The organism is Pelatocladus sp. (genome assembly GCF_059505505.1).
Map to the genome: position 1 here is coordinate 1 of NZ_JCACKS010000221.1, position 44,659 is coordinate 44,659.

A 44,659-nucleotide genomic window follows, 5' to 3' on the forward strand; every position below is an offset into this window, starting at 1 on the left:
AGATGCACAGCTTTATCTTAATAAATGTACTTCATTAGACCGGTAAACGCTATAGCCAACAGCAACAGCAAACCCTGCAACGCTATTACGATGCTAATCAGTTACTGCTCGATTGCTTGAATAGCAATTGTGAGGTGACAACTGCTATCAGGCAGGAAATTGAAGCAACCTTATTATTGCCGACTAAGGAACTTGAGGACAGGGAATGGCAATAGAACTGAGGTTATTTACCTACTGCTGTTTTTTAGAGTAGAGTACACAGATGAATAAGTATTTTGAAATTGTGAAATCGAGCGATCGCTTGATTATGCCTAAAATGTAGCAAAATCATCTAAGTGAGTTCTCCAAAATTTGACAAAATTCACCATTTGTGGGGATGTCAGTATTTAGTGAATCAGTAAAATTTATGCCAACAGGTTGAGTTACAAAACTTTTTATTTGGCTTAATATTTGAGATACTGCAAAAAGCTAGGCGTGTTGTGCTGGGCAAGAATTTGGAATGCGCGCTCTTCTCAACTGTCCTGCTTGATAAATCTGCAACAGGAGTTTGACTGTATGTACTTCTCACTCTGGCCTGGTAGACCATATCCTCTGGGAGCAAACTGGGATGGCAAGGGTACTAATTTTGCTATATTCTCAGAACATGCGACTTTAGTTGAATTGTGTCTATTCGATCAAAAAGGTCGAGAAACCCGGTTAGAAATTAAAGAAGTGACTAACTTCACTTGGCATGGTTATGTGCCTGGAATTGGCCCTGGTCAAAGGTATGGTTTTAGAGTTCATGGCCCTTTTGCGCCGGAAGAAGGACATCGCTTTAACCCCAACAAACTATTAATTGATCCCTACGCTAAGGCAATTGATGGCGATGTCCGCTTTGGTGAAGAAATATTTGGTTATCGTTGGGATGATCCAAATGAAGATTTAGGTTTTTCTGAACTTGACGATGCTCATCTAGTTCCTAAATCAGTTGTTGTTGATCAGTCTTTTGATTGGGAAGGAGACGAATTGCTACGAACTCCCTGGCATGAGACTGTGATTTATGAAACTCATGTCAAGGGCTTTACTAAACTACACTCAGAAATTCCCCCAAAGCTACGTGGAACCTATGCTGGACTGGCTCATCCCGCCGCGATTTCTCACTTGCTATCCTTGGGTGTAACGGCAGTAGAATTAATGCCAATCCATCATTTTTTGGCCTATCCCGGACATTTAGTAGATAAGAACTTAAAAAATTACTGGGGCTACGATTCTATTTGCTACTTGGCTCCCTACTCTGGTTATAGTGCCAGTGGTTCTCTAGGACAACAGATGCGGGAGTTTAAGCAGATGGTGAAGGCATTACACAATGCTGGCATTGAGGTGATCTTAGATGTAGTTTACAATCACACAGGTGAAGGCAACCACATGGGGCCAACTTTATCCCTACGTGGTATCGATAATGCTTCTTACTACCGTCTGGTTGATGGCAATTACCGTTACTACATGGACTTTACAGGTTGTGGTAATTCTCTTAACGTCCGCCATCCCCAAGTGCTAAAACTGATTATGGATAGTCTACGCTACTGGGTATTGGAATGCCATATTGATGGTTTCCGTTTTGACTTGGCATCGGCGTTAGCTAGAGAATTATACGCGGTTGACCGTCTGGCAGCTTTCTTTGATATTATCCACCAAGATCCAGTAATCGCAGATGTGAAATTAATTGCTGAACCTTGGGATGTGGGTGAAGGAGGCTACCAAGTAGGCGAATTTCCTCTGTTATGGTCGGAGTGGAATGGTAGGTATCGCGATACTGTACGGGACTTTTGGCGTGGAGAAGACAGCCGCATGGCAGAATTTGCTTATCGGTTTACAGGCAGTTCTGACTTATATGAGTTTAATGGCCGCAGTCCCAGCGCTAGTGTTAATTTTATTACTGCCCACGATGGCTTTACTCTCCATGACTTAGTTAGCTACAACGAAAAGCATAACGAAGCCAACGGCGAAGATAACCGAGACGGGGAAAGCCATAATCGTTCGTGGAATTGCGGTATTGAAGGTGACACTAATGACCGGGAAGTAACACAACTGCGGCGAAAGCAACTGCGGAACTTCTTGACTACGCTGTTTCTTTCCCAAGGTGTACCCATGCTAGTAATGGGTGACGAAATGGGGCGATCGCAACGAGGAAACAACAATCCGTACTGTCAAGATAACGAAATTTCCTGGCTGGATTGGGATTTACAAGAAGAAAACGAAGCGCTGTTAGACTTTACTCGTCAATTAATTGATTTACGTCGCAGACATCCAGTCCTGCGAAGACGCAAATGGTTCCAAGGTCGAGCCATTCACGGCTCTGGTGTCCATGATATTTTGTGGTTTAACCCCGATGGTGGTGAAATGACAGAGGAACAATGGAACGATGGTTTTACAAAAGCGATCGGCATTTTCCTCAATGGCGAAGAAATCGCCACACCAGGGCCAAGGGGTGAGCGGATTATCGATGAAAACTTTTTATTATTCTTCAACGCCCACTACGAAATGGTGGAATTCACAATTCCTAAAGGACTACAGGATTGGGAATGGCTCACCATTATTGATACTACTAAACCCCGCTTTGTGCAACGCGGTAAACGTTACATCGAAGATAAACCTGTACAAGTAGAAGCGCGATCACTTGTGATGTTGCAACGTATGGGCAGAGTTTCTCACGATGATGAAGATTAGGAATAGGGGATAGGGTATGAATCAGTTAACAGTGACCAGTTTAATTTGATAACTGATAACTGATAACTGATTAGTTATCTTCCCACACTCCCCACATTCCCCTATCCCCCATTCCTCATAACTAAACACTAACTATCAACAATCAATATGTATATCGGTTCTCAATATTTAGGCGATCGCACTTGCAAGTTTACTCTCTGGGCGCCCTTAGAGGGTAATGTTGCTGTTCATCTTGTTTCCCCAGAAGAAAAAATTATTCCCCTGCAAAAGGATGAAAGGGGGTATTGGCAGGGAACTGTCAATAACGTTGAGCCTGGATGTCTTTATTTTTACCAATTGGATGGTCAAGTTGACCGAGCTGATTCCGCTTCCCATTTTCAACCCCAAGGAGTTCATGGCCCTTCGCAAGTTGTTGACCACAGCAGCTTTAGCTGGACTGATGCCGAGTGGCAGGGAATTCCACTTGAGCAAATGGTCATTTATGAATTACATGTCTCTACTTTTACTGAAGAAGGTACATTTGAGTCCATAATTCCTCGGATTGCCGAATTGCTGGAATTAGGTATCAATGCGATTGAAATTATGCCCGTTGCTCAATTTCCAGGCGATCGCAACTGGGGCTATGATGGTACTTTTCCCTATGCGGTACAAAATTCCTATGGTGGCGTTGATGGCTTGAAAAAATTAGTAGACGCCTGTCATCAGCAAGGAATGGCTGTAATTTTAGATGTTGTCTATAACCATCTTGGCCCAGAAGGCAATTATCTTTGGGGATTCGGTACTTATTTTACTGACCATTACAAAACACCTTGGGGTAGTGCAGTTAATTTTGACGGGTCTTACAGTGATGGGGTGCGGAATTACTTTGTGCAGAATGCGCTGTACTGGCTAGAAACTTTCCATATTGACTGTTTGCGTTTGGATGCAGTCCACGCTATCTATGATTTTGGCGCTAAACATATTTTGGCAGAGATTGCCGAAGCAGTTGCTGAACTTTCGCAACGAGGATATAAACGCTACCTGATTGCCGAAAGTGATTTAAACGATCCCCGCATTATCCGTTCTCCCGAAGTTGGTGGTTACGGGATTGACGCACAATGGAGTGATGATTTTCACCATGCTTTACATACTGTACTTACAGGAGAAAATCAAGGATACTATAAAGATTTTGGTCAATTAGAACAACTGGCCAAAGCATATCGCGAAGGTTTTGTTTACACTTGGGACTACTCTCCCCATCGTCATCGCTATCACGGGAATGAAGCAAGCGGTTGTTTTTCGCAGCAATTTGTAGTGTGTTCTCAAAACCATGATCAGGTAGGTAATCGGATGATGGGCGATCGCCTTACCTCCTTAATCTCCTTTGAAGGGTTAAAATTAACTGCGGCAGCTGTTTTGCTGTCTCCTTATGTTCCTTTGTTGTTTATGGGTGAAGAATATGGTGAAACTGCACCTTTTCTCTACTTTGTCAGTCACAGTGACCCTGACCTAATTAAAGGGGTGAGGGAAGGTAGAAAGGCAGAATTTGCTGCATTTTTTGAAATTTATGGTCAAGAAGCACCAGATCCGCAAGCAGTAGAGACGATGAAGCGATCGCGCTTAAATTGGGAAAAGCGTCATGAGGGCAAAAACCGGATGTTATGGTTGTTTTACCAAAAATTACTCAAACTGCGGAGAGAAATTCCTGCACTTGCTAATTTGGATCGCCATAACTTAGAAGCATCGGTAATCGAACCAAACAAGGTTTTACAGCTGCGGCGGTGGTGTGAAAATAATCAAGTATTATGCTGGCTGAATTTTAGCCAAGAAGTTGGTAAGATAAAAGCAAATATACCTAGTGGTCCCTGGAAAAAACAACTGGACTCGGCTGATTCTGCTTGGGGTGGTGACAACTCCCAGTTACCCGAAATACTAGACACTGAATCCCAGTCAACTTTTGCACTTAATCCTGAAAGTGTAGTTGTTTATTGTCAGTAGTCTTTTGTCATTAGTCATTTGTCCTTTGTCATTTGTAATTCTAATGAGCAATAGCTAATGACTAATGACCAATGACCAATAACCATTGACTAATAACTAATCATGGAAATACCAGTAGCAACATACCGGATACAGTTTACCCCTAGCTTTGGTTTTGATCAAGCCAAGGCGATCGCTTCTTACTTAGCAGAACTAGGAATATCTAATTTATACGCATCCCCAATTTTAACTGCCAGAAAAGGTAGTACTCACGGTTACGATACTGTTAACCCCAACGAAATTAATCCCGAATTAGGCGGAAAAGAGAAGTTTTTTGAATTAGTTGAAGAACTCAAGCATTTTAATCTCGGTTGGGTGCAAGATATAGTACCCAACCATATGGCATTTGATAGTCAAAATCACATGCTTGTAGATGTTCTGGAAAATGGTTTTGACTCTCAATATCGAGAGTTTTTTGATATTGATTGGCATCATCATTATCCAGAAAATCAAGGCAAAGTTTTAGCACCTTTTTTAGGTAAATTTTGTGGTGATTGTTTAGAAAGTGGTGAACTCAAGCTCCAATATGATCACAGTGGTCTAACTATCAACTATTACTCACTAAAATTTCCCATTCGGATTGAATCTTACTCTCAAGTTTTTACCTACGATGTAGGACGTATACGAGATAAATTAGGTAGAGATCATCCTCATTTTATGAAATTTCTGAGTATTCTCTACATGTTGAAATACATTCCATCAGGGGAGGAAGGAAGAGAACGCTACGACCAGATTATTATTACCAAACGCATGTTATGGGAACTGTGGAATGATAGTCCCGAAATTAAAGAATTTATCGAAGATAATATTCGTAAATTTAATGGTGAATCGGGAAACCCTGAAAGTTTTAATCATTTAGAAAACCTCCTCAATGAACAATTTTTCCGTCTTGCTTATTGGAAAGTTGGAAATGAAGAACTCAATTACAGACGTTTTTTTACTGTTAATGATCTCATTTCACTCAAAATAGAAGACGAACAAGTTTTTCATGCTACTCATACCTGTATCTTAAAACTAGTTGAAGAGGGAATAATTAGCGGTTTAAGAATTGACCATATTGATGGTCTTTATGATCCGGCACAATATCTCAATCGACTACGAGAACATGCTCCTGATGTTTATTTAGTTGTAGAAAAAATCCTTGAACCCCATGAAGAATTGCCAATAAATTGGCCAATTCAAGGTACAACTGGTTATGATTTTCTCAATCAAGTAAATGGCATTTTCTGCCAACAATCAACAGAATCCGAGTTCAATTCTATTTATCAGCGCTTTTTAGGGAGAAAAGTTGATTGTGAGGAATTAATTGACCAAAACAAAAGATTAATTATTAGTAGACACCTAGCAGGAGATATTGATAATTTAGCTCACTTACTGAAGCAAATTTCTGGTCGCTATCGCTATGCTAGTGACTTTACAATGTACGGCTTAAAAGCTGCTTTAGTAGAAATTTTGGCATTGTTTCCTATTTATCGCACCTATATTAATGGCGCAGGAGCTAGCAAAGCAGATCGGGAATATATTCAGCAGGTAATGACACAAGCTAAAAAGAATATTCCCAACTTCCTCAACGAATTAAGCTTTATTGAAAAGTTTCTCATCCTTGACATTGATGAAGACCTCTCCCCAGAAGATCAGGAACAATGGTTGCATTTCTTGATGCGTTTACAACAATTTACTGGGCCATTGATGGCGAAAGGCGTAGAAGATACAGTTTTATATGTCTATAATCGCCTAGTCTCGCTCAATGAAGTCGGTTCTCATCCCACAGATTTTGGTATTTCTCTAGAAGATTTCCATACTTTCAATCAACAGCGTGCTTCTCAATGGCCCCACGCCATGAATGCTAGTTCTACCCACGATACCAAACGTGGTGAAGACATGCGCGCTCGAATTAATGTACTCTCGGAAATTCCCGAAGAGTGGGAAATTCATCTCAAAGAGTGGCGTGAGATTAATGCTCCCTACAAAGAAACTGTAAATAAACAGGATGTACCAACTCCCAACGATGAATACTTTTTCTATCAATCATTGATAGGGGCGTTTCCCTATAAAGACGAAGAGTATCCAGGCTTTGTTGAGCGGATACAACAATATATTATTAAAGCTATCCGTGAAGCCAAAGTCCATACAGCTTGGCTTAAACCAGATACAGCCTATGAAAATGCTTTCACTAATTTTGCCGATCGCGTCTTGAAAGATCCTCAGAATAATCCATTTCTGGAAGCTTTCCGTCCGTTCCAACGCAAAATCCAACACTACGGCATTTTAAATTCTCTCTCCCAGACGTTAGTGAAGGCAACTGCTCCAGGTTTACCAGATTTTTATCAAGGATCGGAACTTTGGGATTTAAGTATGGTAGATCCGGATAACCGTCGTCCGGTAGACTTTGAAATCCGACAAGAATATCTGCAAGACATCAAAACCAAAGCAGCACAAGACATGTCAAGCTTAATTGCAGAGTTGCTGCAAACCCCAGAAGATGGACGAGTGAAGCTATTCTTGACTTATCAACTTTTACAAGCACGGCGAAAATACTTAGATGTATTCCAATGGGGAACCTATGTCAAATTGTCGGTAGCAGGTAGCTTGAAAAGCCATGTTGTAAGTTTTGCTAGAGAATTACCAGACACGAAAATAATTGCGATCGCTCCTCGTTTCCTCACCTCCTTAGTTAAAGAAGGCGAGTATCCTTTGGGTGAACAAGTATGGCACGAAACCCGCATTGTTCCCCCTGCTGGTTCCTCTGATATTTGGTATGACGCCATCACTGGACAGAAAGTACAAGGCGAAGATACCCTGTGGTTGCGGGAGATATTACAACAGTTCCCTGTAGCGTTGTTGGTTAATCAAGTAGAAACATCAACAGTAGAAGGTAAAAATCAGGAAGCAGAATAGCATAAATTATCTCGTCCCACAATTTATTGCAAGGCGCTAATGGGGAGCATCCCTCATGTTCAAAAAACCCGCCTGCGATTGAAATCGCAGTCTCATGGCGAAAGTCTGCTTTAAGCAGACTACTACTCGTCAAGTTTAAATTGATGGATAAGAAAGTTCGTAGTAAGGACTTAAGTCCTTATTTTTTAAGCACGCGCATTGCTTACTACAAACCCTTAATTCAAACTTGATGACCTACTACTACTTGATTTATTTGAGTCGTCTTCAGACGACTTGTGCTATGAGCAAAGGGTTTAAACCCTTTGCTTTGCTCTGAACAACCCCACCCCATAGCGTAAATTAAGCTAAAATTCAAGCAGTGCAAGGACTTTCCATTTATCTAGCCCATGCTTGAAAATCTGCAAACCCAATTTTACGAACTAGAACAATTCGCCAACTCCCTTGTCTCTAATCAGTTGACGCATCTAAGTTTATTAAGCGTTGGTATAATTTTTTTTGCCGGACTAATTACCAGTCTGACGCCGTGTATGCTGTCTATGCTGCCGATTACTATTGGCTACATTGGCGGTTATGAAACAAAAAGTCGTCTACAATCAGCCGCCCAATCTACTTGGTTTGCTTTAGGATTAGCAACCACTCTTGCAAGTTTGGGAATAATAGCAGCTTTAGTTGGAAAAGTCTACGGACAAATCGGTATCGGTTTGCCAATTATTGTAAGTGTGATAGCTATCCTAATGGGGCTAAATTTACTAGAAGCTTTGCCCTTGCAAATGCCCTCTTTTAGTGGTACTGATTGGATTTCTCAAGAATTACCTCAAGGTGTACGAGCCTATGCGCTCGGTCTGAGTTTTGGTTTAGTCGCCTCTCCTTGCAGTACTCCTGTTTTAGCAAGTTTACTAGGTTGGGTTGCTAATACACAAGACCTAATTTTAGGTGCGGTTTTGCTCATTTCTTACACCGCAGGACATGTAGCACCATTAATTTTAGCAGGTACGTTTACTGCTTCTATAAAAAAAATACTAGAATTACGCCGTTGGTCTAGTTGGATTAATCCAATTAGCGGAGCTTTGTTAGTAGGATTTGGTGTTTTTTCCCTCGTTTCTCGTATTCCTTTTAGTTAAAGTCTGCTTAAGCAGACTACTTGATTTATTTGAGTCTACGCTCCTACTAACAACCAATTACCAACCAAAAACTGACTACTAACAATTTACAAATGACTTTAGACAATACAAATAATTCAGTTTCTGAAAGTTCACCTGAAAAATCTACAGAAAAATCCAATTTTTGGTCGATTATCGTGCAATCCTTACGGCAGGATTTTTTACCTGTACTGACAGATTTACGTTTAGCGATCGCACTCTTACTAATTATTGCCCTATTGAGTGTTACTGGTACTGTCATTGAACAAGGTCAATCACTGGATTTTTACAAAGCTAATTATCCAGAACACCCAGCTTTATTTGGTTTCCTATCTTGGAAATTTCTTCTCACTGTGGGATTAGATCATGTTTATCGTACCTGGTGGTTTTTTGCTTTACTCATCTTTTTTGGTACTAGCTTAACTGCTTGTAGTTTTACTCGACAGTTACCAGCTTTAAAAGCTGCGCGTCGTTGGAAGTTTTATGACCAACCACGACAATTTACTAAACTAGCATTGAGCGCAGAATTAGATCATGGTTCTGTTGATTCTTTGATCCAAATATTACATAAGCGCAGCTACAAAGTTTTTCAAAAAGAAGATCAAGATCATATTCTTTATGCTCGTAAAGGAATTATCGGACGCATCGGCCCCATCATTGTACATATTGGTATTGTCACGATTCTTTTAGGGTCAATGTGGGGAGCAATGACTGGGTTTATGGCCCAAGAAATAATTGCTAGTGGTGATACATTCCAGGTTAAAAATATTATTGATGCAGGACCTTGGGCTGCAATACACAAAGCTAAAGATTGGTCTGTGCATGTGAATCGTTTTTGGATTGATTATACTCCTAGTGGCAGTATTGACCAATTTTATTCAGATTTATCTGTTTTGAATAACCAAAACCAAGAGGTTGATCACAAGATAATTTATGTTAATCAACCTCTGCGTTATCAGGGTGTGACTTTTTACCAAACAGATTGGGGAATTTCTGCTGTGCGGGTGCGGGTAAACAAAAGTCCAGTTTTTCAAATTCCCATGGCGCCACTTAACACTAATGGTGGGCGCATCTGGGGAACCTGGATTCCGACAAAACCAGATTTAAGTGAAGGTGTCTCTTTGCTAGCCAAAGATTTACAAGGAACAGTACTAATTTATGACGCCGCAGGTCAACTTTTTAACACTTTGCGGACTGGTATGGCTACGGAAATCAATGGTGTGAAACTAACAGTTTTGGATGTCGTTGGTAGCACGGGTTTACAAATCAAAGCCGATCCAGGAATTCCAATGGTTTATTCTGGGTTTGCTTTGTTAATGTTGGGTGTGGTGATGAGTTATTTTTCTCACTCACAAATTTGGGCGTTGCAAACAGATGGACACCTGTATGTAGGTGGTAAAACGAATCGCGCCAAGGTAGCATTTGAACAGGAAATTTTAGGAATTTTGGATCGTCTGAGTCAAGAACCAAAAGATCAAAACAAAGCGATCGCATCTTAGAAAGGTTAGGGGATCGGGGATTGGGGAACAGGGGACAAGGAAGAATAACTATTGATCTTTAGATTTCACGTGACGAACTTCAATTACTGTATGCACGTTACCACGTGGTGCAAAATCTGCTTTGAGAGTGATTTCTAAAGGATCGCAAGCAGCGACAAAATCATCCAAGATTTGATTGGCTGATTCTTCGTGAGAAATGTAGCGATCGCGGTAACTGTTAATGTAAAGCTTGATAGCTTTTAATTCTACCACCAGTTGATCAGGTATGTAGTTAATATGAATGGTGGCAAAGTCTGGATAGCCGGAAAATGGGCATTTACAAGTAAATTCCGGCAATGTGATATCAATGTTATAACGTCGTCCTATGCGCGGATTAGGAAATGTAATTAGTTGTCCTTCCGCGATTTCGCGTTCGCCATACTTTATTTCTTGACTTGGCTGTGACACACTTTCAGATAAAGAATTACTCATAATAGAAATTAAAAAATAGCAATGGTCAATGGTCAATGGTCAATAGAATATCCTCTGGACAATCGACACTTGAGTTTTAACTTAGAATTCTTCTGATTGCCAGTCTGGGCAATTATCACCATCCCAACCATAAGGATGCATGCCACAGACTAATAAATTACCACCATACGCTTGACCGTGGTAGTGGCAGCAACCAATGCAAGCAGGATTTTTTTCGGCTGAGGGTTCAACTGGATAGGGAAAACCGGGATCTAAATCATCACCGATAACATCTTCCAATTCCCAGTACATGTCCAAAAATGGTTCAGTCAATTCCTGGAAATACTGATCTATTTCGATAGCGATCGTATTTTGCAGTTCTTCGGTAACTTCTTCTGTAACTTCAACAAAAGCGTCTACCATTTCACCTATTCCCAGGAAAAAGCCTTCGACTTCATCGCTTAGTGTTTGTACCATTTCCCAAAAATCCTTTTGCCAATTTTCCATATAATTAACGCCTTAGTTGGTAGGGGAGCATCTCAATTTTGCAAAAAGACGTGAACAAGGGGAGCATCCCAATTTCTCAATATATCGCAAAGGGTTTAAACCCTTTGCTTCAGACGACTCAAATAAATTAAACAGTCTGCTTTAGCTATTTCAATCGCAGACGGGTTTGAACTTGCAAGGTGTAAATCTGGAAAATGAAATTTATTCATGTCTTAATGTCTTAGTGTTTCAAAAATTATTTTTTCACCAAAGGCACTAAAGACACAAAGCGTTTTCTCAAGTATGGGTTCTTAAGCTTAAACTAGACATCTTGAAGCAGTTTCCTAAAGAGTAATATCTTGCAAAAATTAAATATTCATCTAACGTTAAAATGCTACCTAACTGACAGCAACGAACAACACCTAGATAAACTAGGTTTTAACTAAATTCTACGCTATATAGTAATGGGTTGATCTCAGCAAAACAAAGCTAATATCAACCCAGCATAAATTTATAATTAATTATCACGTTGCAAACGCTTTAACTCGTTTTCTAAATCCAGAACTTGCTGGCGTAGTTGCTCGACATTCTCGTTATCGCCTTGGACATCTTTCGCCGTTGGCTGCTCGTCTTCTTCTATAATTTCAATGCGGCGCGGTTCAGATGGAGTCGTTGTTGGTGCTGCTGTGCCATCAGCTGCTTGCTGCTGGGCTTGCTTCATCATCTCCTCAACGAAACGGCGAGCTTCTTCTGTGGTCATTTCGCCCCGTGCTACCATTTCGTCTGCTAGCTTTTGGATTTGCGATCGCACCTCAGATAACGTTCCGCCTGCTCTCTCACCTGCGTAAGAAGCTAACCCAACACCAAGGTAAAAAGCTTTTTTAACAATATCTCCAAAACCAGCCATTACAGCCTTTACGCTCCTAGAAATAGGGCGACCCGGAGATTACGCCTACTGTAAGCATCCCGTGTTGCTGCTACCTTCCGGTCCTGACAAGATTTGGGCGTTACAGTCGCATAAGTCCAGGTCTAAAAATAAGCATAGCATGAAATATTCTATATGTGTGTTATTCGACTATAATTTTCCATTCATATAGTTTGTAGCTAACACAATCGTTTATGATCAACGGGTCATTGGCTACAATTGCCTGCGCTTCTGCCATAGATGCAGCTTCAAACACCATCATCCCGCCTCCCATCTTTGCCCAGTAGCCAGTTTTAGCATTGTGTCCTTTAGCAATCAAATCTTTTACGTAAGCTTTGTGAGCAGGTATATATTGGTCAAAAATAGATTTATCAACTTTGCCCTCTTCAATCTTGACAAAAATCGGCATGTACTTGTCACTTCCCATTACAAAACATTTCCTACTCAAGTTATGATAGTTTTTGAGTAGCATTTGAGTAGCGATTCAATCAAAATTTTGGGCATAACGATTAAACTCCCTTGCAAAAATCACAAACTCTTTTTTTCATAGCCCTGCTACCACCACAGGAAATTCAGGATTATGCTAACCAAATCAAGCAGTGCTTTGCTCTTAACTACGCCAGTCGTCACGCCCAAAAATCTCCGCCTCACATTACCCTACAACCACCTTTTAAATGGTCTGATCAAAACCTACTAGTATTAGAGGCGTGTTTGCAGGAATTTGCCAGCACTCAAAACCCAATACCAATTACGCTAAGTGGTTATGGTGCGTTTATTCCTCGCGTCATCTATATCAATGTGATCAGAAGTCCAGAACTATTGGCTATGCAAGCGAATTTAATGACACACTTAGCCAACCAATTGGGAATAGTTGATCAAGTATCTCAAACTCGACCTTTCGCACCTCACATGACAGTGGCGTTTAGAGATTTAACACGTCAGAACTTTAAAGCTGCTTGGCCAGAGTTTGAAAAGCGTGAGTTGTATTTTGAATTTACAGCAAATAATTTAATGCTACTGCGACACGATGGTAAGCGGTGGAATCTGAAAGCAGAGTTTTCGTTTGTAATTGGCGATCGCTAACTGTTAATTGTTGTGAAATGCTTAAAATTACAGCCAACTACTTTTCAAACAATCTCTGAGAGTAACGATACACTTGTAAAACATTGTCTAATTTTTACATGCTTCCTCAACATGCCTCATCTGACATCGACTAGTGCGATTCGTTCTCAGATTGCTGAATTTGCTCAAAGCTCTACTTTGTGGATAGATACAGAAGTCGCGGATTATAGAAGTAATCATCCCAGATTGTCACTTATTCAAGTACTAGACGAGGTAACAGATATGAGTGGCGATCGCATTTATCTTTTAGATGTATTAGACTCTCCAGAGATTGTCGCTGATTTCATTAGTCAAATCATGACGAATTCGGCAATTGAAAAAGTCTTTCACAATGCCAGTTATGATTTAAAGTTCTTGGGTAATAAAAAAGCCAAAAATGTCACTTGTACTCTAGAAATGGCAAAAAAGATTCCTTATTATATCTTGCCATTACCTAACTACCAACTTAAAACTCTTGCTGCCAAATTATGCAAATTCTTATATATTAACAAACAAGAACAAACCAGCGACTGGGGACAGCGACCTTTGAGTGAAGGACAGATAGAATATGCTTATTTAGACTGTATTTATCTGGCTCAAGTGCATTTACGCTTAATAGAATTAACTCAAAAAAGTAATCCTGAGCCAAAAACAGAAGACTTAACTGAACTCGCAAAAAAATATCAAGAGGTTGAACAAAATTGGAAAATAGTTAAATCAGAATATGAGCATTTACAAGAGCGAATCAAAAAAACTATGCAAGCTCAAAATTTGTCTGAAACTTCTGATTTAAAGTTAAATACTTCTGAACGTACAACAATAAAAGTTGCATTAACAGAATTAGTCAAATTAATACAAAGCAAAGGTATTGAACTAGATTTACCCATTACATTGACGCAGAAAATGCAAAAAGATTTGGGCGATAATCTTGAACAATTGTTGGTAAATATAGAAAAAACACAAACTTGGCGCTTAAGTATTAAAACTGAAGAAGGTATAGCTCAGGATGAGTAAATTCTGTAATATGATAATTTCGTTAAGAATGTTATAGCAATTCTCCTTAAACCACAAGCACATAAAGTCCAAAAATAAAAGAGAATAGGAGATGTTTTTACACATAATTTAGCATTGCTTTATTAATTAGATGTTTGTGAGCTTTTATTGTTAAATATAGAAAATACTGGAACATTAATAAAACTGATTAGCACAATTTTTAGGAACATCTACTTATTTAGAATGACTTATGAAATTGTGGTTAGAGGAGCAAAAATTGATAAGAATAACAGTTAGCATCGCTACACTTATGACATTTATAGCCTTTGCAACTGTTTCTTGTGCAAGGAGTAATGAGGTATTAGTAACAGAAATTGGTGTTAGTCCTCCCAAGACTCCAACATCAAAACCATCAAAAGCAGGAGACTTCTACACTCAGGGTCAATATAGACATATCAAAGGCGATGCTCAAGGTGCGATCGCAGCTTATACCGAAGCCATCAAACTTAATCCTAAGTATGCCGAAGCTTACAATGGGCGGGGACTTGTTCACTTTGATCTCGATGAGAAGCAAAAGGCGATCGCAGATTACAGCGAAGCAATTCGTCTATTTCTCAACTATGCCGAAGCCTACAATAACCGAGGTAATGCCCGTGCTGCAACAGGAGATATCAATGCAGCAATTTTAGATTATAACGAAGCCATTCGTATTGCTCCCAATTATGCCGAAGCCTACAATAACAGAGGTAACGCCTACGCCGCCTTGGGCAAAAGAAACGAAGCGATCGCAGATTACGATCAAGCTATTCGCCTCAATCCTAAATATGCTGTGGCCTATAATAACCGAGGTAACGCCCGTTCCGCCCAAGGTGATAAACAAGGCGCGATTAATGATTTCGACCAAGCTATTCGCTTAAATCCCAATTTTGCCGCCGCTTATAATAATCGTGGTAATACTCGCGCTGCAATTGGAGACAAACAAGGAGCAAGTTCTGATCTCAAACAAGCAGCAAGTATTTTTCAAAAACAAAAGAATACGGATTTATATCAACAAGTGATGCAAAATATCAACAATCTTCAGCGTTAGTCCACTTCTGTAGAATAATTATTTCCTAAGCGTTTAACAAATCATTATTATTATGAACCAAAATAAGCGTCAGGCTTACTGGCGTGCCAACACAGCTTTGATTAGAAATCTTCTGCTTATTTGGGCATTTGTATCAATTGGTTGCAGTATTCTGCTTGTGCAGCCATTGAACAATTTACGTATAGGTGGTTTACCTGTAGGCTTTTGGATGGCACAGCAAGGTTCAATTTATATCTTTGTAGTGTTAATTTTTGTCTACGCCGTGCAGATGGATAGACTTGATCGCCAATACGGTATCAAAAGGAGAGGCAAATAATGTCAGTTGAAGCTTGGACTACTTTATTTGTTATCCTTTCTTTTATTCTATATCTCTACATCGGTTGGCGAACCCGCGTTCAAGATAGCAAAGGCTTTTTTGTCGCCGATCACGGTGTTCCCGCTCTTGCTAATGGTGCAGCAACGGCGGCTGATTGGATGTCAGCCGCTTCGTTTATTTCTATGGCGGGGTTAATCTCTTTTTTGGGTTACGATGGTTCAATTTACTTGATGGGTTGGACTGGTGGTTATGTCTTATTGGCTTTGCTATTAGCCCCATATCTGCGGAAGTTTGGTAAATACACAGTTCCTGATTTTGTTGGCGATCGCTATTACTCTAACGTCGCCCGTGTAGTTGCAGTTATCGCGGCGATCTTTGTCTCAATGACTTACGTCGCTGGACAAATGCGCGGTGTCGGAATTGTATTTAGCCGCTTTTTGCAAGTAGACATCAGTACTGGTGTTGTGATTGGGATGGTAATCGTTGGCTTTTTCTCAGTGTTGGGAGGAATGAAAGGTATCACCTGGACTCAGGTAGCTCAATATTCTGTATTAATCATTGCTTACTTAATCCCTGCTATTGCGATTTCTTTACTACTGACTAAAAACCCCATCCCACAATTAGCCTTTGTCTTCAGTGATATTGTCCCAAAACTGAACCAAATCCAAGTTGACCTTGGTTTCCAAGAATATACGAAACCATTCGTAAATAAGTCAATGTTGGATGTTTTATTTACTACTGTTGCTTTAATGGTGGGAACTGCGGGACTGCCTCATGTAATTGTCAGATTTTATACTGTACCTGATGTAAGATCAGCCCGTTATTCTGCGGGTTGGGCGTTGTTAATGATTGCTTTGTTGTATACAACAGCACCAGCTTTGTCAACTTTTGCCCGCTATAACCTCATTGATAGCCTACACAACAAAACAATTGAGCAAATCCATCAGTTTGATTGGGCGAAAAAGTGGGAGAATACAAAGTTACTCACCTTTAAAGACAACAATAATAATGGGCGAATTGAGTTAACACCAGATAAAAAAACCAGTGAGATTAGCATTGATCCTGATATTATCGTGCTTTCCACGCCAGAAGTCGCAAAATTAGCACCTTGGGTAATTGCTTTGGTTGCAGTCGGTGGTTTGGCGGCGGCTTTATCTACAGCATCAGGACTATTGTTGGTAATATCTAGTGCAGTCGCTCATGATATTTATTACCGGATGATTAATCCTGGGGCCTCTGAATCCCGGCGAGTCATGGTTGGTAGAGTCATGGTTGGTTTTGCGATCGCGATCGCTGGTTATTTTGGCGTCAATCCACCTGGTTTTGTGGCTCAAGTTGTGGCGTTTGCTTTCGGTTTAGCGGCGGCTAGTTTTTTCCCAATCATTATTTTAGGAGTATTTGACAAGCGGACAAACAGGGAAGGAGCGATCGCTGGTATGGTGGTTGGCTTGTGCTTCACTATCTTTTATATAGTCGGGGTGAAATTCTACGGAATGCAACCTTGGTTTTTCGGAGTCTCTGCTGAAGGAATTGGGACTCTTGGTATGTTAATCAACTTTGTCGTCACTTGGAGCGTTTCTCGACTCACACCACCTCCACCACTAGAAGTCCAAGAAATGGTTGAGGTGTTAAGAACCCCTGGTGATGAACCACCAGCAATTGCAGAACTGGATGAAGATCATCTTGATTGAGATTTAGGGAACGGGGAACGGGGAATCCCCAATCCCCTTAAGCGATCGCAACTCTCAAAACAATATAAATTTTTTGAGAAGTTAGTAGGCTGAGTCGAACTAAAAAGATAAGTATTTGTTAAGCTGAAGTCACTCGTTCCAGGAGTAGTTTCAGCACGATGCATTGGTTATTGTCTGGCCCTTTAAGTGTAGAAAAATTAGCAGTTAACATAACAGATTTACCAGCATCATTACAAGGTACAAAGCTGGTGCAGATGTCAGACTTACATTATGATGGTCTGCGACTGTCGGAAAAAATGTTAGAACAAGCGATCGCCACGAGTAATGAAGCGGAACCGGATTTAGTTGTACTAACTGGTGATTATGTTACAGATGATCCAACTCCTATTCACCAACTAGTATTGCGACTCAAAAACTTACAAAGTCGCCTTGGAATCTATGCTGTACTCGGCAATCATGATATACGCTATTATCGTTCTCGCGATGCAAAAGCAGAAATCATAAATGCATTCACAAATATCGGAGTCAAAGTCCTTTGGAACGAAATTGCTTATCCTTTGGGAGAAGAACTACCTATAGTTGGACTGGCTGACTTTTGGTCACGAGAATTTAATCCTGCATCTGTGATGAATCAATTAGATTCCACAAAACCTTGTATTGTTTTATCACATAATCCCGATACTGCTGAATTTCTACAAAAATGGCGAGTAGATTTACAACTATCTGGTCATACTCATGGTGGTCAAATTATACTGCCAGGTGTTGGACCAATAGTAATTTACTATAAAAAACTTGTTTACAGAACCCACCCCAAAGTAAAGCGATGGATACCATTTTTGCGAGGTAATTATGTGAAAGTGATGCGACATTGGGAATGGGCAAAAGGATTTCACAAAGTGGGAAAAAATCAGTTATATGTCAACCGTGGTTTAGGAACTTATCCACCAGGACGCTTATTTTGTCCACCAGAAGTGACTGTTATTACTTTACAAAACTTAGTTTAAACATTTGGAATGCTCCCGCTAAAACTAAACTACCGCCAGTTATGACCGAACAACGTCACTAACTGGCGGTAGTTTATAAATATCCTTAATAAATTTATACGAGTCGAGATTCAGATCAAAATTACTCAAATAAAGTGGACAAACCTCGCAACTACATATCCTTCCGTCTAGAGCATCCTTCATCAATTCCAGCTAGGCAGGCATTCTTGGCTGTGCGTTCAAAAACCTCCAAAACAACTAAATGAACTCAAGGCGAAAACACATTTAAAGGATGCAATGACTCAGAATTTGTTGCGATGAGACTAGAGCCGGAGGCACAAACCCTAATCTAAGAAGCTGTGGTTGAAGTTTTTAACTGCTCTGTGCCTACTTTTTAAATTAGCATCACTTTTCTCAGCAAAAACTTTTATTTTACCAAATGTGATTCGTAGTAATTTTTCGCAATAATTGACTACAGATTTTGATATTATCAATAGTCTTTACATACATATAGCGCAATACGGTTGGTGTTATACCAATTCTTCGTGAAGCTGCTCCCGAATTTTACCCCTCCCCAACCCTCCCCTTGCGAAGGGGAGGGTGCGCGTGAGCGCGGGTGGGGTCTTTGTATGCGTCTTCATATTAAATTGACAATCGTTTGTACCAGACGCGAAATTTCGCGTCTGGTACAGACCAAATTTTTATACCAAAAATCCTTAACACCAAGCGTATTGACATATAGCATTCAGATCCCCGACAACTCATGCGAAGTCCAGGATCTTGGAGTGAAACTTATGGAGAGGCAAGATTCAAGAACATGATCACCTTAAGCGTACGACGGCTAATTTTCCAGCGCCCGTTTTGATCGAAATGTCCGCTAACAAGTCATTACTGATAATAAATAGCTAAAGTTAAAAAAGACAGTTGTTTATAAAATTCTTTGTGTTCTCTGTGTCCTCTGTGGTTCGTTAATCAAACATGACTTCAATATTGCCCTTACCAGATCCTCATCAAAGTAATGTATCTAATTGGGAAAAAGAATTAGATAATGCTATTTTTAGCTTTGAAGATATTCAGGCAGAACTGAACTACAAACAAGCACAAACAGCGCTGCGGAATTTAGTAGCGAATCTAGACCTTTCTCCTGAAGAACAAGCAGGACTGGAAACAGAAATTAATGATCTTGAAACCATGCTAGGCAAATTAGACAGCATGGTAGTACATATAGCTGCTTTTGGGATGGTTGGGCGGGGTAAGTCTTCTTTACTGAATGCTTTGGTAGGTCAAACTGTATTTGAAACCGGGCCTTTGCACGGTGTGACTCGTAACGCCCAACGAGTAAATTGGACTATCACCACTGAAGCAATTGGGGAGACAGAACACGCTTTGCGAGTTACCCTCTCTGGAAGTGGCCAATCGCGAGTAGAATTGATTGACACACCAGGATTAGACGAAGTTGATGGTGATACCCGCGCTATTTTGGCGGAACAGATCGCAAAACAAGCAGATTTGATTTTGTTTGTGATTTCTGGTGATATGACCAAAGTTGAACACGAAGCCCTTTCACAGTTGCGGGAAGCGGGTAAACCGATGTTGCTGGTATTTAACAAAGTCGATCAGTATCCAGAAGCAGACCGGATGGCAATTTACCATAAAATTCGTGATGAACGAGTACGGGAATTACTTTCGCCAGATGAAATTGTCATGTCAGCAGCATCACCACTAGTACGGACGGTAGTTCGCCGCCCTGACGGTAGCAGGGGTATGCAAATGCGTCAAGGTAATGCTCAAGTAGAAGAGTTGAAGCTGAAAATTTTGGAAATTTTGCAGCGCGAAGGTAAAGCTTTGGTTGCTCTTAATTCGATGCTGTATGCTGACAATGTGAATGAACAATTGGTGCAGCGTAAATTGATGATTCGGGAAAATGCTGCGAATCAATTGATTTGGAAAGCAGTGATGACAAAAGCAGCTGCGATCGCCCTTAATCCTTTAACAGTAGTTGATATTCTCAGTGGTGCAGCGATTGATGTTGCTTTGATTTTAGGTTTATCTAAACTCTACAGTATTCCGATGAACGAATCAGGAGCTGTAAAGTTACTCAAAACAATAGCTTTAAGTATGGGTGGTATTGCTGCAAGTGAATTATTGGCAAATCTCGGTTTAAGTTCACTCAAAACCTTACTGGGTATCTCTGCACCCGCCACAGGTGGCGCATCTTTTGCACCTTATATATCCGTAGCACTGACACAAGCAGGTGTCGCTGGTGTTTCTTCCTATGGAATTGGACAAGTTACCAAAGCTTATTTGGTGAATGGCGCAACCTGGGGACCAGATGGACCGAAGGTGGTGATTAATAAAATTTTGGCAACACTTGATGAGGGTTCGATTTTAAATCGAATTAAGGAAGAATTGCGGGCAAAAATTAAGCGAGTTTAAGTTTATGCTTGATGTACTTGACCAACGAAGCTTTTAAATATCTGTTTGAGGACACCAGAGGGCGAGAGCAATGGAGATGCGATCGCCTTTCTCTATTAATATTTCATCTCATTCAATGGGACATGTGAAGAATTTATCTCATATTTTTGATGAGATTTACTTATCAAAGAAAATTTTATTTTTGTGATGTATAAAATTTGAATTTTAATTGGCAATTATCAGCCTACGCATAAGCCATTTGACTTATGCATAATAACATCATGGTTTAACTTTATATCAGCTAAATTTAGGTATTTCAATATCCGGATTTGTTTTATAAATTTTGTAGAGAATGAATACAGAACAATCCATATGCTAAAAATCATCAAGAATAGGTTATCAGTTTATGAAAAATAGTATGATTTGAATTGTGTTAATTTTAAAGCCAGTATTTTTAACATAAAAAGATAGTTTGTTTTTTCACTTTTTGAACAAGTATTACTAATATGATTGGATAAAAAAGATCAGGAACAGGTATAAAAAGCATAGATGATGCAAAACTTAAATATTCATTATCAATCTGCTAAAAAGCCTTACAGATAGTATCCAAAGCTATTTTTGTCTAAATACAACAAAATATAAAGACAAGAAAAATGATACAAAAATACTGTTTAAAAAAACACAATAGATAAAACAGTCAATATGATCTATTTATTACATGATCTTCTGTAACTAATCATCACACTTGAGATGAATATCAAAAAATGCAGTTGTTAATCTTGAATTAACTATTTTTTGAAACAATGAACACCAAGTATAGATAAGAGAAATAACAATGCTATTTGATCCTTCTAGTGAACGTGGTAGTGGTAGATAAACAAATAGCCCTCAGCTACCAAGATAGTGTTTGAAAACAGCTAAAATTTCTGCATTCATAACAAAATTATGGGAAGTAATCTCAACTTGACGATTTCCTTGATCTTCATGACTCAAATGCAGACTAAGATAACTATGTGGCTGATAGGACATTCTGTCCGCCCATTCGATCGCCACTATTCCCGGCGCAACTTCAAAACCTTCCCAATAGGTTTCTAAGTTTAAAGTTACTACTTCTTGCGGTTCAAGGCGATACAAATCCAAATGGTAGAGAGGAAGCCGCCCTGTGGTATATTCATTAATCAGAGTAAAAGTGGGACTGACAATCGGTTCGGTGATACCCAAACCTTCACCAATACCTTGTACCAAAGTCGTTTTCCCAGCACCCAAATCACCTTCCAACAAAATGACACTATTAGCACTCAAGTATTTACCGAGAGTGACACCAAGCGATCGCGTCGCCTCTGCACCAGTGAGAAAAATTTTCATAGCTGATATCATGTCCGCTTGAACACTTAATATTATCCGTTAAGGTCGGTAATGAGTAATTGATAATTGGGTTATTACCAAAAATGTACCAGACGCGAAATTACCCTGCGGGATCTTGCTGCGCGTCTGGTACAAAGATTTCGGGTAACGCATAATTAATTTCTGGAGATGTCTGTTACTTTGACATTTTCGATCACCATAAATATTCTGCTGTTACTTTTTCATGCGAACATTAATTATTGATAACTATGACTCTTATACCTTTAATCTGTACCAAATGATTGGGGAGGTAAATGGAGAATTGCCTCTGGTGATTCGTAATGATCAGCTTAACTGGGATGAAATTAAAGAGATTGCATTTGACAATATTGTGATTTCTCCAGGGCCTGGTCGTCCAGAAAAATCAGCAGATTTTGGAGTTTGCCAACAAATAATTGAAAACGTGAATATCCCCTTACTGGGAGTTTGTCTGGGACATCAAGGACTTGGCTATTTACATGGTGGTAGGGTGATTCATGCTCCGGAAGTTCGACATGGTAGAATCAGTAAAATATTTCACAATGGTTCTGAATTGTTTCAAGGCATTCCCAATCAGTTTTCAGTGGTACGTTATCACTCTTTGTTAGTTGCTGATGAACTACCTGAATGTTTAGAAAAGATTGCTTGGACTGAAGCAGGACTGGTGATGGGATTGCATCATCGGTATTTACCTTTTTGGGGTGTGCAGTTTCACCCAGAGTCTATCTGCACAGAATATGGGCAAAAATTGCTCGAAAACTTTAGAGATATAACGCTGCGATTTAAAGATCAACTGTTACAAAGTTCAGCAAAGAAGTATTTTACAAAATATAGATCTGTTAGTTCTGCTATAAATCATCCTGACCAAAAACAGTCCAAGAAGTTTCAATACGATTCGGATAAGACAAATCGATCTACATTAAACCCACCAGAGACGCGATATATCGCGTCTCTACAATCCCAAAATTATAACGAAAAATCCTTAACCGAACCTTATTGCGAGAAGTTTGAACTATATACACGCAAGTTAAATATCTGCCCAGATACAGAAAAAATATTTATACATATTTTTCGGGATGCACCAAATGCCTTTTGGTTAGATAGTAGCCCTGTGGAACCCGGTTTATCTCGCTTTTCGTTTATGGGTGATGGGAGTGGGGCAAACAGTTTATTAGTACGATATTATACTCATGACCAAGAACTCACGATCGCCCAATCAGGTACGGTAATCCGTCGTAGCGAAAGTATTTTTAAATATCTCAAGCGAGAACTAGATTATCGGCGTTGTCAATCGGATGAACTACCTTTTGATTTTAACTGTGGGTTTATTGGCTATTTTGGCTATGAACTTAAGGTAGAGTGCGGATCGCAATTAGTGCATTCTTCTGTTTTACCTGATGCTATTTTTTTACTTGCCGATCGCATGATTGCGATCGATCATCAACAACAGTGTCTTTATTTGCTGCAACTAGTCAAAAAAGGACAAACACAAGAGGTAGAAACGGCAAAAACTTGGTTTGACACTATCCAACAACAACTCGAAACCCTTGCTCCTCTCCCAAAGATTGTACACCAGAGAAATCAACAGCCAATTAAGTTTCATTTGCATCGCACTCACCAAACTTACATTCAAGATATTCATCAATGCTTAGACGAAATTCATGAAGGAGAAACTTATCAAGTTTGTCTGACGAATCAGCTTCACACCGATGCGACTCCTGATCCATTGACTTTCTATCGCACATTACGTCAAATCAATCCTGCTCCCTACTCTGCATTTTTGCATTTTGGTGATCTTGCGATCGCCTGCTCATCTCCAGAACGGTTTTTAAAGATTGATCGAAAAAAATGGATAGAAACTAAGCCCATAAAAGGAACGCTACCGCGAGGAAAAACCCCAGAAGAAGATTTTATCCTGCGCGAAAAATTACGCAACAGCGAAAAAGACCGGGCGGAAAATCTCATGATTGTGGATTTGTTACGCAATGATTTGGGACGAGTCTGTGAAGTTGGTAGTGTCCACGTACCAAAATTAATGGATGTAGAAACCTATGCAACACTACATCAGTTGGTAACAACAGTACGGGGGCGGTTACGATCAGACTTACAAGCGGTGGATTGCATTCAGGCCTCATTTCCAGGAGGATCGATGACTGGCGCGCCCAAAATCCGCACCATACAAATTATTGATCGCTTAGAACAAGAGGCGCGAGGAGTGTATTCCGGAGCGATCGGCTTTTTGGGTTTGAATGGTTCGGCTGATTTGAATATTGTCATTCGGACTGCTGTTTTGACTCCTGATCAAACCTCTATCGGTATCGGTGGCGCAATTATAGCACTTTCTAATCCTGAGATGGAGTTTCAGGAAACGCTACTCAAAGCGAAAGCTTTAATCCAAGCTATGGTACTGACGATGCAGGGAACGTCTGAGCCAGATATGTATTCCATTCTAGGATTAGAAACAACAACTGCTGATATTTATGAAAAATTAATTGCATAAATCAAGAGCTAAAAAGAGGTAAGCGCCTTTGGTTTAGGATTTACCCTGATGGCTGTTATGATCATTTGCTGTGTTGCGCTCCACTGTACCACCGCAATAACACCTTTGCTAGTCGTTGGGGGTCGTGACGCACACAACCTGTTTCATCTTCGTACATGACGTTAGCTAAAACAATCCTTCGCCCTAATTTGGTGACATCTTCGCGATCTAAAAAGACGGGATGGGACTGTTGTTGTGCATAACGTATGAGGGCGCGTTCTGAAGGAGATTTCTTGTGTACCAGCACAGCATTAAATAAACGTTGACCATCGCAAGCAGCATCAATTGCGCGAATATGATCAGCAACACTAAATCCTTGGGTTTCGCCTGGTTGAGTCATAATGTTGCAGACATAAATGCAGGGTGCTTCAGAAGCTGCGATCGCATCGGCAATTTCTGGTACTAACAGATTAGGAATGACGCTAGTATACAGACTACCAGGCCCCATAATTATATAGTTAGCTTCCTTAATAGCCTTAATTGCTGCGGGCAAAGCAGGAGGATTTTCAGGGAGACAGCCAATCTTAACAATATTACCTCCAGCTTCGGTAATTTTAGACTCTCCTTCTATGCGACGACCATCAGCTAACTCAGCCCACAGACGCACATCACTCAGAGTCGCTGGTAAAACTTGTCCCCGGATAGCAAGTACCTTAGAACTAGCAGCAACAGCTCGTTCCAAATCTCCGGTAATTTCACTCATCGCAGTTAAGAACAAATTACCAAAACTGTGACCAGTCAAACCATCGCCGACTTGAAAACGATATTGAAATAGTTCTGTAAGTAATTTTTCTTCATCCGCCAGTGCTGCTAAACAATTGCGAATATCTCCAGGTGGTAAAACCCCAAATTCCCGACGCAAGCGCCCGGAAGATCCGCCATCATCAGCGACAGTAACAATAGCAGTAATATTAGCGCTGTAACGCTTGAGTCCTCTGAGTAATGTAGAAAGTCCGGTTCCACCACCAATTACAACTATTTTCGGCCCTCGATACAATCGGCGATGGGCCAGCAGCATATCTACTAATTCTTCTTCATTATCAGATCGTAGCGCTTCAGCAATTGAGCCTACTGTACGAGTTTGTCCCCAAAGTAGCAACAATAAACCACCCAGCAGAACTAAAGGCCCACTGATATAGTTGGGTATAACTTCGGCGATTGTTCCTAAAAAACCCCTCACTAACTCTAGCGCCCAGAAAATCGGCGTTAATTTAATCCAAATTGCCAAACCCAGCGATGCGAGTAATACACCTCCAATACTAATTAAAAACCAACGTTTCACCGAGAGTCCTGGTGATAACCATTTGAACCACTGATTAACTCGGTGGGGAGTGCGACTGCGCGACTGCTTTTGCAAAGTTTTAAGGGCTTGTCTTAAAAAACCAAGTGACATACCTAAAAAGGAGCGATAGTAAAAACTAAATAATTAACAGAAAATTTACAACTACCTGGTCAATATCCCAAATGTGGGATTATCACATTTTTGATCACAAAAAAGAGTGTAGTACCGTTTCACAATTAGTCTGATAAATTTGGTGGGGGACAAGGGAAGGGGGACAAAAAATACAAGAAGGACAAGGGGGAAAGAATAAAACTACACTTTTCCCGCCTTTAATTTTTGATCTTTGACTTTTAACCTTTACCCAAGCGTATTGCCTACACTCTTAGTAGATCGAAAGCACCCTGTCAAAGTTGCCAATCTGCGCCTGAACACAAAATTTTGGTTGAGTTGATTAAAAATTCATGGAAAAGAGAATTTTAGGATTAGATCCAGGATTAGCAAAGTTGGGATTTGGAACAATTATCCACAAATCAAACCAACCTCAGCAGCAAGATATCTCAGTAGATATGCTAGATTTCGGTGTTATTAGTACAGAGGCTGGTACAGAAATGGGACAAAGGCTACGCACATTGTACGAAGATTTACACACTTTGATAAAGGATTTACAACCCGATTTAGTAGCAATTGAAAAATTATTTTTCTATCGCATGGGCAATACTATCCTAGTTGCTCAAGCACGGGGTGTCATCATGTTAGTTCTAGCCCAGTACAATCTTCCGTACTTAGAATTTACCCCAGCTCAAATTAAACAAGCATTAACCGGATATGGCAATGCAGAAAAATATGAAGTTCAACAAGCCGTAGCGCGTGAATTAAATTTAGATTATATCCCTCATCCAGATGATGCCGCAGATGCTTTGGCTGTTGCTTTGACAGCTTTGTTTCAGTATTTATAATGTATAAAAAATCAAGGGGACTTGATCACTGTACAACAGACATAAAAAAGCCGCAAAACAAGTGTTTTACGACTTTTAATGTGGTGTGAGGAGCTTAACTACATCCCATCATAACGATGATTCACCAATCTCAACGCATTCGTAACAGTTTTTGTAACAAGATTTTTGTGATTAGTTAGTGGTTGTTAACGATCGCTTACTCTACCTATCTTCTAATATCTACACCAAAGAACCGCCACAGCTAGAACCACACCCAGCAGTACAACCGTAGCAATAAGCTGCTGTTTGGATTTCATCAATCAAATCTAAGCTACCAACTGCTAGTAATTTGGCGAGCGCCAGATTTTCACCATCGTGAGTTTTTGCAGGTAAATTCATCATCTGGTTGAAGTCGCAATCATACACATTACCGAGATAATCAACAGACAGTTGATCACGGCACATCAAATTTTCTACAGTGTTGGGGTTGAAATTTGACTCTAAAAACTGCAAATAAGGCGCGTATAATTTCTTGCGTTCTAAATGTAGTTTAGTTCTACCTACTGGTAGGTTAGTAATAGTGAAAAGATTGTTAAATATAATCCCAAATTTTTCTTGTAAAAACACTTTGTAATCTTTTTCTAGTTTGACTTGATCTGGAGTTAAGGAAAATTTTTCGCTGGAAGCTAATTGAGGATTATACACTAAATCTAAAATCAAACTTGGTTCTTTGCCATAACCAAGCTTATTCAGCCATTGCAGCGCTTTGATAGAACTATCATACACACCATTACCACGCATTTTATCAACATTATCTGCTAAATAGCAGGGTAAAGAAGCAACCACTCTTACTTGATTTTGAGCAAAATATTCTGGTAAATCACCAAATCTATCTTCAAAATAAATAGTTAAATTAGACCTAACTATCACCTCTTTTTTGGCTAATTTTGCTGCTTTAACTAATGGCTTAAATCCATAATTCATTTCTGGCGCACCCCCTGTCAAATCGACAATTTTAATCTGGGAAAATGTGCGAATAACTTCAATCAATTGTTGGCAGATTTCGGGAGAAAGTTCTTCTGTACGTTTTGGCCCTGCTTCTACATGACAATGACTACAAGCCAGGTTGCAGCGCTTTCCTAAGTTAATTTGTAAAACGGTAATTTGTTGTTTTGTTAAAGGTGAATAAAGTTTATGTTTGAAAGGTGTTATGGATGTTTGAATCATAATTAGACTTATCTTGAAAATAGGGATTGGAAATTGGAGAGCGAAGATACACTCGCGTTCGAGGAAGAGATTTTCATGCTTGGTTGTGGGATTTTCTGATGAGTCAAGTTTTCGACTCGTAAATCAGGTTTTCAACTCGTAAATCAGGTTTTCAACTCGTAAATCAAGTTTTCAACTCGTAAATCAGGTTTTCGACTCGTAAATCAAGTTTTCGACTCGTAAATCAAGTTTTCAACTCGTAAATCAAGTTTTCGACTCGTAAATCAGGTTTTCGACTCGTAAATCAAGTTTTCGACTCGTAAATCAGGTTTTCGACTCGTAAATCAAGTTTTTGATTTTCCTGTAAGAGTTTAAACCCTTATACCAATTTCCTGTGAAGCTGCACATTATTTTGACCCCTCCCAACCTCCCACCCCCTTTCATCCCCAGGGCTGTTTCATTCGTAATGGTAAGGATTTTGTCAAGAGTTATGAGCTAAAAATTTGAGGAGTTGGTGAGCAAAAAATGAGCGCTTGAACTTCCTATTATTTAACAGCAACCACCGCCATCATAATGCCATGTGGAATCAGTAAGAATTATTTCGTCTGCCATAGAAGCAGCAAAATTAGCGGCAGTTTTATCACATACTACTGCTGGAAGACCACGTTGTAAAATATGACCTGCACCATCATCAAAAAATTGTTCTGAACCTGCATAAATTGCTGTTTTGCCAGTAAAAATACAAGCCCCATCTTCAGGAATAGGCACTTTGAAAGATACTGAATCAAGACTTTCTAAAAGTAATGGTTCTGACAAATTATAAGTTTGACAATCTAACAAACGATAAGGGCGACGACTGCGAATTTCTACTTGACCAAAACCAGCATTGATGATGCGTTCAATATATTCTGCATAAGTGAGAGCGCCAGATAAACACATCGCCCGTAAACGCTCATCTTGTTGTAAATGTGCTGGTATAGGAACAGTCGCAATCGGATCACTCATCTGCAAACGTCCACCTGGTTTTAGTACCCGATATGCTTCTTGCAAGGCGCGGGTTAAATCTTCTGGTTCAAAAATATTAAAAAGGCAATTTTGAGCTACAACATTTACAGAAGCATCATCAACAGGTAAATTAAAAGCATCCCCAGCACGAATATCTACGAAGCTAGGATCAAACCAAGGGTTTTCTGTAGCTGCAATTTCCAGGTTACGTGTAGCAGCTTGGCGCATCTCTGCAACCGGATCAACAGCAATCACAGCACCAGAACGTCGGGAAAAATAGGCAAATTGTAAGGCTTCTAAGCCTCCACCAACACCGACATACAGTACATTAGGCTGGTTTGCCAGTTCTGTTGCATGAACAGTTGTACCACAACCATAATTCATTTCCTGCATTGGTTGAGGAATTTTTAATCCAGGTAGTTGTAGAGGTGTACTTTGCACACAACAAAGTCCTACTTCCGGTGTTTGGGCAACTTGACTGTAAAATTGTGCTGCGGTTTCAAGATAAGTCATTATTTTGGATGATCTCAAGTGTGTGTTAGGTTTAGAACCAGCCTTGTGATCCTAATATATTTGAAACTCTATTTGATGAGTTTTTGCTGAGATTAATGTTGCTTTGCGGAACATTTTTACTTAGATTTCTGTCATCACTGATTTGTCTTGTCAATTTTATTTTGATTTTGATGAGTTCGTTGTCAGCACTTTAGTGCTTGAATTGATTAAGGCTTTAGCCCTAACTACAAATTTAATTTCATTTAATTTAACAACATTGTTGATACTTGAATCTTTTTTTACTGAGTGTTTTGTGTAAATGCTACAATCCTCCTAAATTAAAATTGGGATACTTCAATGCCAGTTGCAGCTAAATCAATTAAGTTTGGTACCGATGGCTGGCGCGGCGTGATTGGCGATGATTTCACTTTTGAACGTCTAGCCCTAGTTGCGCCAGTTGCCGCAAAAGTACTATTCAATACCTACGGTAAAAAAGTCGGCGATCGCACAATTGTAGTCGGTTATGATCGCCGCTTTATGGCAGAAAACTTTGCCCAAAAAGTTGCTGATGTTGTCTCAGCAGCAGGGTTTGATGTTTTGTTTAGCGAAACCTTTGCACCAACGCCAGCTTTTAGCTGGGCTGCAAAGCAACACAATGCTTTGGGAGCGCTAGTGATTACTGCTAGTCACAATCCAGGACAATATTTGGGATTAAAAGTTAAAAGTGCTTTCGGTGGTTCTGTACCGCCAGAAGTAACCCAAGAAATAGAAGCGCTTTTAGAAGAGGAAGTACCAGTTGCCTCTACTCCAGGTAAGATAAAGCAATTCAATCCCTGGGAAAGCTATTGTCAAGAGCTAGAAAGTAAAGTTGATATAGGCAAAATTCGTGAAGCTATAGCCTCTGGAAAGCTGACAGTATTTGCTGATGTGATGCATGGTGCTGCTGCTGGTGGACTAGGAAAACTATTAGGCGATGCAGTTAAGGAAATCAATAGCGATCGCGATCCGACTTTTGAAGGTGGAGCGCCAGAACCTTTACCTAAATACCTTTCCCGTCTGTTCGGGGTAATGAAAACACACCGAGAACACAACCCTACAGGTTTAACAGTGGCGTTGGTGTTTGATGGTGACTGCGATCGCATCGCAGCTGTAGACGGTGCAGGCAATTTTTTGAGTTCGCAAATTCTCGTCCCAATTTTAATTGACCACTTGACCCTGCGACGCAATTTCACAGGAGAAATAGTCAAAACCGTGAGTGGTTCTGATTTAATTCCTCGTGTCGCAGCATTGCACAAACTGTCAGTATTTGAAACACCTGTTGGTTATAAGTACATTGCAGACAGAATGCTAGCAGCCCAAGTGTTACTGGGTGGGGAAGAATCAGGAGGAATAGGTTACGGTAGCCATATTCCCGAACGTGATGCACTATTATCAGCATTATATGTACTCGAAGCGATCGTCGAATCAGGCTTAGATTTAAGCGATTATTACCGTCAATTGCAACAACAAACAGGCTTTAGTTCTGCATACGATCGCATTGACTTACCCCTAGGAAGTATGGAAGTGCGGAGTCGTCTTTTACAACAATTGCAAACAGAACCATTAAAAGAAATCGCTGGAAAAACAGTCACAAATTGCCAAACAATAGATGGTTATAAATTCCGCCTAGCTGATGATAGTTGGTTGATGATTCGTTTTAGTGGTACAGAACCAGTTTTACGCCTCTACTGCGAAGCTTCAACCCTCGAACAAGTACATCAAACCTTAGCTTGGGCAAAACATTGGGCAGAATAATATTTAGTCATTTGTTATTTGTCTTTTGTTCTGCTCTCTGGAAAGGAAAGCTAAGTAAAGATACGATACCTCTATAATCTTCAGCCTCATGACCAATGACCAATGACTAAATTACTCGTAGTAGCCACAGGAAACCCAGGTAAATTGCGGGAAATGCAAGCTTACCTATCTAATTCTGGTTGGGAATTAAAACTCAAACCAGAAGAATTGGAAATTGAGGAAACAGGTGAGACATTTGCTGCTAACGCCTGTCTGAAAGCATCACAGGTTGCAAAAGTAACAGGTAACTGGGCGATCGCAGATGATTCTGGTTTAGAAGTAGATGTTCTCAACGGTGTACCAGGTGTGTATTCTGCCCGTTATGGCAAAACCGATGCTGAACGCATTGCTAGATTATTACGAGAGTTAGGTGACCAGGTGCAGCGCCAAGCTCAATTTGTGTGTGCAGTGGCGATCGCTCGTCCTGATGGTGCGATCGCTTTACAATCAGAAGGTATTTGTCGTGGTGAAATTCTCTATAGTCCTAGTGGCGATGGTGGTTTCGGCTATGACCCGATTTTTTACGTCCCTCAAATGCAAAAGACCTTTGCTGAGATGACACCAGAGATGAAGCGTAGTATCAGCCATCGCGGCAAGGCTTTTGCAAGCTTACTTCAAAAATTGCCGTATTTACAAGCATAGCTGGTAGGTGTTAGTTGTTAGTTGTTAACCACTAACCACCAACAACTAACAAAACTTAGACTGCTTCTGTATTCTTTTCTCCAGTTCTGATCCGCACAACTTGTTCAACTGGCGAGATAAATATTTTACCATCGCCGATTTCACCTGTCCGGGCAGCAGCGATAATTTTATCTACAACCATATCTACCTGGTTATCTTCTACGACAATTTCTAGTTTGAGTTTTTGCAAAAACTCCACCGTATACTCCGAACCGCGATAGCGTTCTGTTTGCCCTTTTTGTCGCCCAAATCCTCGAACTTCAGAAACGGTCATGCCAACTATACCAGCATTGACCAAAGCAATTTTCACTTCATCAAGCTTAAATGGACGAATAATAGCTTCTACTTTCCTCATTAGTTTCGCTCCTGCTTTTTAGTAGCTTCTATCTATATAACCAGATCCTTTGTCCAAAGCTTTAACTGATAACGCAACCCATAATTGTCAAAAAGTGTCGATACATACAAAATACTGAATATAATGTCCGCTTGAATACATATATTATCCACCAGTGTCGGTAATTGGTAATGGGTAATTGGCAAAGTTCCATATTAATTTATCACTATTTTGTAGCTTATGTAACAGAAGTAAATTCTTGTTCGCTAGATGTAAAAGGATTTGAGCGTTGGAATGTCCTGTTTCCAATTCCATATTTTGGGAACTTGGCAACTGTTATTTTAGTCCATGCCTTAAACTTGGCTTCATTTATAGATGAGTATTTCATTATGTTTGGTGGTGTGCGTTCACTAAGTGACTCTTCTGGAGTATCGCTCAAAGTTGGATTTAATTCCCAGTAATTTTTACTAAAAAAGTGGACTTGCAAACATAAATCACAAAAAACAAATAAACTCATAACCACTTTTCGGTAATCTTGGGGTTATCAGATCACACAACTTTATATAGAATTTACGGAACACTAACCATACAAATGTGAGAATACTATCTATTCTGCTTTCGTTAATCCCCAAAATTGTTGAGTAATGAACAGAAAATTAGCTCTCTTTTTGCTTTCTAGCCCCGCACTGTTTGCGTCTATGCTGTCTATGGTGATGATGACTCAACCAGCACGCGCAAATCAAACAGTGAATTCAACCCAAACCCATGTTTCTTGTCTGGAGTCTCCCCACTCTGCAACTCGCCGTCTGGTATGTACACGGGTAAGTAATACTCCTGCTGCACTACCCAAACCAGAAATGAAGTTGGCTCAAAATAACAATTCCAGTGACATAGTTGAAATGAATTTTAGTGAAGAAGAAAGCGATACAGCCATAAGTTTATTTGGCTGTGATTGCCCATCTTGCATCAATGCTTTACGCCAAATGCGCGGTCAAACTCCCATGCCAGTGTAGCAAATTCATCTTGAGCGCAACAAAAAAAGAGTCAGAGAGTGAATTCTCTGACTCATAATCGGAGACAAAAAATCATCAACCCAGTAGCTTTAACCGTAAATTATGAATACGGCAAATCACTTGTGTTGCTTCTGGAACAAAAATTAAAATCTTCCCAGGTTGTGTAAACCCAAGATCACACCTGCTCCCAATATATGACCGAAAGCGGTAGTAGCCAGTAAGGCTGGCGCTCCAAAACCGCCAAAGAACTGGTTTGAAGGCAAAGCCGGTTCTGCATTGGGGTACTTGATGGTGAATTTACCAAAGAGAATGGCAAGGATATTGCAGATAATCATGGTCAACCCAACTGCTGGACTCCATTGCAGAGGTGTGGTTGCAGCCGCTAGTAAAGTAGATGTCAGCAACTGAATTTTCTCCTTACAATTGTGATTGCGTTAAAAATACCATGTGAACTTCTTACCAAAAAAAAACAATCCAAAGTTGAAATCTGCATTAATAGTTAACATTTTTTTTAATTACTTTACAGTCTATGTCTATGGATCAAAAATTATTTGATTAATCTATATGTTCGTGGCGTTTTTCCTGTCCAACGTTTAAATGCACGATGAAATGCACTCGATTCTGAAAAACCAAGTAGAAAAGCAACATCGTCAATCATGATATTGGGCTTTTTGAGATGTCGTAGAGCAAGTTGTTTGCGTGTTTCATCCAAAAGTTGCTGATAAGATGTACCCTCAGCTTGCAATTCTCGCTGAAGATTACGAACGCTCATGGCTAAAGTGTGAGCGATCGCCTCAATTGAAGGCTTCTCCCATATACAAGTTAGTATGGCAATCATGCGATCGCCTTTATTCAAGCCTTGGGTGGGATGGATGGGACTTGCGACTGTCCCTTTTTGGATTTTAGGTCAAACAGAACTGTTTGCTACTGTTATATCCCAGACTCCCATGTTTGAAACTACACCAATTGGGTTCATGATGTGGGAACTCTGGTTGATTGTAATTGGTATCTTCACTATTACGCGCAACGAGCAAACGCCGACGCTTGATAATTAATACTTAAACTACGTCTGACTTGAAACCTATGGGAAAAGTATAGAATTTGAGAGTAAAATCTGATTAAGAAAAAACTATGGGTTTCAAGTTAGATGCGGTTTATTATCTATTTGAACAAATAATATTTATATTAACAATTAGATTATGAATATTGAAATTTTTAATCAGTTTCCTTTGATAACTCTATTATTACACTGGCTGGCTTATGCTTTTTTAGGATGGTATTTATCTGTTCATCATATTGTTTGGCTTGTAGGAGTATTGGTAGTTGCTTTGGTGTTAGCTTTAGTTGGGCGGAGTATCACTTGGTTAAATCGTTTGTTGGATTATGGTTCTCAAGTTTTAATTGTTACCGTTGTGTTGAGTATGTCGGTTATTGTAGTAGCAATTTTGCCAATATTTTTTACTTTTATTGTTACACCATTAGCAACTACAGTTTTAGCAGAAATAGAACTCCGTTTTGCTGGTTTTAGCAAACGAGACGCATTATTGTTTTTAACTTTATTAGCTGCGTTGGGTTTGGTTGTAGGTGAAACCATTGATTTAATTTTCTTACCTAGTAGTAGATATTAATGATCAATATTATCTGAATTTTATCAAATTCAGAAAACAGGAACCCCGATTTTTCAAAAATTTGGGGTTTTTATTAAGCTGATGTGCATTTAAACTAGGATTTTTGAGAGCTATACTGCTTACTGTGTCGAGATTGCTCGCTCGATTTAAATGCTGAACAGCTTATTCCCGAAGCATTTAGGAATGCCATATATGAAATTAGGTAGCGATCGCTTCCCATCTTTCCCTATTAGTACTTAATCTTACAAATATTTTCTATAAATTTAATTGTAACATTATGTTAAATAATGCGTAATAACTTCATTGATTTGAGGAGTATTACTAGAGAGATGACAAATAGACGTATTTTGAAGGTTAAATTCATCCTATTGATAGAAATCTAGCTATAATATTTAATTTTTTGAGTTATGTTTGATTGTTTGAGTTTTCACATCATGACAGTAATCTAACTTTCTGCGGCGATGTAGCAGAAATCAATTCAATTCCATAAAGTATTGAAACGTGAGAACACAGCATGAACAAAGATTTATCAGATAATACACTGAAAATTTTGTTGATAGATAGTCATGAAATGTGTCTAAGTGGAGTATTCAGGTTACTACACTCACAGTACCCGGATGCAAAAATTGTGACTGCTAAAACTGCTGAAAAGATTTTAAATCAAATTTTGCAATTGCAACCTGACCTAGTTGTGATGGATATTTTTTTACCAGAAAAACAAGGAGTCGTAGCACGAATTAGTACGGGTATGCAATTACTCCAAGATATGCTTAATAAGTATCCTAAGCTTAATATTGTAGTTCAAAGCGAACATGTAAAAAAACTAGTGCGAATCAAATCTACAATTGACACACACAAAGGAGGCTTTACAATAGCTGATAAAAGTCTTTCCAGTAAAGAAATGCTCATCAGAGTTAGTTGGGCTTTACAAGGACTAACCCATATCAAAGATCTTCAGTCTATCTACTCTGAATTAGAAATTAAACCAGAGTGTTTAAGACTGTTGACTCTAGCTTTTCAAGAAGGGTTACAAGATAAAGCGATCGCAGAAAATATCTGTGTATCAGAACGCATGGTGCGCCACTACTGGGATAAACTACAAGACGCTTTAGGAATTGATTGTCACGAATTAAAAAACCAAGGCAAAAATATCAGAATCATAACTCAAATTCGTGCTAGGGAAGCCGGTTTAATAGATTGAAAAAATCTTGAATATTAATACTAATATATAACCAGCAAAAATCATTTTTTTTGATGGTTTGGCTAATGGTTCTACTAGTTCAGAATCAGAAAATTATTGTTTTTTGTCATTAAATCATGACTTGCACTTAGTACGAATACGCACTAAGTGCAAGATGCCATTTGAGATTAAAAGTATTCTTAAACCTGTTTTTTGAAAAAAATCAATATTTATCCGCGATAGCAAGGGTTATTTTAGTTACATCAACTTAACAAATTTTTTTGATGTAGTATGCAATGTAAGTACTTGCAACTATACTCACTTTTAGTTTAAGCTTTGAGACTAATTAATCATTAATTATAAACAATCATTTGACATCCTCCCACTGGCTTTTAGCCAGTGGGATTCCAAACATCACTGTTTGGTTTTCCTCTTTCGGTGAGTCGGCTTAATTGGAGGAGTTTCCCCACCCAAGTACTTATATACAGCGTATTGCAGGTTTATGAGGTACAGACTATTCGGTCATAAATTATAAGAAAGTTTTTCACTCAATCAGAGATGTACCTCATTTACTTGAAAACTGCTGTAAGTTTATTTGTTAGAACAAAATAAAAGTAGATTAAGAGAATAATAATCAATCTCAAAAAATTAACACAAAGCCAAAAATACGCAGGGCTATTTCATTGTTGGCATCACCCTGTCACATAACTCGTACCATGTCCAGTAAAATTCAATTCCAATTAAATATTTACCAATACTGGTGTTGGTTGAGTGTCGTAATAATATTTAGTGCAACCCTAATCAAGCCACTAAAAGCCCAAGTTATTAAAACAACGCGAATACCAAACCACACAACTGCTCAAGTTCCAAATATTAGACCTGAACCTGGTAAACCTCCCTCAAATCAGACTTTACCAGAACAGTCACCACTACCACCTCCAGAAGAATTATTGCAACCCCCTGGTACAACAACTCCAACTCCAGAAACAATCCCAAGCGGTGAAATTCCTCAAACTATCATCGTGAAAAAATTTAAAATCACAGGTAGTACGGTTTTTAGTCCTGAAGATTTTGACAAAATTACTAAACATTTTACAAATCGCCCTATTAGCTTTAGACAACTGTTCCAACTTCGTTCAGAAATTACTCAATTTTATGTAGATAAAGGATACATTACATCTGGAGCTTATATTCCTCCGCAAAAATTGCAGAATGGTGTAGTGGAAATTAGGGTGCTTGAGGGTGAGCTAGAAGACATAAAAGTTGTAGGTACTCAAAAACTTAACCCTAAATATTTGCAAAGTCGTCTGGCTATTGCTATAAACAAACCACTAAATCGCGATCGCTTGTTAGAAGCATTGCAGTTATTACAATTTAATCCCTTAATTGAAACCTTATCAGCAGAACTGTCAGCCGGATCTCGTCCTGGACAAAGCTTACTGGAAGTAAGAATCACAGAAGCCAATACTTTTAACGTACAGTTGATTTTGGACAATGGGCGATCGCCAGCTGTCGGCACTTTTCGTCGGCAAATACAAGTAAACGAAGCCAATCTGTTCGGATGGGGCGATAGCATTAGCGCTGTTTACGCCAATACAGATGGTAGTAATGCCTTTGACTTAAATTATACACTGCCCCTCAACCCGTACAATGGCACCTTGTCATTTAGCTATGGTTTTTCTGACAATAAAGTTACAGAAAGACCCTTTGATGTTCTTGACATTCAATCAAACTCTAATTACTACGAATTATCACTGCGTCAGCCCATAATACAAAAACCTACTCAAGAATTTATCTTAGGCATAACAGCAAGTCATCGTCGCAGCAAAGCCACATTTTTGGATGACGAAGTACCTTTCCCAGGGACAGGTACAGATGCTGAGGGAAGAACACGAGTAACCGCTGTGCGCTTTTTTCAAGAATGGGTCTCTCGTGATAGCCTGCAAGTATTTGCTATGCGTTCTCAGTTAAGTGTCGGACTTGATCTTTTTGATGCCACCATCAACGAAACCTTCCCCGATAGTCGTTTTGTCGCCTGGAGAGGACAAGCGCAGTGGGTGCGTTTATTGGATCGCGACACTTTGTTAGTACTAAGAGGTGATGTACAACTAGCAGATAGACCACTCGTTCCCTTTGAACAAATTGGGATTGGGGGTTTAGATTCCGTGCGCGGCTATCGTCAAGATGCTTTATTGACAGATAACGGTATTTTTGCATCTGCGGAAGTACGAATTCCTGTTGTTCGCTTCTCAGGACGCAACAACTTTTTGCAGGTGGCTCCCTTTGTGGATTTTGGCAATGGTTGGAATGATTCTGGTAGATCGGAATTTGAAGTTGAACTCGACAGCAATACCTTACTATCTGTTGGATTAGGGCTGCGACTACAACTTGAAGACAATCTCACCGCTCGCCTCGATTGGGGTATTCCTTTGATTTCAGTTACTTCCGAGGATAAAGACTCTTGGCAAGAAAACGGTTTGTACTTTTCCATCATTGTCAATCCTTTTTGAACATGATGGGTAGTGTCTTCCTACGCCCCTACAATCTACGATAAGCAAGGCGGAGACTCTGCACAAGAATAATTAAAGATGCGATCGCCATCAAGCCTCCCCAAAACCAGTAAGGTAAAAGTAATTGTTGCTGAATTTGGGCAGTATCAGATATCCCTAGAGGCCCTGCACTGTAGCTAAATAAATAATCAAGTTGGTGATAAGTACTTACACATGCTTGTACGCCCAAAAATTGCACCGCGAATCCCTGCATCCAACGTGGTGCTTTTAGACCAATACCTAGAATAATTAAACCCAATAAGGGAATTGCTACTAATCCAAATAGGGATCTGACCCAAATTGCCGTTGATAATACTAAAAAGCCACCTAATATTTTTAAACTCCACGAAGCAGTTTTGAAGCTACGGGAAGCCAAGATTAAAGCCGCACCAGCAATAGGTGGTCCCATTGGCCCACCTGCTGCAACTAAAGCACGACCAAGAGGCCCTAGTAATAAACTGCCACTGTAGCTATAATATGCTACTCCAGATCCGTTGGGAAAAATCAGTAATTGTTGGAAGCTTCCTCCCAAAACTAGAGCCATTAAGCCATGACTGATTTCATGAAACCAAGTCGCCAGGATAGTAAATGGGTATAAAATATACTCACCCACCGAAAATTGCCACAGGATGATTGTTGCGATCGCTGCTGTGATCAGCCAGGTAAGCCCCATGCGTTCAACCTCTGGTGGAGCTTCATTAGCTAATAAGGGTTGATGTTGTTTATTTGATTCCCTCATGGGTTTTTTTCCTTGGGTAGTGATCCCAAAAGCAGAAGTTGCTTTTTTATCTATCCTAGCTGCTTGCTGAAAGTAGGAAATTGAGGACAAGGAAAGGGGGACAAAAGGGACAAGGAGGACATATTAATCCAAAATCCCAAATTGTTTGACTAGTGACGTACTCCACACACTTGTTGGTACTTCTAAACGGATTTGAATTTGTGGTCCTGAACGAGCTAGGCGGAGGATAACTCCATCGGTAACTGACACTCTCACAATTGCTTGCCCATCTACATAAGTTCCATTCGCACCTAAATTGACGATTTCCCAGCCATGTTCCACTCGTCTTACTTCTATATGGCGACGGGAAACCACAGCACTATAGAGAACAACATGATTATCCGCCGCTCGTCCGATAAAAATGGCTGGTTCGTCGTCTGCAAAAGTCCAGCTTTGGGCTGGAATAGGTTGTAGTGGGTGCAGGAGGATAAGTGTAATCACGCGCTAGGCTTGTATCAATTCTCCTCCACTATAGCTGACCCTTTAGGAGATTTGAAAGATGAATGTCACCAGATCTCCTTTGCCTAAGCTGATGCGATCGCCTGATCTTAAGCGATGTCTGTTTCCAGGTAATAAAGGCAAATTATTAATGTAAGTACCGTTAGAACTGCCTACATCTTCAATATAGTAAGCGTCTCCCTCTACACGAATATCTGAGTGTATTCGCGAAACAATTTCTGAGTTGGGAAACCCAGAAACATCCACATCGGGTGGAATCCGATCATTAGGCTTACCGATATGAATTACAGACAGATTCTGTGGTAATTCAATTTGCCTATCGCTTTGGACGTGGACAAGCCGTGCAGTTACTTGCTGTAATTGCGTTCTCGAAGCAGTAGGTGGTGATGACACGGGTTGGGGCGATGGTGCTGGCGCGGGTTGGGGTGCTGGCTCACTTTCACTCTCTATTTCACTCTCTATTTCAGGTACTGGACTCTCTTCTTCGGCAACTACTGGTGGTGGGGCTGCAACGGTTGGAGGAGGCACTGATGCTGGAGGTTCTGGAGGTGCTGGTGGTGGAGAGGGGCTGGTTTCCTCAGCATTAAAAGCTGGAATTGGAGGTGGTGGTGGGCTACTTTCTCCTGAAGGAAATGCTACAGCTGTTGGTGGCAAAGGTGGGGAGTCAGGCGTAGTGTAGCTGGCAGATCCACTCACTGATGCAGGTTGCGATTGTATAAGTGAATCAGGTGCAACTAACGGTTCTACTTCCACAGGAATGTCAGGTGCTACGGTTGCTGCTACTGGCGTTACATTACCTGTACGCAGTTGATAGCCACACTGTCCACAAAAAGAAGCATCTGCCTGCACGGTTGCCCCACAACTAGGACAGTTAGTAGTCGCTGGTAACGGGGTATAGCAAGCTTCACACTGGGTAGCGCCATCAGGGTTGTGGTGATTGCAGTTAGGGCAGACGATCATGGAAATTAAACCTTTGTTTTAGGTCATCGTACAATAGGGCTGACAAGCAGAGGCACAACTCTAGCTTGAAAATAAGGATCGGGGATCAGGGATCGCTTAAGAGGTTTTCATATCCTCGTTGTGGGCTATTGAGCGTGAGATTCTAGTTTCTGATTTTAACAAGTAGTTAAATTCAGTTATCAGTTATCAGTTATCAGTGATTAGATTATTTTTAATGTTGGTAACTGTTAAGTGTTCACTGTTAACTGTTCACCTGCTGCTGCATCCAGTAGCCACCACAGTTCACCTTCGGGTTGAATGAGGCGGGATGGATAAGTAGAGTTATCTGCTTCTGGTGCGAAAACTTCAGCAAGCGCTGGTTTTTTGTTTGCGCCAGCAACTATGAAAATAACGCATCTGGCTGCATTAATAAATGGATAGGTAAAGGTAATGCGAGAATTACCATCTTTATTGCCTACGGTGATTAGGCGATCGCGTACTTTGAGTGCTTCTGTGTGTGGGAACAAAGAAGCTGTATGTGCATCATCACCCATTCCTAGCAAAATCACATCCAAAGCCGGAAATTCTCCAGGTGAAGAGCGAAAAAACTCTTGCAGTTCTTTTTCATGTTTAGCCGCAGATACTGCTGGATCACCCTCAGTGGTGGGTACAGCATGAATGTTAGCTGCTGGTATGTTGACGCGATCTAACCAAGCACGACGTGCCATACCTTCATTACTATCTGGATGATCGGGCGGAACGTAACGTTCATCCCCCCAAAATACATGAATTTTATCCCAAGGGAGATTTTGGGTGGCGATCGCTTCGTACAATGGCTTAGGTGTACTTCCGCCAGATAAGGCAATGCTAAATTTTCCTCGTTGTTCAATAGCAGCCTGAATTTGCGAGAGGATCAATTCTTGAACTCGCGCTATTAAGGCTGTTTTATCTGGTAAAACCTCAATTTTTCTCTTCATCGCTTCCTCATTATATTGGCGACTTCCAGCATTACCATATCGAAATTACTGACTTTGTAAAGTCAAGGTCAAATTACCAAGCTTTGGATTTTGGACTCTGGACTCTGGACTTCAGACAGCAGATAACACTTGTTTATTCAAATCAATTACGGCAATTTAATAAAATCTTGCCGAATCTTAATAAAAATCATCAGTAACAATGACAGTTATCAGTTAAAAGTTATCAGTTTTTTAACTATTCATTGATAACTGATATATTTGATGCCAATCAGCGATCGCTTCTCGTTGGGAAGCTAATAAATTTTGAATTCCTTTTTCAGCAAAATCTAACAGTTGATTGAGCTGGGTACGGCTAAAAGAGCCTTCTTCCGCAGTTCCTTGGGCTTCAATAATTCCCAAGTGCTGATTCATCACTACGTTAAAATCTACTGTAGCGGCAACATCTTCAACATAGTTCAAATCTAAAAAAGGCTCTTCCTGTAGTAATCCTACAGAAACAGCTGCTATTTGTCCAACCAGAGGCGATCGCTCTAAAACTCCTTGCTGCAATAATTTAGAAATTGCATGTGCTAGGGCTACAAACCCACCTGTAATTGCTGTTGTTCTAGTACCAGCATCTGCTTGCAAAACATCTGCATCTATAGTCAGCGTACGTTCTCCCAGCAATTCTAAATCTACTGCTGCTCGTAAACTACGTCCAATCAAACGTTGAATTTCCTGAGTTCGTCCAGACAATTTCAAAAATTCTCGTTCTTGCCTTTGCTGAGTAGCAGTTGGTAACATACGGTACTCAGCAGTTAACCAACCTTTGCCAGTACCAGCAAGAAACTTAGGGACTCCTTCAATCACACTGACGGTACATAACACCTTAGTCTCACCATAACTTGCCAGAACAGAACCATAGGCAAAGCGAGTAAAGTCTTGATTAAAGGTAACAGGACGCAGTTCGTAAGGTTTTCGACCATCTGGACGCTGCCAAGCCATTGCAGTAGCCTCAAATTTGATCAGACACTGCCTTCAGGGTATCGTTTTAGTTCGCAGTTTCAGGAAATTTAAATAAGTATCTAAGGATTGGGATTGGGGAGAATCCCCGATCCCCATTAAAAGCAAAATTAACAAACAGCAAGCAGGTTCATGATAGTGTGTAGTACCATCTCTGGGGATTGGTCGCCGTTAATGGTTAGGAGGCGACGGCGACGGTCGTAATATTCTAGGATGGGAATGGTGCGATCGTAGAATAATTCAACACGACGTTGGACAATTTCTGGTTGATCATCTGGAAGACAACGCCCTAAAGCACGGCTGACCATAACTGCTTGTGGTACTTGTAGATAAATTGCCCAGGATAATTGTTGCCCTAACTCATCCAACAAAAAATCTAATTCTTCTGCTTGAAACGCTGTCCGAGGATAACCTTCTAACACCCAACCACGGTTAGCATCAGGCTGCTTGAGTTGATTCAAGATAAATTCAATAATCACCTCATCTGGTACTAATTCCCCTGTTGCTATGTATGGTTGTGCAAGGCGACCCAAGTTGCTAAAGTTAGCGATTGCTTGACGCAATAGTTCGCCTGTGGAAATCAAAGGAATTTCAAGTTGATTACACAGCTTTTGCGCCTGTGTACTTTTTCCGGCTCCTGAACCTCCTAGAATAACTAATTTTACAACCATAAACTCCTAGTCCTGTCAATTTCACAATTGTCTAAGTCTGTTTTGCGGTTCTAGAAAAAAATTAATATCCGAAGAATTCAGAAGTTTATCGGGATATTTCAGAGATTTTGCCTATTTTTTTCTTTGGTTTAAATTCAAAAATCAGTGTTCTAATTTTTACTAACAAATTCATAAGCAAAACCATAATTTAAATCTTCATAAACCTTGACTTGAGTACAGAGGTAGTGTTTGACTAAGAATGCGACTTGCCAAATAGACTACATCTCTTAAAAATAGTTTGATTATACAGGCAGACTTACTAGAATAAACCTCAGCGAAAACTCCTTATTCTATTGTATTTTTTTTAATACTCAACTATGGTTGCCCAGCTAGAAAACCTCAACACAAATTTGACACTTGATCTACCATACTCAATAGAGGGACTCGTGCAAGTTTTCACGAGTACACATCGTAGCTTTTTTACTAACGTCATGGCTCAGGCACTGAGAATCGCTGGTCAAGGTACGCCAGTTTTAGTAGTGCAATTTCTTAAAGGAGGTATTAATCAAGGTCATGAACACCCGATCCGATTGGGACAAAATTTAGATTGGATTCGCTGCGATTTGCCTCGTTGTATCGATACACCACACCTCGACGAAAGCGAAACACAAGCCTTACAAAAGTTGTGGCAACATACACAAAAGGTCGTATGTGAAGCTAAGTATTCTCTCGTTGTCCTGGATGAGTTAAGTTTAGCGATTAACTTTAATTTGATTCCCGAAACAGAGGTTTTAGCCTTTTTGGTAAAACGTCCGGCTCATGTCGATATCATTCTCACAGGACTGGATATGCCCAAGTCGATTCTAGATATGGCAGATCAAATTACAGAAATCCGTCGCAGTCATCAGCCTTGAGGGGATTGGATCTGAAAATCTTCAGCAAGCGGAGTGTATTTCAGTTTCTGAAGACGGTTTGCTCGATTATCAGGAGAACTTAAACACACTGGGAAAATTATTGACAAAGCAAGGTCAGATATTAGACATCTCCGACAACTATCAAAGCCTTTATGTGACTAGCTCTTAGGGTGCA

40 protein-coding genes, 1 other RNA gene and 1 pseudogene are annotated in these 44,659 nt (G+C 40.0%); 24 read left to right on the top strand and 18 right to left on the bottom strand.

Going from position 1 to position 44,659, the window contains the following annotated elements; translation table 11 throughout:
- Positions 1–47: 47 nt before the first annotated feature.
- From AC5JMK_RS20290 to AC5JMK_RS20315, 6 genes and pseudogenes are all read left to right on the top strand, one after another.
- A pseudogene (locus tag AC5JMK_RS20290) lies at positions 48–215 on the top strand (NACHT C-terminal helical domain 2-containing protein); the annotation flags it as partial.
- Between the two features lie 340 nt (positions 216–555).
- Positions 556–2,706: a glycogen debranching protein GlgX gene (glgX, locus tag AC5JMK_RS20295; protein WP_096677618.1), complete on the top strand. Its 2,151-nt coding sequence runs from the start codon at positions 556–558 to the stop codon at positions 2,704–2,706.
- A gap of 147 nt (positions 2,707–2,853) precedes the next feature.
- Positions 2,854–4,683: a malto-oligosyltrehalose trehalohydrolase gene (gene treZ, locus AC5JMK_RS20300; protein ID WP_096677617.1), complete on the top strand. Its 1,830-nt coding sequence runs from the start codon at positions 2,854–2,856 to the stop codon at positions 4,681–4,683.
- Positions 4,684–4,785: 102 nt separating this feature from the next.
- Entirely contained in the window at positions 4,786–7,620 is a 2,835-nt protein-coding gene (gene treY / locus AC5JMK_RS20305; RefSeq protein ID WP_096677616.1) for a malto-oligosyltrehalose synthase, read from the top strand.
- A gap of 386 nt (positions 7,621–8,006) precedes the next feature.
- On the top strand, positions 8,007–8,741 hold the full coding sequence (locus AC5JMK_RS20310) for a cytochrome c biogenesis protein CcdA (protein WP_096677615.1): 735 nt from the start codon (positions 8,007–8,009) through the stop codon (positions 8,739–8,741).
- Between the two features lie 92 nt (positions 8,742–8,833).
- Complete coding sequence (locus AC5JMK_RS20315) at positions 8,834–10,258, top strand: cytochrome c biogenesis protein (protein WP_096677614.1); 1,425 nt, start codon at positions 8,834–8,836, stop codon at positions 10,256–10,258.
- Between the two features lie 48 nt (positions 10,259–10,306).
- Here the strand turns inward: AC5JMK_RS20315 and queF are convergent, their stop codons facing one another.
- The 5 genes from queF to AC5JMK_RS20340 form a co-directional block, all read right to left on the bottom strand.
- Complete coding sequence (queF, locus tag AC5JMK_RS20320; protein WP_096677613.1) at positions 10,307–10,729, bottom strand: preQ(1) synthase; 423 nt, start codon at positions 10,727–10,729, stop codon at positions 10,307–10,309.
- Between the two features lie 81 nt (positions 10,730–10,810).
- Positions 10,811–11,215, bottom strand: coding sequence for a hypothetical protein (locus AC5JMK_RS20325; RefSeq protein WP_096677612.1), 405 nt, complete (start codon positions 11,213–11,215; stop codon positions 10,811–10,813).
- Between the two features lie 496 nt (positions 11,216–11,711).
- Positions 11,712–12,101, bottom strand: a complete 390-nt coding sequence (locus AC5JMK_RS20330) for a phasin family protein (protein ID WP_096677611.1) — start codon at positions 12,099–12,101, stop codon at positions 11,712–11,714.
- 26 nt (positions 12,102–12,127) lie between these two features.
- An RNA gene (ffs, locus tag AC5JMK_RS20335) (signal recognition particle sRNA small type) lies at positions 12,128–12,224 on the bottom strand.
- Between the two features lie 37 nt (positions 12,225–12,261).
- The gene (locus tag AC5JMK_RS20340; protein ID WP_096679208.1) at positions 12,262–12,528 is read right to left on the bottom strand and encodes a YciI family protein; all 267 of its coding nucleotides are present in this window, start codon (positions 12,526–12,528) and stop codon (positions 12,262–12,264) included.
- Positions 12,529–12,638: 110 nt separating this feature from the next.
- On the opposite strand from AC5JMK_RS20340, the gene AC5JMK_RS20345 reads away from it, so the two are divergent.
- The 7 genes from AC5JMK_RS20345 to AC5JMK_RS20375 all read left to right on the top strand — a co-directional run bounded on the left by AC5JMK_RS20345 (position 12,639) and on the right by AC5JMK_RS20375 (position 20,726).
- Complete coding sequence (locus AC5JMK_RS20345) at positions 12,639–13,202, top strand: 2'-5' RNA ligase family protein (protein ID WP_096677610.1); 564 nt, start codon at positions 12,639–12,641, stop codon at positions 13,200–13,202.
- A gap of 111 nt (positions 13,203–13,313) precedes the next feature.
- Positions 13,314–14,234 (top strand): ribonuclease D, encoded by a 921-nt coding sequence (locus tag AC5JMK_RS20350; RefSeq protein WP_096677609.1) that lies wholly within the window; start codon positions 13,314–13,316, stop codon positions 14,232–14,234.
- A gap of 229 nt (positions 14,235–14,463) precedes the next feature.
- Positions 14,464–15,300, top strand: a complete 837-nt coding sequence (locus tag AC5JMK_RS20355) for a tetratricopeptide repeat protein (protein WP_096677608.1) — start codon at positions 14,464–14,466, stop codon at positions 15,298–15,300.
- 52 nt (positions 15,301–15,352) lie between these two features.
- Complete coding sequence (locus tag AC5JMK_RS20360; RefSeq protein WP_096677607.1) at positions 15,353–15,616, top strand: DUF4212 domain-containing protein; 264 nt, start codon at positions 15,353–15,355, stop codon at positions 15,614–15,616.
- Positions 15,616–17,307 carry a sodium:solute symporter family protein gene (locus tag AC5JMK_RS20365; protein ID WP_096677606.1) on the top strand — a complete coding sequence of 564 codons (1,692 nt, stop codon included), beginning with the start codon at positions 15,616–15,618 and terminating at the stop codon, positions 17,305–17,307. Before AC5JMK_RS20360 ends, AC5JMK_RS20365 begins: the two co-directional genes overlap by 1 nt.
- A 158-nt stretch (positions 17,308–17,465) precedes the next feature.
- Positions 17,466–18,311 carry a metallophosphoesterase gene (locus AC5JMK_RS20370; RefSeq protein WP_096677605.1) on the top strand — a complete coding sequence of 282 codons (846 nt, stop codon included), beginning with the start codon at positions 17,466–17,468 and terminating at the stop codon, positions 18,309–18,311.
- Between the two features lie 957 nt (positions 18,312–19,268).
- Positions 19,269–20,726, top strand: a complete 1,458-nt coding sequence (locus AC5JMK_RS20375; protein WP_495910900.1) for a GTP-binding protein — start codon at positions 19,269–19,271, stop codon at positions 20,724–20,726.
- Between the two features lie 867 nt (positions 20,727–21,593).
- Here AC5JMK_RS20375 and tsaE read toward each other — a convergent pair.
- The gene (gene tsaE / locus AC5JMK_RS20380; protein ID WP_495910901.1) at positions 21,594–22,070 is read right to left on the bottom strand and encodes a tRNA (adenosine(37)-N6)-threonylcarbamoyltransferase complex ATPase subunit type 1 TsaE; all 477 of its coding nucleotides are present in this window, start codon (positions 22,068–22,070) and stop codon (positions 21,594–21,596) included.
- Positions 22,071–22,293: 223 nt separating this feature from the next.
- Here tsaE and pabB point away from each other — a divergent pair, with 223 nt between their 5' ends.
- Positions 22,294–24,588 (top strand): aminodeoxychorismate synthase component I, encoded by a 2,295-nt coding sequence (pabB, locus tag AC5JMK_RS20385; protein ID WP_495910902.1) that lies wholly within the window; start codon positions 22,294–22,296, stop codon positions 24,586–24,588.
- Between the two features lie 61 nt (positions 24,589–24,649).
- On the opposite strand, the gene AC5JMK_RS20390 is transcribed toward pabB, so the two are convergent.
- The gene (locus AC5JMK_RS20390) at positions 24,650–26,020 is read right to left on the bottom strand and encodes a gluconeogenesis factor YvcK family protein (protein ID WP_096677602.1); all 1,371 of its coding nucleotides are present in this window, start codon (positions 26,018–26,020) and stop codon (positions 24,650–24,652) included.
- Positions 26,021–26,370: 350 nt separating this feature from the next.
- Between AC5JMK_RS20390 and ruvC the strand changes: the two genes are divergently transcribed.
- Entirely contained in the window at positions 26,371–26,865 is a 495-nt protein-coding gene (gene ruvC, locus AC5JMK_RS20395; protein ID WP_096677601.1) for a crossover junction endodeoxyribonuclease RuvC, read from the top strand.
- A 219-nt stretch (positions 26,866–27,084) separates the two neighbouring features.
- Here the strand turns inward: ruvC and arsS are convergent, their stop codons facing one another.
- Together arsS and arsM are read right to left on the bottom strand one after the other, a co-directional pair.
- Positions 27,085–28,071 (bottom strand): arsenosugar biosynthesis radical SAM (seleno)protein ArsS, encoded by a 987-nt coding sequence (gene arsS / locus AC5JMK_RS20400; RefSeq protein ID WP_495910903.1) that lies wholly within the window; start codon positions 28,069–28,071, stop codon positions 27,085–27,087.
- A gap of 528 nt (positions 28,072–28,599) precedes the next feature.
- The gene (arsM, locus tag AC5JMK_RS20405) at positions 28,600–29,568 is read right to left on the bottom strand and encodes an arsenosugar biosynthesis arsenite methyltransferase ArsM (RefSeq protein WP_096677599.1); all 969 of its coding nucleotides are present in this window, start codon (positions 29,566–29,568) and stop codon (positions 28,600–28,602) included.
- A gap of 336 nt (positions 29,569–29,904) precedes the next feature.
- Here arsM and AC5JMK_RS20410 point away from each other — a divergent pair, with 336 nt between their 5' ends.
- On the top strand, positions 29,905–31,341 hold the full coding sequence (locus tag AC5JMK_RS20410) for a phosphoglucomutase/phosphomannomutase family protein (protein WP_096677598.1): 1,437 nt from the start codon (positions 29,905–29,907) through the stop codon (positions 31,339–31,341).
- Between the two features lie 102 nt (positions 31,342–31,443).
- A complete protein-coding gene (gene rdgB, locus AC5JMK_RS20415) occupies positions 31,444–32,022 on the top strand; it encodes an RdgB/HAM1 family non-canonical purine NTP pyrophosphatase (RefSeq protein ID WP_096677597.1) in 579 nt (192 codons plus the stop codon).
- 55 nt (positions 32,023–32,077) lie between these two features.
- Here the strand turns inward: rdgB and AC5JMK_RS20420 are convergent, their stop codons facing one another.
- A complete protein-coding gene (locus tag AC5JMK_RS20420) occupies positions 32,078–32,416 on the bottom strand; it encodes a P-II family nitrogen regulator (RefSeq protein WP_016858596.1) in 339 nt (112 codons plus the stop codon).
- A gap of 170 nt (positions 32,417–32,586) precedes the next feature.
- Between AC5JMK_RS20420 and AC5JMK_RS20425 the strand changes: the two genes are divergently transcribed.
- Together AC5JMK_RS20425 and AC5JMK_RS20430 are read left to right on the top strand one after the other, a co-directional pair.
- Positions 32,587–32,856, top strand: a complete 270-nt coding sequence (locus AC5JMK_RS20425) for a hypothetical protein (protein ID WP_495910904.1) — start codon at positions 32,587–32,589, stop codon at positions 32,854–32,856.
- A gap of 255 nt (positions 32,857–33,111) precedes the next feature.
- On the top strand, positions 33,112–33,408 hold the full coding sequence (locus AC5JMK_RS20430; protein ID WP_096677595.1) for a hypothetical protein: 297 nt from the start codon (positions 33,112–33,114) through the stop codon (positions 33,406–33,408).
- 143 nt (positions 33,409–33,551) lie between these two features.
- On the opposite strand, the gene psaK is transcribed toward AC5JMK_RS20430, so the two are convergent.
- Both psaK and AC5JMK_RS20440 read right to left on the bottom strand, forming a co-directional pair.
- Positions 33,552–33,812, bottom strand: coding sequence for a photosystem I reaction center subunit PsaK (gene psaK, locus AC5JMK_RS20435; protein WP_096677594.1), 261 nt, complete (start codon positions 33,810–33,812; stop codon positions 33,552–33,554).
- 143 nt (positions 33,813–33,955) lie between these two features.
- Entirely contained in the window at positions 33,956–34,246 is a 291-nt protein-coding gene (locus AC5JMK_RS20440; protein WP_495910905.1) for a helix-turn-helix transcriptional regulator, read from the bottom strand.
- Here AC5JMK_RS20440 and AC5JMK_RS20445 point away from each other — a divergent pair.
- The 4 genes from AC5JMK_RS20445 (at position 34,245) to AC5JMK_RS20460 (ending at position 38,726) form a co-directional block, all read left to right on the top strand.
- Positions 34,245–34,463 carry a hypothetical protein gene (locus tag AC5JMK_RS20445; RefSeq protein ID WP_495910906.1) on the top strand — a complete coding sequence of 73 codons (219 nt, stop codon included), beginning with the start codon at positions 34,245–34,247 and terminating at the stop codon, positions 34,461–34,463. The genes AC5JMK_RS20440 and AC5JMK_RS20445 overlap by 2 nt on opposite strands.
- A 144-nt stretch (positions 34,464–34,607) precedes the next feature.
- Positions 34,608–35,036, top strand: a complete 429-nt coding sequence (locus tag AC5JMK_RS20450; RefSeq protein ID WP_495910907.1) for a hypothetical protein — start codon at positions 34,608–34,610, stop codon at positions 35,034–35,036.
- 514 nt (positions 35,037–35,550) lie between these two features.
- Positions 35,551–36,237 (top strand): response regulator, encoded by a 687-nt coding sequence (locus AC5JMK_RS20455; RefSeq protein ID WP_495910908.1) that lies wholly within the window; start codon positions 35,551–35,553, stop codon positions 36,235–36,237.
- Positions 36,238–36,932: 695 nt separating this feature from the next.
- Positions 36,933–38,726 (top strand): ShlB/FhaC/HecB family hemolysin secretion/activation protein, encoded by a 1,794-nt coding sequence (locus AC5JMK_RS20460; RefSeq protein WP_096677590.1) that lies wholly within the window; start codon positions 36,933–36,935, stop codon positions 38,724–38,726.
- Between the two features lie 28 nt (positions 38,727–38,754).
- Here the strand turns inward: AC5JMK_RS20460 and AC5JMK_RS20465 are convergent, their stop codons facing one another.
- From AC5JMK_RS20465 to AC5JMK_RS20490, 6 genes are all read right to left on the bottom strand, one after another.
- Complete coding sequence (locus AC5JMK_RS20465) at positions 38,755–39,504, bottom strand: M50 family metallopeptidase (RefSeq protein WP_096679206.1); 750 nt, start codon at positions 39,502–39,504, stop codon at positions 38,755–38,757.
- Between the two features lie 123 nt (positions 39,505–39,627).
- Entirely contained in the window at positions 39,628–39,984 is a 357-nt protein-coding gene (locus tag AC5JMK_RS20470) for an FHA domain-containing protein (RefSeq protein WP_096677589.1), read from the bottom strand.
- A gap of 42 nt (positions 39,985–40,026) precedes the next feature.
- The gene (locus AC5JMK_RS20475; RefSeq protein WP_096677588.1) at positions 40,027–40,962 is read right to left on the bottom strand and encodes a double zinc ribbon and FHA domain-containing protein; all 936 of its coding nucleotides are present in this window, start codon (positions 40,960–40,962) and stop codon (positions 40,027–40,029) included.
- 227 nt (positions 40,963–41,189) lie between these two features.
- Positions 41,190–41,918: a 6-phosphogluconolactonase gene (pgl, locus tag AC5JMK_RS20480; RefSeq protein WP_096677587.1), complete on the bottom strand. Its 729-nt coding sequence runs from the start codon at positions 41,916–41,918 to the stop codon at positions 41,190–41,192.
- Between the two features lie 231 nt (positions 41,919–42,149).
- The gene (rph, locus tag AC5JMK_RS20485) at positions 42,150–42,902 is read right to left on the bottom strand and encodes a ribonuclease PH (RefSeq protein ID WP_495910909.1); all 753 of its coding nucleotides are present in this window, start codon (positions 42,900–42,902) and stop codon (positions 42,150–42,152) included.
- Between the two features lie 128 nt (positions 42,903–43,030).
- Positions 43,031–43,591: an adenylate kinase family protein gene (locus AC5JMK_RS20490; protein WP_096677585.1), complete on the bottom strand. Its 561-nt coding sequence runs from the start codon at positions 43,589–43,591 to the stop codon at positions 43,031–43,033.
- 356 nt (positions 43,592–43,947) lie between these two features.
- Here AC5JMK_RS20490 and AC5JMK_RS20495 point away from each other — a divergent pair, with 356 nt between their 5' ends.
- Positions 43,948–44,484, top strand: coding sequence for a P-loop NTPase family protein (locus tag AC5JMK_RS20495; RefSeq protein ID WP_096677584.1), 537 nt, complete (start codon positions 43,948–43,950; stop codon positions 44,482–44,484).
- The last annotated feature ends 175 nt before the right edge of the window (positions 44,485–44,659 follow it).

Coding starts and splice junctions, on each gene's coding strand:
- glgX (WP_096677618.1), top strand. CDS start 556: ATGTACTTCTCACTCTGGCCTGGTAGACCATATCCTCTGGGAGCAAAC.
- treZ (WP_096677617.1), top strand. CDS start 2,854: ATGTATATCGGTTCTCAATATTTAGGCGATCGCACTTGCAAGTTTACT.
- treY (WP_096677616.1), top strand. CDS start 4,786: ATGGAAATACCAGTAGCAACATACCGGATACAGTTTACCCCTAGCTTT.
- AC5JMK_RS20310 (WP_096677615.1), top strand. CDS start 8,007: ATGCTTGAAAATCTGCAAACCCAATTTTACGAACTAGAACAATTCGCC.
- AC5JMK_RS20315 (WP_096677614.1), top strand. CDS start 8,834: ATGACTTTAGACAATACAAATAATTCAGTTTCTGAAAGTTCACCTGAA.
- queF (WP_096677613.1), bottom strand. CDS start 10,729: ATGAGTAATTCTTTATCTGAAAGTGTGTCACAGCCAAGTCAAGAAATA.
- AC5JMK_RS20325 (WP_096677612.1), bottom strand. CDS start 11,215: ATGGAAAATTGGCAAAAGGATTTTTGGGAAATGGTACAAACACTAAGC.
- AC5JMK_RS20330 (WP_096677611.1), bottom strand. CDS start 12,101: ATGGCTGGTTTTGGAGATATTGTTAAAAAAGCTTTTTACCTTGGTGTT.
- AC5JMK_RS20340 (WP_096679208.1), bottom strand. CDS start 12,528: ATGCCGATTTTTGTCAAGATTGAAGAGGGCAAAGTTGATAAATCTATT.
- AC5JMK_RS20350 (WP_096677609.1), top strand. CDS start 13,314: ATGCCTCATCTGACATCGACTAGTGCGATTCGTTCTCAGATTGCTGAA.
- AC5JMK_RS20355 (WP_096677608.1), top strand. CDS start 14,464: ATGAAATTGTGGTTAGAGGAGCAAAAATTGATAAGAATAACAGTTAGC.
- AC5JMK_RS20360 (WP_096677607.1), top strand. CDS start 15,353: ATGAACCAAAATAAGCGTCAGGCTTACTGGCGTGCCAACACAGCTTTG.
- AC5JMK_RS20365 (WP_096677606.1), top strand. CDS start 15,616: ATGTCAGTTGAAGCTTGGACTACTTTATTTGTTATCCTTTCTTTTATT.
- AC5JMK_RS20370 (WP_096677605.1), top strand. CDS start 17,466: ATGCATTGGTTATTGTCTGGCCCTTTAAGTGTAGAAAAATTAGCAGTT.
- AC5JMK_RS20375 (WP_495910900.1), top strand. CDS start 19,269: ATGACTTCAATATTGCCCTTACCAGATCCTCATCAAAGTAATGTATCT.
- tsaE (WP_495910901.1), bottom strand. CDS start 22,070: ATGAAAATTTTTCTCACTGGTGCAGAGGCGACGCGATCGCTTGGTGTC.
- pabB (WP_495910902.1), top strand. CDS start 22,294: ATGCGAACATTAATTATTGATAACTATGACTCTTATACCTTTAATCTG.
- AC5JMK_RS20390 (WP_096677602.1), bottom strand. CDS start 26,020: ATGTCACTTGGTTTTTTAAGACAAGCCCTTAAAACTTTGCAAAAGCAG.
- ruvC (WP_096677601.1), top strand. CDS start 26,371: ATGGAAAAGAGAATTTTAGGATTAGATCCAGGATTAGCAAAGTTGGGA.
- arsS (WP_495910903.1), bottom strand. CDS start 28,071: ATGATTCAAACATCCATAACACCTTTCAAACATAAACTTTATTCACCT.
- arsM (WP_096677599.1), bottom strand. CDS start 29,568: ATGACTTATCTTGAAACCGCAGCACAATTTTACAGTCAAGTTGCCCAA.
- AC5JMK_RS20410 (WP_096677598.1), top strand. CDS start 29,905: ATGCCAGTTGCAGCTAAATCAATTAAGTTTGGTACCGATGGCTGGCGC.
- rdgB (WP_096677597.1), top strand. CDS start 31,444: ATGACTAAATTACTCGTAGTAGCCACAGGAAACCCAGGTAAATTGCGG.
- AC5JMK_RS20420 (WP_016858596.1), bottom strand. CDS start 32,416: ATGAGGAAAGTAGAAGCTATTATTCGTCCATTTAAGCTTGATGAAGTG.
- AC5JMK_RS20425 (WP_495910904.1), top strand. CDS start 32,587: ATGGGTAATTGGCAAAGTTCCATATTAATTTATCACTATTTTGTAGCT.
- AC5JMK_RS20430 (WP_096677595.1), top strand. CDS start 33,112: ATGACTCAACCAGCACGCGCAAATCAAACAGTGAATTCAACCCAAACC.
- AC5JMK_RS20445 (WP_495910906.1), top strand. CDS start 34,245: ATGCGATCGCCTTTATTCAAGCCTTGGGTGGGATGGATGGGACTTGCG.
- AC5JMK_RS20440 (WP_495910905.1), bottom strand. CDS start 34,246: ATGATTGCCATACTAACTTGTATATGGGAGAAGCCTTCAATTGAGGCG.
- AC5JMK_RS20450 (WP_495910907.1), top strand. CDS start 34,608: ATGAATATTGAAATTTTTAATCAGTTTCCTTTGATAACTCTATTATTA.
- AC5JMK_RS20455 (WP_495910908.1), top strand. CDS start 35,551: ATGAACAAAGATTTATCAGATAATACACTGAAAATTTTGTTGATAGAT.
- AC5JMK_RS20460 (WP_096677590.1), top strand. CDS start 36,933: ATGTCCAGTAAAATTCAATTCCAATTAAATATTTACCAATACTGGTGT.
- AC5JMK_RS20465 (WP_096679206.1), bottom strand. CDS start 39,504: ATGAGGGAATCAAATAAACAACATCAACCCTTATTAGCTAATGAAGCT.
- AC5JMK_RS20475 (WP_096677588.1), bottom strand. CDS start 40,962: ATGATCGTCTGCCCTAACTGCAATCACCACAACCCTGATGGCGCTACC.
- pgl (WP_096677587.1), bottom strand. CDS start 41,918: ATGAAGAGAAAAATTGAGGTTTTACCAGATAAAACAGCCTTAATAGCG.
- rph (WP_495910909.1), bottom strand. CDS start 42,902: ATGGCTTGGCAGCGTCCAGATGGTCGAAAACCTTACGAACTGCGTCCT.
- AC5JMK_RS20490 (WP_096677585.1), bottom strand. CDS start 43,591: ATGGTTGTAAAATTAGTTATTCTAGGAGGTTCAGGAGCCGGAAAAAGT.
- AC5JMK_RS20495 (WP_096677584.1), top strand. CDS start 43,948: ATGGTTGCCCAGCTAGAAAACCTCAACACAAATTTGACACTTGATCTA.